Origin of the sequence: Sphingobium wenxiniae (assembly GCF_007830065.1) — a bacterium.
GTDB lineage: Bacteria > Pseudomonadota > Alphaproteobacteria > Sphingomonadales > Sphingomonadaceae > Sphingobium > Sphingobium wenxiniae.
The window spans coordinates 1-53,463 of sequence record NZ_VLKK01000017.1; the positions used below are offsets into that span (position 1 = coordinate 1).

Genomic DNA, 53,463 nt, shown 5'->3' on the forward strand with positions numbered 1-53,463 from the left:
TTGCGCGACTTGCCAGCCTCGATCCGCAGCCAGCCTGACAGCTTCTCCGCATACGGGTCCAGCTTGCTCGGCCGCTCGGGAACCTTGAACTGCGGCTCTACCGTGTCCGCCCGCAGGTACTTGCGGATCGTGTTGCGCGACAAACCAGTGCGCCGCTCGATCTCCCGGATCGGAACCTGCTGCCGGAAATGCCAGCGCCGGATTACACTCAATAACGCCATGTCGATCACTCCTGAATCCTCCGACCAATCAGCCAGAGGGAAGTCAAAACATGGGTCACTTCTCAGTGGAAACTTATGCCCCTCCCGGGTCAACTCTCAGTGGAAATCAACAGAAAGCCTTTGTTTCCAGCATCGTTGGGAAGGTCGACGCCACAATTGCCCGGCGCCCTGGCCTCACATGTCTCGGGGCGATCGCCGCAACCGGCTTTGCCCCATGGGGTTTCTGGCCCGCGACGGCCGCGTCGCTGGTACTATTTCTGCGGACGGTCGGCGAAATGGCCTCGATGCGTCGCGTTTTCGCGGCGAGCTGGTGGTTCGGATTCGGCATCGGGATCGCGAGTCTGTTCTGGCTCGCGCATGCTTTCAGTTTTCAAGCTGCGATGCCGCCTTGGCTCGGATGGGTCGCGGTCGCTCTCCTTTCTGCTTATACGGCGCTTTATTGGGCGCTCGCCATCGCCGTCGCCCATGCCGCGGCGCGTGGAGCATCGCAGATCAGCTTTGCCGTTTATGCGTCGGCAAGCTTCATGATTGCCGAATGGCTGCGCGGTATCATGTTGACCGGATTCCCCTGGAACCCGCTAGGGTCGATCTGGCTGGCCGCACCTGACGTATCTCAGGGCGCTGCCATGATCGGCGGCCTTGGTCTTTCGGGCCTGACGATCCTGTTGTGTGGCCTGGTCGCCGCCGCCACACACGGCGCCAGTGTGCGACCACTCATCGCCGCGATCGGCATCGTGGCGGCCTTGTTGGCCTTTCCCCGGAAATCCATGGTGGCGGATACGCCCATTCCAATTAGCGTCGTGCAGGCGAACATCAGCCAATCCGACAAATGGCGCGCTGGCGCGGCCGATGCCCAGCTCACGGAATATATCGCCTTGACCAAGGCTCGGCCTTCCGGCGCCCCTCGGCTGATCTTCTGGCCCGAAGCGGCCATCACGAAGCCGTTGGACACCGATCCGGGTTTGAGGCGGCGCGCGGCAGCGGCTTTGGATTCCCAAGATTTGCTTTTCACGGGGGCAATAGGAACGATCGATGATGAGGGGCTAGCGAACAGCGTGTTCGTGCTCGATGCGGGCGGGACTGTCCTTGTTCGCTATGACAAGGCCCATCTCGTCCCGTTCGGCGAATACCTGCCATTTGCAAGTATCCTCGAACGGGTCGGCATGTCGCGTCTGGTGCCGGGCGATACCGACTTCATTGCCGGGCCTGGCCCACAGACTTTCGACGTCCTGAACCTCAGGGCCGGTGTGTCGATCTGCTATGAAATCATATTCCCGACCGCGGTGATCGACCCGGCAAATCGGCCCGCGTTCCTCTTCAATCCATCTAATGACGCCTGGTTCGGATTCGGCGGACCACAGCAACATCTCGCGCAAGCACGACTACGTGCGATCGAGGAGGGTCTGCCAATCATCCGCGCGACGCCGACGGGCGAGACGGCTGTGATCCGATCGAATGGCAGTATCGCCGCGCGTCTGCCTGCACACGAGGCAGGCCGCCTCGATGCTTTCTTGCCATCGCCCGGAGATCCGACACCATATTCGCGCTGGGGCAATGCTATCCCGTTGGGCGCAGGAATATTCATGATCGCCATTGCCGGGCTGTGGCGTGCGCGCCGAAGGTTCCCGGCGAAAAGGTGATGATATGGACTTCGAGGAGTGGGTTCTAGCGCCCAACGACGCGCGCGAAGTGGGCCACGCCAGGCACAAGATCGGACCGCTCATCATGGGCCACACCGCTGGATAAGCCTGATAGGTCGCCCGCTCCGAACACCGCTTCGATCCCGCGCACGCAAAGTTCCGTCCCGCTATCGGCAATGCTGTAATAGACCTGCCGGGCCTGCCGCCTCGTGGTGACGAGGGACGCCTTGCGCAGTTCGGCAAGCTGCTGGCTGAGCGCGGGTTGGCCGATGCCGGTCGCCTCATCGATCATCGAAACCGACTGCTCGCCCTGTTCCAACAGCAGCGACAGGATCATCAGGCGCTGAGGCTGGGCGTAGATCCTCAGCTTTTCCGCCGCTTCCTCGGCCCGTTCGCGCGCGGCATGGAGGGGGATCATGGCGCGCTCCGGCAGAACCAGTCGTCTCCGTCCGTATTGTCCGAAGACGGGAGCAGCAGCGGTTCGCCCGCGCGCCATCCCTCGGGCGCGAGCCGGTCGCCACTATGCGCGGCCTGAAGCGCGGCGAGCATCCGCAGCATTTCATCAACCGATCGCCCGACATTCATGGGATAATGGGTGATCGCCCGGATCACGCCGTCCGGATCGATGAAATAGGTTGCGCGGACGCCGGCGCTGTCCCGCGCATCCTCACCGATCATGCCATAAGCCCTGCCGATCGCCATCGAGGGGTCTTCGACCACCGGGAAGCGGACCTCCACGTCGAACAGGTCGCGGATCGCCTTGAGCCAGGCAAGGTGCGAATAGAGACTGTCCACCGACAGGCCGAGCAGCACGCTGCCCAGTTCCTCGAAGCGATCCTGCGCCTTGGCGAGGCTGACGAATTCGCTGGTGCAGACGGGCGTGAAATCGGCCGGATGCGAAAAGAACACCACCCATTTCCCGCGCAGTGACGAGAGGCGCAGCGGCCCCTTCGTCGTGCGCGCCTCGAAATCGGGCGCGGTGTCGCCGAGGCGCAGGCTGGGGGCGGCTTCAGGCGTGGTCGTCATGGCTTTCACTCTCGCATCCCGGCCCACTTGACGCAAGTCGATTACATATTTACATAGTTTCGTAATTATTAAATTAAAGGATCGAGCCATGGATGACGCGATCGGCTACGCAACCCGGCAAATCGAGGAATCCCGCAAGGGCGTCCCGCAAATCCGCGCCTTCTTCGACGACGCCACCAATACCGTCAGCTATGTCGTCCATGATCCAGAGACGCGGCGGGCGGCGATCATCGACAGCGTGCTGGATTATGACGCTGCCGCGGGCCGCATCACTTACACGTCCGCCGATGCGATCATCGCTTATGTGGGCGAGCAGAATCTCAGCATCGAATGGCTGCTGGAAACCCATGCCCACGCCGATCACTTGTCGGCTGCCCCGTATCTGCAAGAGCGGCTGGGCGGAAAGCTCGCCATCGGCAAGGCGATCCTGACCGTGCAGGAGACGTTCGGAAAGCTGTTCAACGAGGGAACCGAATTTGCGCGCGACGGATCGCAGTTCGATCATCTGTTCGAGGATGGCGACCGGTTCGCGATCGGCCATCTCGACGCGACGGTGCTGCATGTGCCGGGCCATACGCCGGCCGATCTCGCCTATGTGATCGGCGATGCGGCGTTCATCGGCGACACTTTGTTTATGCCCGATTATGGCACGGCACGGGCGGATTTTCCGGGCGGCGACGCGCGGACGCTCTATCGCTCGATCCGGCGGCTGCTGACCCTGCCCGCCGAGACTCGGCTGTTCCTGTGCCACGATTACAAAGCGCCGGACCGGGACGAATATCGCTGGGAAACCACGGTGGCGGAGCAGCGCGCCGGCAATGTCCATGTCCATGATGGCATTGACGAGGACGGCTTCGTCGCGATGCGCGAAGCGCGGGACGCGACGTTGGATATGCCGAAGCTGATCCTGCCGTCGATCCAGGTGAACATGCGCGGCGGCCATCTGCCCGAGCCGGAAGGCAACGGCACGCGCTATCTCAAAATCCCGCTGGACGCGCTATGAACACGCTGTTCCCGGGGGCAATGCCGGGCATGGGCTTCCTCGGCGGGCTGCTGATCGGCCTGGCCGGCGCGATCATGCTGCTGGGGCTGGGCCGCATCGCCGGCGTCAGCGGTCTTGCCGCGCGCGCCGTGGGGATCGGCAGCGGCACGGATTCGCGCGCCGTCGCGCTGGCCTTCATCACCGGCCTGCCGCTCGGCGCGGCGCTGGTGGCGAGCCTGCGCCCGGTTGCGATCACTTTTCCCTCGTCGCTGGCCGTCCTCGTCATCGGCGGCTTGCTGGTGGGCTTCGGCACGCGGCTCGGCAGCGGTTGCACCAGCGGCCATGGCGTGTGCGGCCTGTCGCGCCTGTCGCCCCGATCCATGGCGGCGACGGCGCTGTTCATGGCGGCCGGGTTCGCGACCGTCGCCGCGATGCGCGCCTTGGGGTGGGGCTGACATGCGCGCGCTTATCGCCTTGCTGGCCGGAACGATCTTCGGCGCGGGGCTCGCCCTCTCCGGCATGGCCGACCCCGCGCGCATCCACGCCTTCCTCGATCTGTTCGGAACATGGGACCCGACGCTGGCCTTCGTGATAGCCGGAGCCATAACGCCGATGGTGTTCGCATGGCTCATCCAGCGCCGCCTGCCCCGTGCCCTGTCCGGCGATGCCTTCGCCTTGCCGGGCACAAGGCGCATCGATGCGCCGCTCGCCGTGGGCGCGCTGCTGTTCGGCATCGGCTGGGGCATCGCCGGCCTGTGCCCCGGCCCGGCCATCGCCAATCTCGCGCTCGCACCCTTTGCGGTCCTGCCGTTCCTCGCCGCGATGATCGCGGGGATGCTGCTCCATCGTCTCCGGGCGGCTGGGCGCTGACACAAGCGGAGACATTCCATGGAAAAGACCACCCCCGTCACCGCCGATTTCTCGGTATCGCCGCAGATCGGGCTGGCAAACATGCCCGATCTGGCGGCCGCCGGCTTCCGGTCCATCATCTCCAACCGTCCCGACGGCGAGGAACCGGGACAGCCGGACGCGGCCACCCTTGCGCGCGCGGCGCTTGAGCATGGCTTGGCCTTCGAGCATCTGCCGGTCGCTAATCACGACATCGCCCCGGCCGATGCCCGTGCCATGCGAGCCGCGCTGGACCGGCTACCCAAACCCGTGCTCGCCTTCTGCCGGACGGGCGCGCGCTCGACCGCGATGCACTCCGCCGCCATGGCGCTGGGCGACGATAAGGCAACCACCTATGATGTCGTGATCGTCGGCGGCGGCAGCGGGGGCATCGCCTGCGCCGCCAGCCTGCTCAAGCGCCGGGCCGATCTGTCGATCGCGATCATCGAGCCAGCGGATGTGCACTATTATCAGCCGGGCTGGACGATGGTGGGCGCAGGCGTGTTCGATCCGCAAATCACCCGCCGGACGATGGCGAAAGTGATGCCCCGCAAGGCACATTGGATCAGACAGGCCGCAAGCGCGTTCCAGCCCGACAGCAACAGCGTGACGCTCGACGATGGCACGGCGATCGCCTATCGCGCGCTCGTCGTCGCACCGGGCCTGAAGCTGGATTGGAAGGCCATTCCCGGCCTTGCCGAGACCCTTGGCCGCAACGGCGTCACCTCCAACTATCGTTACGATCTGGCGCCCTACACGCATGAACTGGTGCGCAAGCTGGCGCGGGGCCGCGCGCTGTTTACACAGCCGCCCATGCCGATCAAATGCGCGGGCGCGCCGCAAAAGGCCATGTATCTCTCCTGCCATGACTGGGAGAAGCGCAGGTTGCTTGGCGGCATCGGTGTCGAGTTCCACAGCGCCGGCCCGGCCTTGTTCGGGGTGGCCGATTATGTGCCGGCGCTGACGGCCTATATCGAACGCTACGGCATCGACTTCCAGCCCGGCTCGAAGCTGGTCGGCGTGGACGGCGACGCGCGGATCGCGCGGTTCGAGCAGGGCGATGGCGATGTGATCGAACGCCCGTTCGATATGCTCCACGCGGTCCCGCCGCAGGTGGCGCCGGATTTCGTGCGCTCCAGCCCCATCGCTGACGACAGCGGCTTCGTCGCGGTCGATCCCGCAACGCTGCGCCATCCGACATGGCCCAACCTGTTCGCGCTGGGCGACGTCATCGCCGCCAGCAACGCCAAGACGGCAGCGGCCGCGCGCAAACAGGCCCCGGTGGTCGCTGTGAACGTGCTCGCTGCTCTCGACGGCAAAGCCCCAGCCGCCGCCTATGATGGCTATGGTTCCTGCCCGCTCACCGTCGAGCGCGGCCGGATCGTGCTGGCCGAGTTTGGCTATGGCGGCAAGCTGCTGCCGAGCTTCCCCACCTGGCTGCTCGATGGCCGCAAACCGACGCGCCTCGCCTGGTTCCTCAAGGATCGGATGCTGCCGCCGATCTACTGGCATGGCATGCTCAAGGGCAGGGAATGGCTCGCTGGTCCCCGTCCGATCGGAATGGCCCCGAACGGAATGGCGAGGTGACGCTCGAACCGCTCCAATATCTGCTGGGCATCCTGTCCGGCTCGCTCGTCGGGTTCAGCCTGGGGCTGGTCGGCGGCGGCGGGTCGATCCTGGCGGTCCCGCTGATGGTCTATCTGGTCGGCGTGCCCAGCGCCCATGTCGCGATCGGCACCAGCGCGCTGGCGGTGGCGGCCAATGCGGTGACGGGCCTCGTCCAACATGCCCGCGCACATAACGTCAAATGGCGCTGCGGTGGCATGTTCGCGGCAGCAGGCGTCATCGGGGCGCTGGCTGGCTCTACCTTCGGCAAGATGGTGGATGGCGAAAAGCTGCTGTTCCTGTTCGCGCTGGTGATGCTGCTGGTCGGGGGGGTGATGCTCAAGGGGCGCGGCGACCCCGGCAATCCCGGCGCCGAATGCAACCGGGAGAAAGCGCCCAAGGTGCTCGGCTATGGCCTCGGCTCAGGTCTGTTCTCCGGCTTCTTCGGCATTGGCGGCGGGTTCCTGATCGTGCCGGGGCTTGTCGCATCGACCGGAATGCCGATCCTGTTCGCGGTCGGCACCTCGCTGGTCGCGGTGACCGCCTTTGGCCTCGCGACCGCCGCCAACTATGCCTTTTCCGGGCTGGTCGACTGGCCGCTGGCGATCCTGTTCATCGTGGGAGGCGCGGTGGGAAGTTTTGCGGGCACGCGCCTCGCCAGCCGGCTGGGCGCGCAATCCGGCCGTCTGACGGTGGTGTTCGCAATGCTGATCTTCGCCGTCGCTGCCTATATGCTCTGGCGCAGCGCCGGGGCGTTTGTGGGCCTGTGAGGCGGAATGTCCACTAGCAATGCGCCTCGCCGATCATAAAGCGGACGCGGAAAGGTAATGCAGATGTTCGGATCGTTCGACGCGCTATTCCTCGCCCGCGCGCAATTCGCCTTCACGGTGAGCTTCCATTTCATCTTCCCGGCCTTCTCGATTGGCCTCGCCAGCTATCTGATGGTGCTGGAGGGGCTGTGGTTGAAGACCGGCAAGGGCGTCTACGCCAACCTCTATCGCTACTGGCTGAAAATCTTCGCGATCACGTTCGGCATGGGTGTCGTCTCCGGCATCGTCCTGTCCTATCAGTTCGGCACCAACTGGTCGGTCTTTTCCGACAAGGCCGGGCCGATCATCGGCCCGTTGATGGCCTATGAGGTGCTGACCGCCTTCTTCCTGGAGGCGGGGTTCCTGGGCGTCATGCTGTTCGGTATCAACAAGGTGGGGCCGAAGCTGCATTTCACGGCGACCTGCGCGGTGGCGGTCGGCACGCTGATTTCCGCCTTCTGGATCTTGTCCGCCAACAGCTGGATGCAGACGCCCACGGGCCATGAGATCGCCGCGAACGGCCAGTTCGTGCCGGGGCCGAGCTGGTGGGCGATCGTCTTCAACCCCAGCTTCCCCTATCGGCTGGTCCATACGGTGATCGCCGCCTTCCTCACCACCGCGTTCGTCGTCGGCGCGGTGGGGGCTTGGCACCTGCTTCGCGATCGGGCCAATCCCGGCGCGCGCAAGATGTTCTCCATGGCGATGTGGATGGCCGCGCTGGTCGCCCCGGTGCAGATTTTCGCCGGCGACATGCACGGCCTTAACACGCTGGAGCATCAGCCGGCCAAGGTGATGGCGATGGAGGGCCATTATCAAAGCCACCCGGACGGCGCGCCGCTGATCCTGCTAGGCATTCCCAACAGCGCGCAGCAGCGCGTCGATTATGCGCTGGAGATTCCCAAGGCCTCCTCGCTGATCCTCAAGCACGACCTGAACGCGCCGCTGGCCGGCCTCGACACCGTGCCGGAGGATGAGCATCCCCCGGTCGGCGTCGTGTTCTGGGCCTTTCGCATCATGGTGGGCCTGGGCTTCGCCATGTTGGGCATCGGCCTGTGGAGCCTCCTCGCGCGGGCGCGGCGCCGGCTCTACGACTGGCGCTGGCTGCATCGCGCCGCCGTCGTCATGGGGCCTTCGGGCTTCGTCGCGGTGATCGCCGGCTGGGTGACGACCGAAGTGGGGCGCCAGCCCTGGACGGTCTATGGCCAGCTTCGGACCGCGCAATCGGTCGCCCCGCTCGACGCGCCGGCGGTCGCGACCTCGTTGATCGCCTTCATCATCGTCTATTTCGCGGTGTTCGGCGCGGGCACGCTCTACATCCTCAAGCTGATGGGCAAACCGCCAGAGCCGCATGAGGATGCCGTGCCGACGCGCGGCCCGGTGCGGACCGCCGGCATCACGCCGGCTCCGGCGATCGAGGGAGGAAAGCCATGATCGACCTCACCATCATCTGGGCGGGGATCATCGCCTTCGCGGTCGCCGCCTATGTCGTCATGGATGGGTTCGACCTCGGCATCGGCATCCTCTTCCCACGCTTTCGTGTCGGACCGGAACGCAACACCGCAATGAACAGCGTCGCGCCGGTCTGGGACGGTAACGAGACATGGCTGGTGCTGGGCGGCGGCGGGCTGATGGCTGCTTTCCCGCTGGCCTATGCCATCGTGTTACCGGCCCTTTATGCGCCGATCATCGCCATGTTGCTCGGCCTCATCTTCCGGGGCGTCGCCTTTGAATTCCGCTGGCGCGATCCGGGGCATCGCCGGCTGTGGGACATCGCCTTTTGCGGCGGTTCTGTGGTCGCGACGCTGGCGCAGGGAATTACGTTGGGCGCGCTGTTGCAGGGGATCACGGTAGAAGGGCGCGCTTATGGCGGCGGCTGGTGGGAATGGCTGACGCCCTTCTCGCTACTCACCGGCCTCAGCCTGCTCGTCGGCTATGCGTTGCTGGGCGCATGCTGGCTGATCTGGAAGACGCAAGGGCCGCTTCAGGCACAGGCGCAAGGCATGGGCAAAGTGCTGCTGCCCGGGCTGCTGGTGGCGATCGGCCTGGTGAGCCTCGCGACGCCCTTCCTGGAGGCGCAATATCATCAACGCTGGTTCGAATGGCCAGGCGTGCTGGCGAGCGCGCAGATGCCGCTGCTGGTGGCGATCATCGGCTTCCTCGCGTGGCGCGCGATCGGCAGGGTGCAGCGAGGGGGGCGGGATTGGGTGCCCTTCTTCCTCGCCCTGCTGCTGTTTGGCCTGTCGATGGTGGGGCTCGCCATCTCGATCTGGCCGGACGTCATCCCCGGCCGCGTCTCCATCTGGGAAGCCGCCGCGCCCGAACGCAGCCAGGTCTTCATGCTGGTCGGCGCCGGCCTGCTGGTGCCGGTGATCCTGGCCTACACCGGCTGGGCCTATTGGGTGTTCCGGGGGAAAGTGGATGAATCCGGATACCACTGAACCGGCAGGCCCCGGCCCGCGCTGGAAACGCCTTGCATGGTTCGTCGCGATCTGGGCGATGAGCATCGGGACGCTCGGCGTCGTGGCCTATGGCATTCGCCTGATTCTCAAACCTTGAATGGAAAAGGAGCGATCCGCCCCATGACTTTGCCACCATCTGCGCCCGATTGGGACGCCCGCTATGACCGTGCCGATTATCTTTTCGGCACCGAGCCCAATGCCTTCCTGAAAAGCGAAGCGGCGCAACTCGACGAGCTGGGCGAAGTGCTGTGCGTTGCCGACGGTGAAGGCCGCAACAGCGTCTGGCTCGCGAAACAGGGATTTCGCGTCCATGCGGTGGATGCGTCCGCTATCGCGCTCGACAAGGCGCGCGCGCTTGCGACGCGGGAAGGCGTCGCGGATGCGATCCGCTTTGAGCAGGTCGACCTCACGCGATGGCACTGGCCCAAGGCACGCTATCACGCGGTGGTTGCGATCTTCATTCAATTCGCAGGACCGACAGCGCGAGCCGATCTGTTCAGCGGCATGAAGGAAGCTCTCGTTCCGGGCGGTCTGCTTCTGCTGCAAGGCTATCGGCCAGAGCAGATCGGCTATGGAACAGGCGGGCCGGGCGCGGCCGAAAACCTGTATGATGAACCCATGCTGCGCAGTGCTTTCGATGATTTCGAGATACGCAAGCTTGTCAGCTACGACGCCGAGATCAGCGAGGGCGACGGGCATAACGGCATGTCGGCGCTGATCGACCTGATCGCGCGAAAGCCGGTCTCGTGACTCTGCCGGAGAAAAATATGCCATCGAACAAGGTCCGCGTGCCGGCGCATTCCTGGAGACGGACCGGACTGGCTCTGGTTCTTGGGCTGATGATGACGGGCAACGCCAACGCGCAGGATGCCAATCACCCGGTCATTGCCGGCTATGGCGCCATTCACCCGGCTCAGGATCTTGCGAACCTGCCCGATCCTTCGTTGCGCTATCGCGTCGCCTTTGAAATCACGCGCGCCGCAAATGACACTGGACAGGTCAATCCGGCTCTCGATCGAGTTGCCCGCTTCATCAACCTTCTGGGCGCGGCGGGCGTGCGGCCTGATCCCGGCGATATTGTCGTGGTCATGCACGGTCCGGCGACGCCTTCGATCCTGCGCGATGCCGCTTATGAGACCCGCTTTCATCAAGCCAACCCAAACAGCGGGCTCATCGCAAAACTGCAACAGGCGGGCGTTGCCATCCATGTGTGCAGCTTTGCCCTCGCCAATCAACGGATCGAGAGGGATGAAGTCGCGAAGGGTGTGACAATCGATCTCGCAGCCATGGTCACGCTCGCGAATTTGCAGCTCAAAGGCTGGGCGCTCATTCTCTAGCGCGATAGTCGGACTGTCCTTCGCCGCCTAAGCCAGCCTTAAGCTTGGCGCTCGAAATGCGCCCCTATGACACGGAATTCCCGACTCTCGCAGGCGGCACGGTCGTTCCCGCCTTTCGTTCAGATCGTGCTTCTCCGCACGATGGGCGCGATCCTGCTGCTTTGGCTTGCGCTTGCCGGTGTTCAGGTGACGGCGCAGCCCGCGCAACATATTCAGGCATCGCTATACGCGCAAAGCGAAGCACCGAAACCGGGCGAAAAGACCCGCCTTGCGATCCGCATGATCCCCGAGCAGGGATGGCATGGTTATTGGATCAATCCGGGTGACAGCGGCCTGTCGGTCGATGCCGAATGGCATCTGCCGGAAGGCGTACACGCTGGCCCGCTCGAACATCCCGCGCCCGCGCTGCTCGAATTGGCGGGCCTTGCCAGCTATGTTCACGAGGGCGCGTTCTCACTCTTGGCCGATCTTGAGATCGACGATTCCATCGTGCCGGGCACATCGCTGCCGATCAGCGTCGATCTGTCGTGGCTTGCCTGTTCTGATGCTTTGTGCGTGCCTGAACGCGCGACGCTCCAGCTTGCGTTGACCACAGGCGACGGAGCCGCAAGCCCGGAACATCGATCGCTGTTTTCGGCGGCGGAAGCGGCATTGCCGTCAGTGGCAGCGCAAGGAAGCCTGCGGGCTGCGGATAGCCGCTGGTCGTTCGTCATTTCAGGCGCGGAGGGGCTGGATGCCAATCGTGCGCTGCTCTTCCCTCAGGAAAGCGGCTGGTTCGAGGCGGGTGCCCGGCAGCATGTGACCCGCCAGCCGGACGGGACCATCAAGGTCGAGGTCGCAGCGGCAGGACCGGCGCCCGCCGCGCCATTCGCCGGGGTCATGGCCGATGGCCACCGAAGCGTCGCGATTACCAACGTCAAGCTGGACCTGGCCGAAAATCCGCTCGCCATAGCCGAGAGCGAGTCCGCGCCAGATGCGGCCGCTCCAGCGGAGAGCATTCCCGCCGCTATGGCGTCCCCTGATCCAGCCACGCCGACCACCGGCGATATGCCCGCCTTGTGGGTCGCGCTCGCCGGTGCCGTGCTCGGCGGCCTGCTGCTCAATCTGATGCCTTGCGTCTTCCCGATCTTGTCGCTGAAGGCGTTGAGCCTGACGAAGGCCGGCGTTGATCGCCGCGCGGCGAAAGTCGAGGGCATCGCCTATTTCGCTGGCAGTGTCGCTACCACCTTCGCGCTGGGCGCCATATTAGTGAGCGCGCGGTTGCTGGGGCATGATATCGGCTGGTCCTTCCAGCTCCAGAACCCGCATATCATTCTGCTGCTAATGCTGCTGTCGCTGGCCATCGCCCTCAATCTGGCCGGATTGTTCGAGATAAGGGGCATCTCCATCGCGCATCGCGCCATGGCGGCGCCGGGCTGGCCAGGAGCCTTCGGCACCGGCGCGCTCGCCGCGCTGATCGCGACGCCTTGCAGCGGCCCGTTCATGGGCGTCGCGCTGGGCGCGGCGCTGGTGCTGCCAGCCCCTGAAGCGCTGACAGTGTTCGCCGGCCTCGGCATCGGCATGGCGCTGCCGTTCCTCGCCATCGCCTTCATTCCCGCCCTCCAGCGGCTTTTGCCCAAGCCGGGGGCGTGGATGGAAACCTTCCGCCGCATGCTGGCGCTTCCTATGCTGCTGACCACCATTGGCCTCGCCTGGGTGCTGGGACGACAGAGCGGCGTGGATGGCCTGTCTCTTGGCCTGCTGCTCTCCGCATTGGCTGGGGTGGGCCTGTGGTGGGCGGGACTGCGCCAGAATCGCGGTCGTAGCGCCGGGGCCGCGTTACTGCCGGTCGCGGCAGCCCTGTTGCTTGCGGTCGGCCTCGATCTGCCGCGCCCGGCTCTGGCAGCTCCGTCCAACGCCGATGCAAATGTCGAACCGTTCAGCGAAGAGCGCCTCGCCGAGCTTCAGACCGAAGGGCAGCCGGTATTCGTGGATATGACCGCCGACTGGTGCCTCGTCTGTCAGGTCAACCAGCGTGTCGCTATCGATCGACCGGATACGCGCGCGGCGTTCGAAAAGGGTGGCGTGGTGACGTTGGTGGGCGACTGGACGCAGGGCGATCCGGCGATCACACGCTTCCTCGCTTCCCGCGGGCGCAATTCCATTCCCTATTATCTGTTCGTCACCCCTTCGGGCGAGGTGCGGGAATTGCCGCAGATTCTTACGAGCGACCTTCTAGTCCGGCAAACCATATCCTCTTCGGGACCGTCATACTAAAATGAAGCTTTGAAAAAGGAAGCCGACCCATGGGTCAACAGGTGTTTGAATTCGATGGTGCTTCGGAAAACCGCCTCTCCGGTCGTCTGGAATTTCCGCAGACGACGCCGCGCGGATGGGCGATCTTCGCTCACTGCTTCACGTGTGGAAAGGACAGCCTCGCCGCCGTGCGAGTTTCGCGAGCGCTGGCACTAGGCGGGATTGGTGTGCTGCGCTTTGATTTCGCCGGCCTGGGCAGTGGTGGCGAAGGGACTTTCGCTGCCGACGTCGATGATCTCGTTTCCGCGGTCCGCGCGATGACGGAAGCCGGCATGCCGCCCTCGCTCCTGATCGGTCATAGCCTGGGCGGCGCGGCTGCCCTCGCGGCCGCGGGCAGCCTCGCCTCAATTGAGGCTGTCGCCACCATAGGCGCGCCGGCTGATCTTGAACATATCCTGGGCCATTTCGATCCGACCATGCTGGCTCGGGCGGAGACTGAAGGCACCGCGGAAGTCGAACTAGGCGGCCGAACATTCGTGATCCGCCGGAGCTTCATCAACGATGTCCGCGAGCAAGATCTTTTGGGCTACGTGCGCAACCTGCGCCGCCCGTTGCTTATCTTGCACGCTCCGGGCGACAGGACTCGGCGCATTGATACGCGATCTGGGATTGTCGCTTTTCGCGCAATTCAGCGATGGCGACATGCTATTCGAACATGCGACCGGACAAACACCCCAGCGTTATCCCACGATGGCAGCCGCACCGCCGTCGATCCGGGTCGCCGGGGGAATGAGCACAATCGTCTCCGCGCTGGCCAAGCCGTTGCCTGCACAGTGCATTCTGCTCGATACGCCGATCACGCATATAGCCTCCACGAAGGAAGGCGTGGACCTTGTAACCGATGGCCGTGGCAGCATTAGCGCCAGGCAGGCGGTGCTCGCCGTCCCGCCAAGACTGGCGCAGGCCCTGATTCATTTTTCACCTGCTCTGGATGAGGCCACAGTCCGACGCTGGCGCCAGACCCCGACGTGGATGGCGCCGCATGCCAAATTCTTTGCCCTGTATGAGCGGCCATTTTGGCGCGATGCTGGGCTTTCCGGCCACGCCCGCAGCGCGATGGGGCCGATGACGGAAATCCACGATGCAACGACCGCATCGGGACAAGCCGCACTATTCGGTTTCCTTGGCCTGTCCGCATCCCAGCGCAGGCAGTTCAGCTCGGAGACGATTGCACAGGCCTGCCTTCTCCAGTTGGCAAGGCTGTTCGGGCCTGAAGCCGCCAGCCCGCGCGCCACGCTGTTTAAGGATTGGGCAGCCGATCCGCTGACCGCGACAGAGCTTGACCAGCGCGGCAGCGAACACCCTTATCCCGCCTCCGCGCCGTGGCTAGGCGAAGACTGGCAGGATCGCCTTGTCCTTGCCGCAAGCGAAACAAGCCTGACCGAGCCGGGCTACCTTGCGGGCGCGGTGGAAGCAGGACAGCGTAGCGCAGGTACGGTCATTCGCCGCCTGGAACGCGCTCCATAAGTCCGCCTTAAGCTAGGGCCTGTCTTTCCCCCGCAATCCGGGAGGAATCATCAATGCCCAAAGTTTTCGACCGCTGGCGGCGGAGTGCCGTCCTATGATCGCGCTGGTGCGGATCGCGCTCACGCGGCCGCTGACCTTCATCGTCATGGCTATCCTCATCTTTGGGCTGGGCATATTCTCGGTTTTGCGGATGCCGGTCGACATTTTCCCACGGATCGGTGTGCCCGTCATCGCTGTGGCATGGAGCTATAACGGCCTGTCGCCGGAAGAGATGGCTGGCCGGATCATCAATCCGTTCGAACGCGTGCTGACCACTACCGTCGACGATATCGACAGCATCGAAAGCCAGTCACTGAATGGCGTGGCAGTGGTACGGATCTATTTTCAGCCAAGCGCCGACATCCGCACCGCGACCGCACAGGTCACATCGATTTCACAAACAATTTTGCGACAATTGCCGCCGGGCATCTCGCCGCCGATGATTACCAATTACGATGCCTCGACCGTGCCGATCGTTCAGCTTGCTCTGGCTGGCGAAGGCCTGAGTGAGCAGCAGCTATACGATCTGGGCCTGAATCAGATTCGCCCGCAGCTCATCACCGTTCCGGGCGTCGCCATGCCGTTCCCTTTTGGCGGCAAGCAGAGGCAAATCCAGATCGACATCGATCCCGGCGCACTGCGTTCAAAGGGTCTGTCCGCCGGCGACGTCGCCGCCGCAATCGCCGCGCAGACCCAGATCACGCCGGCAGGGTTCGCCAAAATCGGCGGATTGCAATATAATGTTCGTCTCAACAATGCGCCGGGATCGGTCGAGCAGCTCAACAAACTGCCGATCAAGGTCGTCGATGGCGCCACCATCTTCATGCGCGATATTGCCCAGGTGCGCGATGGTTCGCCCCCGCAGACCAATATCGTGCAGGTGGACGGGCAGCGCTCGGCGTTGATGACCACGCTCAAGAGCGGCGCGGCCTCGACCCTCACGATCGTCGACACGATCCGCGATCGGCTCCCGGCGATCACCGAGGGACTGCCGGACACCCTCAAGGTGCAGCTCATCGGCGATCAATCGGTGCTGGTGAAGGCCGCCGTTTCCGCCGTCGCCTATGAAGGCGTGCTCGCCGCAGTGCTGACGTCGCTGATGATCCTGCTGTTTCTCGGCTCGTGGCGATCGACCGTCATCATCGTAACCACCATTCCGCTGGCGATCCTGGGCGCGCTGTACGCACTCGGCGCGACAGGAAACACCCTCAACATCATGACGCTGGGCGGGCTGGCGCTGGCGATCGGCATCCTCGTCGATGACGCCACGGTTACGATCGAGAACATCAACTGGCACCTTGAGAAAGGAAAGCCGGTGCTCAAATCGATTATGGACGGAGCGGTCCAGATCGTCACCCCCGCTTTTGTCGCCGTCACCTGCATTTGCATCGTTTTCGTGCCGATGTTCTTCCTGCCCGGCGTCGCCGGATATCTGTTCGTGCCGATGGCGCTGTCGGTGATCTTCGCGATGATCACTTCGTTCATCCTCTCGCGCACGCTCATCCCCACCATGGCCATGTATCTGCTGCGGCCCCATCGTCACGGCGATGAGGCGGCGCGGGCGCAATCGGCCAACCCGCTGGTGCGTCTCCAGCACGGTTTCTCGCTCTGGTTCGATCGGCAGAAGGATCGGTTCGGCGGTCTGCTGTCCCGCATCCTCGCCGTCCGAAGGGTTTTCATGCCGGCGTTCCTCGCGGCCATGGTTGCCTCGCTGCTGCTAATTCCCACGCTGGGCCGCGATTTCTTCCCCAGCGTCGATGCCGGGCAGATCACCCTGCATGTCCGCGCGCCCGTGGGCACCCGTCTGGAAGACAGCGCGGCGCTATTCTCGCAGGTGCAGAGCCGGGTGCGGGAGTTGATCCCGGCGAAGGAAGTGAAATCGATGGTCGCCAATATCGGCCTTTCCACCGCCCCGCTCAACGTGATCTACAATAATTCCGGCACGGTCGGCTCGCATGAGGGCGACATATTGATCGCCCTCCAGCGTAATCGCTCGCCGACGGAAGGTCATGTCGCAACGCTCCGCCGGGAACTGCCCCGAAGCTTCCCCGGCATCGACTTTGCGTTCCTGCCGGCCGATATCACCAGCCAGATCCTCAACTTCGGGTCACCGGCACCCATCGACATTCAGGTGAGCGGTCGCAACCTCGCGGCCAACGAAGCCTATGCGCGGAAGCTATTGCAGCGCGTTCGCTCTATTCCTGGCCTTGCCGACGCGCGAATCCAGCAATCCTCCCGCGCGCCGCAGATCAATGTCGATATCGACCGCGCACGCATCGCCCAATATGGGCTGACCCAGCGCGACGTCACCACCAATCTCGCCACCGCACTAGCCGGGACCACACAGACCGCGCCAGTTTTCTGGCTCAGTCCTGAAAACGGTGTTTCCTATCCTGTGGTCGCGCAGGTTCCCGAAATGCGGGTGGATTCGCTCGCCTCGCTTGAATCGCTGCCGATCTCGGCGGCGGGAGGTGAAGCGCAGACGCTGGGCGGCCTGGGTGCCATCACGCGCGATACGACTTTCTCGGTCGTCAGCCGCGCCAACATTCAGCCAATGGTCAATCTCTATGCGACCACGCAGGGACGCGATCTCGGCGCGGTTGTAAGCGATGTCCAGCGGGCTATCGAAGGTCTGGAAAAGGAGCGGCCCAAGGGCGTGACCGTCACGGTCGCCGGACAGTTTGAGACGATGAATCAGGCTTTTTCCGGCCTGACCTTCGGCTTGATCGGAGCGATCGCGCTCATCTATCTCATCATCGTCGTGAACTTCCAAAGCTGGGTCGATCCACTGGTGATCATCGGTGCGCTACCCGCCGCCTTTGCCGGCATCGTCTGGATGCTGTTCCTCACCGGAACGACGATCTCCGTGCCCGCACTGACCGGCGCAATCATGTCCATGGGGGTGGCGACTGCCAACTCGATCCTTGTCGTCAGCTTCGCGCGGGAGCGCCTCGCCGAAACAGGTGATGCCGTCCAGGCAGCGCTGGATGCCGCGACCGTGCGATTCCGGCCGGTCATTATGACGGCGCTGGCGATTATGATCGGCATGACTCCCATGGCCATCGGGATCGGCGAAGGCGCTGAACAGAACGCGCCGCTCGGACGCGCCGTGATCGGCGGCCTCATCTTCGCGACGGTCGCGACGCTCGTGTTCGTGCCCGCCCTTTTCAGCTTCGCGCACCGCAAGGGTGCGCCGGCCTCACCTGCAAGGGAACTGGAACTCAAACATGTCTGACCAACCTTCTGGAAAGCGGCTTTGGCGCTATGGCGGCGGCGGCGCCTTCCTCGTCCTTGCGCTCGTCGGCGGCGGCTTGATGGCGCGCGGCGCGGCCGAGCGCGAGCAGGCGACGATCGCGGCGGAGAACGCCCTTATCAACGTAAACGTGGTGCGTCCGCAGCCCGCGCAGGGCGGGAAAATCGTGTTGCCCGGCACCCTCGAAGCCTGGAACCGCGCGGAAATCAGTGCGCGGGTCAGCGGCTACGTCCGCGCCTGGCGCGCGGACATCGGCGATACTGTGCGCGCGGGGCAAACGCTCGCGCTACTTGACGCACCAGAACTCGATCAGCAGCTTGCACAGGCGCGGGCGGATTACCAGACAGCCTCCGCCGATCGCGAACTGGCCCGGATCAGTGCGGAGCGCTGGGAAAGCCTGTTGGCCAAGGATGCGGTATCGCGGCAGGAGCGCGACGAAAAGCACGGTCAATTTGTCTCCATCGACGCCCGGGCGCGCGCGGCGGAGGCCAATGTCGGCCGACTGCGTGCGATGCAGGGCTTCACGCAACTCAGCGCTCCCTTTGATGGCGTGGTTACAAGCCGTTCCGCCCAACTCGGCGCACTCGTGAGTGCAGGTAGCGCCGGAGGCGAACCACTGTTCACCATCGCGGATGTAAGTCGATTACGCCTCCATGTTCGCGTTCCCCAGACTGCCGCACACGGCCTGGCAGAGGGCATCCGGGCGCAATTCTCGCTGCCACAGCAACCGGGCGAGCATTTCGAGGCTGTGCTCGTCCGTACCGCCGAGGCCGTGGAACGGCGTTCGGGGACGATGCTCGTCGAATTTCTCATGGAAAATCGCGACCGACGCCTGCGTCCCGGCGCCTATGTCGATGTCCGCATTCCAATAGCCGGCGCCGCCGGGGCCTACCAGCTTCCCGCCAGCACATTGATCCTCGGATCGAAAGGGACGCGCGTCGCCGTTGTCGATGGGAACGGTCGGGTGTCGTTGCGCCCCGTCAAGGTTGGCCGGGATCAGGGCGCAACGATCGAAATCCTTGCCGGCGTTACCGCGCGGGATCGCATCGTCCTGACCCCGCCCGATTCGCTCGTTCAAGGTGAGCAGGTTCGCGTTGTTCGTTCCAATATGCCGAAAGCCGATAATGCGAAAAGTTAGTTTCCCAGCCTTCGCCGCCCTCGCGCTAACCGGATGTGCGACCCTCAATTCACCCGAATTACCGGAGATGGCGGTGCCGTCGTCGTTCAATCACGGCGCTGCCTGGACAGCGGCCGTGCCTGCCGACGCCTTCGATCGTGGCGACTGGTGGCGCGCCTTCGACGATCCTGTCCTCGACGGTCTGATGGCGAAGGTCGATGCCGCTACTCCAACCCTTGCCGCCGCACTTGCCCGTTATGATCAAGCATTGGCCAATGCGAGCGCCGCCGGAGCTGGACAATTCCCAACCCTTAATGCCCAAGGTGCAGCCTCGCGCGAGAGGCTATCGGCCGGCCGGCCCATAGGCCCGGGCAATCCGGTGACAGCCAATCAATTCATCCTCGGCGGCGCGATGTCCTACGAACTCGACCTCTGGGGGCGCGTGCGCAATTCCGTGCGGGCCGCGCAGGCGGATGCCGAAGCGCAAGCCGCCAATCTGCGATCGGCACGCCTCAGCCTTCAGGCTGCGGTCGCGGATCTCTATATTCGGCTACGTGGCATCGAAACGGAGCAAATGCTGCTCGATCAAACCGTATTGGCCTATGAACGTGCGCATCACCTCATCGTGACGCGCCATGATGGCGGTATTGCCTCCGGTGTCGATGTCAACCGATCACAGACGCAGCTTTCCAGCGTCGCCGCCCGCGCTCATGGACTTCAAGCCGATCATGCGGAGATAGAGCATCAGCTCGCCGCGCTGATCGGCGAGATGCCTTCGACCTTTTCCGTAGAGCCTCAAGTGCGCCCAACGGCACTCCCGGTCTATCCCAGCGGTTTTCCCTCTGAGTTGCTTCAGCGGCGTCCCGACATCGCTGCGGCACAGCGCCGGCTTGCCGCTGCCAATGCCCGGATCGGCGTCGCGAAAGCAGCATTCTTCCCCGACGTCTCACTGGGTCTGGCCGGCGGATTTCAAGCAACTGACACGCCAATTATCGGTGCACCGACCAGTTTTTGGGGCTTGGGCCCGCTGAGCGCGGTTCTCAACCTGTTCGACGGGGGACGACGCAAGGCCCAGCTCGCCATGAGCAAGGCCCAATATGAGGAGTTGGCGGCCAACTATCGGAGCATCGTGCTTGGGGCTTTTCAGGAAGCTGAGGATGCGCTTGCGCGGATCGATGCACTGGGCCGACAGAATGTCCGGCAAAGCGAAGCGGCCAATGCTGCGAGGCGGACGGAAGACCTGGCGTTCGACAGGTATCGAGACGGGGCAGCCGATTATCTCGAAGTCACGACCGCACAAACGGCATCGCTAGCGGCCCAGCAAGACAGCATCAGGGTCTCGGTCGATCAACGGCGGGCTGCGATCGCGCTGGTTCGGGCGATCGGCGGTGGAGCGAAGGCATCCTTACAAGCCGCGGCTCCCTGAGCCGGGGCGCGACTTGCCGGGATCATGCGGTCGCGCCTTATTGCGTTTGCGCCTGCTGGCCCTGGGAACGCGCCATCGCGACTGCCTCGCGCATATTGGACAAATCGACTGCTCCGGGGATCAGATAATTGCCGACCAGCATTGCCGGTGTGCCCGAAAGTCCCATCATCGCTGCATAGCGGCTGGACCGGCTGAGTGTCTGATCGATCTCCGTGCGGTGCGCTGCCAAATCCCCCTGCAATCTGGCCCAATCGACACCGGCGCGATCAGCGGCGGCCCTGATAGATTCCGAACTGAGCTTTCCCTGCGATCGCATGAGGGCGTCGTTGAAGGCAGCGTGCTTGCCCTGATATTTGGATGCGATTGCGGCCTTCGCCGCTTCCGTGGACGCCGCGCCGAAGATCGGCCAGTCCCGATGAACCAGCTTCACCTTCTTGTCCTCGCGCATCAAGTCTTCAAGAACGGGGTGCACTTTGCGGCAATAGGGGCATTGATAGTCGGAGAAGAACACGATCGTCACATCATATCCTTGCGGTGCGACGGTTGGCGCAACCGGATCATTCTGTATCTCATGACGGATACGCGCGCCCTCAGCCGACGCCTGAGAATCTGTATCTGTGGACCCAGCGGTCGATTGGGCATGGGCCCTGCCGTCATCGCCGCCAGCCCGGACAGCCACGACGCCGGCGCCGAGAGCGACAGCCCCCAGCATGCCGACAAGTGCGAGTTTCTTCATATCGGATTCCTTTCCAGATCGCGGATAGTCGCCATTAGTGCGGCACGAGAGATTTCACCCGCATGGGTGCGGCGGATCTGCCCGGCCGCATCAACAAACAGGGTGGTGGGAAATGCCTGCGCGCCAGTCGTCTCGCCCAGGACGCCGACGGGATCGAGGACAACGGCGGATGCAGCGAGATTTTCGCGCTTCAGATATGCTGCAATCGCGACACGCGTTTCGCGCTGGTTCACCAGCAGAATAGGAACCTTCGAGCCGCTCGCCACGTCGATCAGCATGGGCATTTCGCGGCGGCAAGGCGGGCACCAGGTCGCCCAAAGATTGAGCACGAACGGCTGTCCTCGCAAGCTGTCAAGCGACAGCGTCTTGCCGTCCATGTCGGCAAGGACAATGCCTTGGGGAAGCGGGCGGACGGACGGTGCAAGCCAGTGCGTCAGTCCCATATGCGCCAGCGCCAGCGCCGCGAGCGACACAAGCAGCCCTCCGGTTGCCCGCTGTCGTCCAAGCAGCAAAGCGGTCGCCGCGGCCGCGGCGCCAACGCCAGGCCAGATCGTGAACCCGCCTTGCCAGAGCGCGATGACAGTCCACGGCTCGGCCGCAAACGCCGTGAAGTTCTCCACCACATAGGCAAAGCGCGCGGCCAGGATTCCCACGAGAGCGGCGATCCATGCCGCACGTCCCGCGCGACTGCCAGTACGCGTGTCGATCCATGCGCCGACGCCGAGAAACAGCCATAAAGCCACGACCGCAAGCAGCCGGTCGCTCGCGAGCATCAAAGGGCCGATCTGGATAATGCCGTCCATAGCGCGGGGTGATTGGCAGCAAAACTTAAGGCAAGCTTAGCCTGCGCGTTAAGTGTGCGATAAGCTTGGTGCGTGATCGGAAGAGCTGATGCGGATATTGATAGTCGAAGATGATGATGTACTGCGCGACGGCCTCGTCGCCGGGCTCGGACTTGACGGGTTCGAAGTCGATGCCGTGGCAAGCTGCGCCGATGCCCGCGCCGGTCTCGATGCCGGCGATCATGCGGCCATCGTGCTCGATATCGGCCTGCCGGACGGTTCCGGTCTCGATCTACTCGGCGAGTGGCGCGCGCAGGGCGTCGCGACGCCTATTCTCCTGCTGACCGCTCGCAATCTGATTTCGGACCGGATTGACGGGCTCGATGGCGGCGCCGACGATTATCTCGGCAAGCCGTTCGATCTTTCCGAACTGTCGGCCCGGCTGCGCGCGCTGTTGCGCCGCTCGAACGGCCGCGCCCATAGCGAGATCCGGTTGGGCGCGCTCACCATCGACGAAGCGCGGCGACAGGTGCGTCTGGACGGACTGGAGATTACGCTATCACGCCGTGAATATGCGATCCTTCATGCGCTAGCGGCCCATCCAGGCCATATTCTTTCGCGCGCCCGACTCGAAGACCGGATTTACGGCTGGCAGGAGGAAATCGAGAGTAACGCCGTCGAAGTGCATATCCATAAGCTGCGCGCTAAACTCGGTCGCGACTGGATCGAGACGGTGCGCGGCGAAGGCTATCGGATCGCTCGCCTGTGAACGCCCCCCTGAACTCGCTGCACGGCCGCCTATTCGCGCTGGTCGCGGCCGTCACCATGCTGGTCTGGGCGGGCGCTGCGACCTGGACATCGCTGTCCACTCGCGCGCAGGTCGAGGAAGTGCTGGATCGCCGGTTAGTGGAAGCGGCGCGTATGGTCGCCGCGCTCGACGTGCCAGTCACGGACATCGCACGGCGCGGCCCGCGCACGCCCTATGACCGGGAATTGTCTTGCCAGATATGGTCGCTCCGGGGCGAGCTGGTCAGCCATTCCGCCGGTTCCCCCGCCACGCCGCTCGCGACCGGCGAAGCGGGCTTTTCCGAACGTTGGATCGGGGACGAACACTGGCGGGTCTATACCCACGTCGATGCGCAGCGCGGCATCCGCGTCATGGTTGGCGATAATCTGAGCGTGCGCGACCGGCTGGTGTCCGGCATGATGCTGGGCCTGTTGCTGCCCGCCCTCGCCGGATTGGCCGCGCTGGCGATCCTGTCGTGGCTGAGCGTCTCGCGCGGATTGCGACCGCTCGACCGGCTGGCGAAGAGCATCGAGGCGCGCTCGCCCGATCTGCTGACCCCGCTCGGGATCGACAAGGCGCCGACCGAACTGGCGCCGGTGGTCCGCGCCATGGATGGATTGCTCTCCCGTCTCGCGGCCGCACGCCAGGCCGAACGTGATTTCGTGGCCAATGCCGCCCATGAATTGCTCACACCGCTCGCGGGACTCAAGACGCAAGCCGAGGTTGCGCGACGGGCAAGCAACGAGAACATGCGCAGCCATGCGCTCGAACGCATCGTCTTTTCCGTCGATCGCACCAGTCGCCTGGTTCGCCAGCTCCTCGCTCTGGCACGCGAGGAAGGACGGGTGCGCGATGGCCCGCCGCCTCGGACATCGTTGCGCACCGTGCTGGACGAGATCACGCAGACCTGTGAGCCACTCGCCGATGCGAAAGGCGTGACGCTCGACGTGGATCGCTCCTGTCGCGATCGTACTGTGGCCATCGAAGCGGAGGTTCTGGCGTTGGCGCTCGGCAATCTGGTGGAGAATGCCATCCTCCACGGCGCAGCCGGAGGCACAGTGCGGATCATGTGCGGCGAGCAAAGGGAAATCCGGATCATGGACGATGGCCCCGGCATTCCACCCGATCAGCGGGAGCGGCTGCGCCGCCGCTTTGAGCGAGGGATTGGCACGGACGTTCCTGGAAGCGGGCTCGGCCTGGCGATCGCTGAAGCCGCCATCGCCGCAGCCGGGGGCAGTCTGGATCTCCGCTCAGCGGAGCCGCACGGTCTTGTTGCCGCGATCCGCATTTGAGAACGCGCCGTCACAGAACATCGCGCTAATCTCTCTTCGGTGCCGGGCTTCATCGCTTTGTCTGACGCGCCGATAAGCTTCGCTTAAGGATCGCGCAGAATTACAGTCGTGATGCAAGAAAGGCTAGTCTTGCCGAATTACCGGATTGGCCTGACGCCATGTCTCGATTTGCGTTGTGATTGAGTTAAGGCAACTTCGTTATTTGATCGCGGCAGCCGACGCCGGTAGCTTCAGTCGTGCGGCGCGTAATATAAATATCAAGCAAGCAACGCTAAGTCGTCACATCCTCGAAATCGAAAAGCGGCTGGGCATGGCGTTGTTCGACCGCAAGACGCGGGGCGCTACTCTGACTCCGAATGGTAGAACCTACCTGCGAACGGCACAACGCATCGTGAAAGAATTCGAGGAACTGAATGCTTGGGTATGGGCCACGAACAATGGGGTGGCCGGCAAGCTCACGGTAGGTTTTTATACGTCCTTCTCGGCCGGAAATCTGCGAGCGACCTTGAGCGAGTTCAGCCACCAGTTTCCCGAGGTCAAATTGAGCGGCTTCGAGCGCGACCGTGATATGTTGCTAGCAGGTATTGAGAACGGCCTGCTCGACATCGTGATCATGATCGGTGACGCGACCTATTCGGGGCTGGCAAGTCGTTCTTTCTGGAGCGAACGCATCCTGGTTGCGTTGCCGGAAAGCCACCCGCTTGCCGGCCGCCAACGCGTCCACTGGACCGATCTGACCGGCGAGCGGTTCTTGCTCACCGAGCAAGATCCCGGCCCGGAGACGCGCAACATGCTCCTGGGCAAGCTCGGGATGCCGGGCTACTCGCCGGAGATCGACATGGACGACATCAGGCGGGATACCGTGCTGAGCGTCATCGCACTCGGCGGGCACATCTCGATCGTCGCCGAATCGGCGCTCGGCATTCACGTCCCCGGCGTGGTCTTCCGCGAGGTCCACGAGACCAACGGGCACACGCGGATCGGCTTCTCGGGCTATTGGCGCGAGGACAATGAAAATCCGGCGCTGCGCCGTTTTCTTGAGTTCGTCACCGCCCGCTATTCGATGCCGTCCGTGCCTGGGCCGCAACCACCGTTTCAGCAACCGGGAAAGGAGCCGTCATGACGCAAGGAAAGACACTCATCATCGTGCTGGTCACGCTCATCATCGGGTTCGGGGCGGGCTTCGTCCTGCGCCCGGTGATCGTGCCCGTCGAAAGGGCGGCGATCGTCGCCGGCCCGCCTGCCGCCGCGCCGATGCCGGCCGAGCCGCGCGGGACGCAGTATTTCGCGGCGCATCTCGATGAAGCGCGGCAGATCGTGGCGCAATGCGCGGAAGGAACGGCGCGCGGCGACGAGTGCGCCAACGCCGAGCAGGCCGTGATCGAGGCGGAAGGCCGCGAGCGGTTCAAGAAGTTCATGAGCAACTGACGGCGAGCGCCGCGCGCTCACTTCCGCTGCGCGAGCCACCGGCGAAAGCCCCGGTCCGTCGCCATGAGCTGAATGGCCATCGGCACAAGCAGTTTCTCGGGCGGCACAGGCGAACCGCCCGTCTCGGCGGCGTGCGCCTCCGCATAGGCGGTCAGTTCGCGATATACCGCAGCGGGAATGTCCACCGTGGCCTTTATTGGCTTCTCGTCGGGAAGCGGCCCCAGCTTCAATTTGCTCATCGTGCGCCTCCGACCGGCTCCAATACGAGGTCGCGGGTCAGAACCACGCGCAACGGATGACCGGGCCGGATGGTGAGCGTCGGCTGCACGTTGAGCTGCCGCCGCACGATCTGCTGGCCGACCTGATTGATGGTGTCCTGCGAGCCGCGGCGCAGCGCGCGGGTCAGGTCGTCCTCGCTGTCCGCGCCCAGCTCGGCCCCTACTCCGAGCAGCGTCGAGACGGCGGCGGCCTTGAGCAGGTTGCCCCAATGCTGGTTCACGCGATCCTGCAAGCCGGCATAGCCGGCCGCATCGGCGCCGGGCTGGCGCTCGAGAACGATCGAGCGGCCGTCCGGCATGATGAGGCGGTCCCATGCGAGCAGCACGCGGGTCTGCCCGGCGGCGATCTCGCTATCATACTCGCCGATCAGTCGCGCCCCTTGCGGGATGAGCAGGATGCGGCCGGTAGGACTGTCATAGACATTGGCCGTCACCTGGGCGGTGATCTGGCCCGGAAGGTCGGAGCGGATGCCGGTGATGAGGGCGGCCGCGATGATGCTGCCGGCCTGCACGATGCTGGGCGAGGCCGGCGCGGTCAGGCGCTCGACGCTCACCGTGCGCTGGCTGGACGCCTGCGCCATGAAGGCGCGCTTGGCGGCCTGGTCGCGCAGTGCGCCCTCGCCGGGCTGCGGAGCGGCAGCATCGGGCGTTGCGATTGCGAGGTTCGGCGGCGAAGGCATCGCAGCGGTCCCGGCGCTGCTGCCGCCGAGGAACACGCCGCTCATGCGCGCCGCATCGCGCTCTTGGCTGATGCGCTGGCGCGCGGCTTCCTCGGCCTGCGCGCGCGGATCGGGCGGGGCGCCGACCGGTGGGACCGGGACATTCTCGCCGCGCTGCTGCGCCGAGACGATCGGGCGGCCGAGATCGCCGGGAAGCGGCGGGCCGAGTTTCGGCGCCTGGCTGTAGTCGCGCGGTCCCGATGTGATGGTCTCGGAGGTGGCGCGGCTGTCTGTGCTGTAAAGCTCCTTGGCCTCCTTCTCGCCGGCCGGCTTGAGCGCATAGATCAGCGAGCCGCCGATCCCGAGGCTGGCGACGACGCCGATGGCGGCCAGCGCCTTGCGCGACAGGCGCATGACGCGCGGCGTCGGCCCACGAAGCTGGAAGGCTTGAGGATCGGAGCGCGGCGCTTGCGGTGCGGCCGCCTCGGGCGGGGAATTGTCGGCCGGATCGGTCACCGCCGCCCCCTGCGCCCATCGTCACGCACGATGCGGACGCGCTGCTCGCTGCGCTTGTCGCCCAGCCGCAGCTCGGCGGCGGCGAACAGCCGGTCCACCACCATGTAGCGGCCCTGGACGCGGTAGTTGACCAACTCGGCATCGCCGGCCGCGCCGGTCACGAACAGCGGCGGCATCTCGCCCTGCGAGATCCCGGCCGGAAACTCGATGAATACCTGGGCGGAATCGTCGAAGGCGCGAACCGGCTTCCACGGCACGCGGTCGCCCTCGATCCGGTAACGGAAATTGAGCGCCGCGAGGTCGAGGCCGGCGGCGACGGGGGCCGAGGCGGCGGCTGCGGCATTGGTGCCGCGCAGGGCGATGAGCTGGTCCTGCGGATAGGTCCACGAGACGGACGCCATGTAGGTCGATGCCGTCGCGCGCAGCTCCAGATGATAGGTGCGCCGGTCGGTGTTGATGACGAGGTTCGTGGAAACGTCGGGGCGCGTGGGCTTCACGAGGATATGCACGCGCGCCGTCGCGCCGCTGCCGCTCACCGTGTCGCCGATGATCCACCTGACCGTATCGCCGGCCGCGACCGGCCCCGGTCCCACGAGTTGCTCGCCTTCCTGAAGCGCGATGTCCGTCACCTGGCCGGGCGCGGCATAGACCTGATAAAGCGCGCCGTCGGTCCAAGGATATTGCTGGATGGCGTTGAGGAAACCATCACGCATCGGCTGCACGCGGGCGGCGGCGTTGGCCGCGCCGACGCGCCTGCGTGGATCGGCGGGCTCGGAAGTCGTCGCCCCGGCCGCAACCGGCTTCAATTGGCCGGGGAGCGGCAGGGGTTCGGGGATCGTCACCACCTCGACGGCGCGCGGCGGTTCCGGTGCGGGCGTCGCCGCGATCTCGCGCGGCGGATCGTCGTAGCGAATCGCGGGCGGCTTCGCCGATGTGGTGGCGCAGCCGGCGAGCGCGGTGGCGGAGACAAGCAAGACCGCCGAGGCGGAACGGCGAAATGGCGTGTGCGTCATTGCGACAGCTCCTTTGACCAGTTGAGGGCATTGACGAAGACGCCGAGCGGATTCTTGCGCAACGCATCGGGCGTGCGCGGCGGTTGCACGACGATCGTGAGGATGGCCGACCAGCGTTCGGTGGCTGCGAGGCTACCGTCCTGATAGCGACGCTCGGTCCAGGCCACGCGGAAGCTGTCGGGCGATGCCCGGATCACGCTCGACACGTCCACCGCGACCTGTACCCGGCCGACATTGGCGAACGGATCGTTGGCGCGGGCGTAGTCGTTGAGCGCCACCGCTCCGCGATCGGTGGTGAAGTCGTAGGCACGCAGCCAGTTTTGGCGGACGATGACGGGATCGGCCGGGATCGCCCTGACCTGCTCGATGAAGCGGGCGAGGTGGAACGCGATCTGCGGATCGGTGGGGCGATAGCCGGCCTTGGCGGGCGCGACCGCCTGCGCCTCGCCGAGCCGATCGACCTGCACCACCCAGGGGACGATATGGCCGCGCGCCGATTGCCAGACCAGACCGGCGGAAAGGCCGCCCGAGAGCGCCAGTGCGCCGAAGAAGGCGAGGCGCCAGTTCTTCGCCTGGACGCGGGCGGAGCCGATGCGATCGTCCCATTGCTGGGCTGCGCGCTGATAGGGTGTCGTGGGTTCGGGGGTCTGGCCGTAGCGGATGGTGGGGCGTCGGAACATGAGAGGTCAGTCCTTCTCTTTGATGTCGGGACCAGCGCCGCCGCCGTGGCTGTCGCCAGCCTTCACGGTGTGGGCGAGGACGGTCGCGCCGTGGGTAACGGACTGGCGGCGTTTCATCGCGGCGGCCCATTCAGGCTGGGCCGACGAGCCCGCCGATGCGGAACCGCCTGCGGGTGCGGTCGCGGGGGCGGCGGTCGCGGGCCCGCCGGTGATCGTGCCGCCGGTGGCGGTGAACCCGGCGCGGGCGCCGGAGCGAAAATTGGACTTCATCGCCGCGCCGCCCTTGGCGGCCGCTTGGCGCAGCGGCGACAGGACGGCGTTCGCCGCGCTGCCCGCCGCCGCCTGGCCGACCGCGGCCATGCCGCCCGCGACGGCGCCCACGCCGCTCTTGCCAAGCGAGCCGAGGCTGTAGGCGCTGGTGGCGCCGCCCGCCATCTGAGCGCCGCCTCGCGCCGCGGCGCCGGTCATCCGGCCAGCCGCGCCGAGGGCGGAACCGGTGGCCCCGACGCCAAGCCGTGCGGCGGCCGCGCCACCGACCAGCACGCCGCCTGCGGCCAGCGCGGTCCCGGCCGCCGCGCCCGCGCCAAGCTGCGGGCCGCCCGAGACGATGCCGTTGGCAATGCCGGGGCCGAAGATCGACAGGCCTAGCAGCGACAACGCGGCGAGAGCGATGGCCATGACCTGATTGATGTCGGGCGCGGGGCCGAGGGCCGCGCCGGTGAACTGGCTGAACAGCGTGGTGCCGATGCCGGTGATGACCGCGAGCACCAGCACCTTGATGCCGGTCGAGACGACATGGCCCAGCACCCTCTCGGCCATGAAGGCGGTCTTGTTGAAGAAGGCGAACGGCAGCAGGACGAACCCGGCGAGCGTCACCAATTTGAACTCGATCAGCGTGATGAAGACCTGCACGGCGATAATGAAGAAGGCGAGCACCACGATCACCCATGCGAGCAGCAGCACGAGGATCAGCGCGAGGTTCGAGAACACGGCCCAAAGGCTGGAGAACTGCCCCGCCGCGTCGAGCAGCGGCTTGGCCGCTTCGAGCCCCTTGGCCGCGATCGTGCCGGGCTTCATGAACTCGTCGATCGTCATGGCGCCGCCGCTGGCCTGGAGGCCGAGCCCGGCGAAGCTCTCGAACACGATGGTCGCGAGCAGCGCGAAATTGCCGATGATGAAAGCGAAGGTGCCGATGTAAAGCGTCTTCTTGACAAGGCGCTGAAGCACGTCCTCGTCTGCGCCCCAGGCCCAGAACAGGCCGGCGAGCGTCACGTCGATGGCGATCAGCGTGGTCGAGAGAAACGCAACCTCGCCGCCGAGCAGCCCGAATCCGCTGTCGATGTAGCCGGTGAAGACGCTGAGGAAATTGTCGATAACGCCGGTGTCGTTCATGGCCGCGCGCCTTCATCCGGCGCCATGTCGTCGCCGCGCTCAGTCGCGGGTGTGGTCTCGTCCTGGCGGAAGAAGCGGCGGCGGTTGGCGGCCCAGGCCGCTTCGCAGCCGCTGTCCGGCATGGTCAGCGAGGCGCAGCGGTCCAGCTCGCGGGCGAGCCCGGCCTGGTCTTCGTCCGCCGGCAAGATGAGCGGCGGCGCAGACGCAGGCTCATCGGGCTGGACGGCGGCCACGATCGCCACCGTCATCATCAGCCCGGCCAGCGCCGCTACCCCTGCGATTTTCGCCGTACGCGACATGGGTAGTCTCAGTTGCCCATGAAGCGGCGAAACCGCTCACGCCCTTCGGCCTCCTCGGCCGCCTGACGAGCGGATTGCAGCGCCTGCGCCCGGCCCTGCGCCGCGACCGCGGCGGTGAGGTCGGCGAGCTGCTGCGATTGCAGCGCGAGGAGCTGGTTGCCCGCCTGCGTCGCCTGGAGCGCGCCGGTCGCCGACTGGCTGGCCGAGACCAGGCTGTCCATCGTCGTGCGGGCTCCTTCGATATTGCCGACGACGCCGGCCTGCACCTGCAAGGCATCCTGAAAGGCGCCGACGCTATCCTCCCAGCGAGCGTTCGCATTGGCGACCATCTGCGCGTGATCGCCGGTCAGCGCCGCACCCTTGTAGCGGCCGTTGAACGCCTGCTGGATGTCCTGCACATCGTAGGCGATGCGCTGTGCCTCGGAGAGAAGCTGCTGGGTGCGCTGCACCTGTTGCTGGAGCTGCTGGAGCGAGGAGAACGGCAGCGAGGTGAGGTTGCGCGCCTCGTTGATGAGGCTCGTCGCCTGCTGCTGGATTTGCTGGATCTGATTGTTGATCTGCTGGAGCGACCGGGCGGCCGTCAGCATATTTTGCGCGTAATTGGTTGGGTCATAGACGATCCCGCCGAACTGCGCGTAGGCCGGCATGGGCGCGATCATCGGCACCATGGCCGCGCTGGCGAGGACGCCGGCCAGGATGGCGCGGCGCAGGGGGATTCCGGTCATAGAGGTAGCTCCTGCTGAGGTTGACGTTGCGGATCGGAGGGAAGAAGCTCGACGGCCCAGGCGAGCCCGCGATGGCGCAGCCATTCGGCCGCGAACCCGGATTGCCCGTGGGTTTCCATGATGTCGGCGATGGCGATCTGGTCGGTTTTCGACGACGCGGCGGTGAAGGCGAGCGCGACCTCTCCCAGCCCCAGCTCGAACAGGCGGTTGCCTCGCCGCGACTGGCAGTAATAATCGCGCTTCGGCGTCGCCCGGCTGAGGATTTCGATCTGCCTGGAGTTGAGACCGAACCGCTCGTAGATGGACGCGATCTGCGGCTCGGCCGCGCGCTCGTTGGGCAGGAAGATGCGCGTCGGGCAACTCTCGATGATGGCCGGTGCGATGCTCGACGTATCGACGTCCGCGAGGCTCTGCGTCGCGAACACGACGATGGCATTGCGCTTGCGCAGGGTTTTCAGCCACTCGCGAAGCTGTGCCGCGAAAGCCGGGCTATCGAGCACCAGCCAGCCCTCGTCGATGATGATGAGCGTGGGCGAGCCGTCCAGCCGTGCCTCGATCCGGTGGAACAGATAGGAGAGGACCGCCGCGGCGGCTCCCGAGCCGACAAGCCCTTCCGTCTCGAACGCCTGGATATCGGCTTCGCCGAGCCGTTCGGCCTCGGCGTCGAGCAGCCGACCCCACGGCCCGCCGATGCAATATGGCGCGAGCGCCTGCTTGAGCGCCTGCGATTGCAGCAGGACGGCGAGGCCGGTGAGCGTGCGCTCCGCGACCGGCGCGCTGGCGAGCGATCCCAGCGCCGACCAGATATGCTCTTTCGCCTGCGGATCGACGGTGACACCTTCGGACGTGAAGATCGCGGCCAGCCATTCGGCCGCCCATGCCCGCTCGGCGGGGTCGTCGATCCGCGCGAGTGGCTGCAACTGGACGCCGCCGTCGCTGTCGTCGGACAGACCGCCGCCGAGATCCTGCCAGTCCCCACCCATGGCGAGCGTGGCGGCACGGATGCTGCCGCCGAAGTCGAACGCGAAGACTTGCCCCTTCTCGTAGCGGCGGAACTGCATCGCCATCAGCGCGAGCAGCACCGACTTGCCCGCGCCCGTGGGGCCGACGACCAGCGTGTGGCCGACGTCGCTGCCATCGGGGTGAAGGGAAAACCGGAACGGGGTCGAGCCTTCGGTCTTGCCGTAAAGCAAGGGGGGAGCGCCGAAATGCTCGTCCCGTTCCGGCCCCGCCCATACCGCTGAGAGGGGGATCAGGTGGGCGAGATTGAGAGTGGAAATCGGGGGCTGCCGGACGTTGGCGTAAGTGTGGCCGGGCAGGCTTCCCAGCCATGCCTCGATCGCGTTCATGCCCTCGGGAATGACGGTGAAATCGCGGCCCTGGATGATCTTCTCGGCGAGCCGCAGCTTCTCGGCGGCAATGGCCGGATCGCGGTCCCATACCGTGACGGTCGCCGTCACATAGGCCATGCCGGCATAGTCCGCGCCAAGCTCTTGCAGCGCGGCATCGGCATCCAGAGCCTTGTTCGAGGCGTCGCTGTCGAGCAGCGTGGACGCCTCGTTGGTCATCACTTCCTTGAGGATGGCCGCGACCGACTTGCGCTTGGCGAACCACTGGCGGCGGATGCGAGCCAGCACCTTGGTCGCGTCGGTCTTGTCGAGCATGATCGCGCGCGTCGACCAGCGATAGCCGAACGCCAGCCGGTTCAGCTCGTCGAGCACACCGGGGAAGGTGACGCTGGGGAATCCCACGACCGTCAATGTGCGGACGTGATGCTCGCCAAGCTTCGGCTCCAGCCCGCCAGTCAGCGGCTCGTCGGCCAGCAGCGCGTCGAGGTGCATCGGCGTTTCCGGGGCGCGCACGCGCTGGCGGCGGGTCGAGACGGTGCTGTGCAGATAGGTCAGCGTCTCGGCATCATCGAGCCAGCGGACCTCCGGCACGAAGCCTTCGATCAGATTGAGCACCCGGTCGCTGCGATCCTTGAAGCCCGCCAGCGATTCCCACGGATCGACGCCCGCGCCGGAACGGCCTTCATAGAGCCAGGTTTCGGCGCGGGCGGCGTCCTCCGCCGGAGGCATCCAGAGCAGCGTCAGATAATAGCCGCTCTCGAAATGCGCGCCTTCCTCGCGGAACTGTTCGCGCCGCTCCATATCGACCAGCGCCGAGACGGGATCGGGGAAGTCGGAGTCGGGATAGTCGAGCGCGGGGGTGCGCTGCGCCTCGACGAAGATCGCCCAGCCCGAGCCCAAACGGCGCAGCGCATTGTTGAGCCGCGCGGTCGTCGCGACCAGCTCGGCGGGCGTCGCGCTGTCGAGATCGGGACCGCGAAAGCGCGCCGTGCGCTGGAACGAGCCGTCCTTGTTGAGCACCACCCCTTCGCCGACCAGCGCCGCCCAGGGCAGGAAGTCGGCGAGATGCGCGGCCTTGTTCCGGTATTCGCGCAGGCTCATCATGGCCGCATCCAGACCGGAAAGCGCAGGTGCCTGCGCGCCACGTCCACGAACTGCGGATCGCGGCGCGCGGCCCATACCGAGAGAGCGTGGCCGATGGCCCAGATCGCCAGCCCGGCGATCCAGAGGCGCAAGCCCAGGCCAATCGCGCCCGCCAGCGTCCCGTTGACGATGGCGAGCGAGCGCGGGGCGCCGCCGAGCAAGATCGGCTCGGTCAGCGCGCGATGAACGGGCGCATAGAAGCCCGCGATGGGCTCATCGGTGTCGGCCGCGCCCGTCATGCGACGATCAGCCCCCCGCCGAAGCTGAAAAACGACAGGAAGAAGCTCGACGCCGCGAACGCGATGCTGAGCCCGAACACGATCTGGATCATGCGCCTCGCCCCGCCCGACGTATCGCCGAAGGCCAGGGTCAGGCCCGTCACGATGATGATCATCACCGCGATAATCTTGGCGACCGGCCCTTCGATGCTTTCGAGGATCGACTGGAGCGGCGCCTCCCACGGCATCGACGATCCGCTCGCATGGGCTGGCGCGGCGAGCGTCACGGCGATCACGCTGGCGGTGGCGGTGAGCATGGCGCGGCGTGCGCCATGCCGGAAAGCATGGATCATGTGGGTTCTCCCGGCTGGGTGTTGGAAAGAGGCGTGAGGCGGTAGTCGCCGGTCGCGGGGTCGAGCCCCTCGACGCGGGCCAGTTCGGCGAGGCGGCGGCCGTGTCCGTCGCGGACCAGCACGGCGATCAGGTCGATCGTCTCGGCCAGCAGCGCGCGCGGGACCGTGACCACCGCTTCCTGGATGAGCTGTTCCATGCGCCTGAGCGCGCCGAGCGCGGTGCCGGCGTGGATGGTGCCGATCCCGCCGGGATGTCCGGTTCCCCAGGCTTTGAGAAGGTCGAGCGCCTCGCTCCCGCGCACCTCGCCGATGGGGATGCGGTCGGGGCGCAGGCGCAGCGAGGAGCGGACAAGATCGGACAGCGAGACGACGCCGTCCTTGGTCCGCATGGCGACCAGGTTCGGCGCGGCGCATTGAAGCTCGCGGGTATCCTCGATCAGCACGATGCGATCGGTGGTTTTCGCCACCTCGGCGAGCAGCGCATTGACCAGCGTCGTCTTGCCGCTGCCGGTGCCGCCCGCCACGAGGATGTTCGCGCGGGCCGGAACAGCCTGCCGGAGCGTGTCCGCTTCAGCGGCCAACATGATCCCGGCGGACACATAATCGTCGAGCGTGAACACCGCGACGGCGGGCTTGCGGATCGCGAAAGCAGGGGCCGCGACGATCGGCGGCAGCAATCCCTCGAACCGTTCGCCGCCCTCGGGCAGCTCGGCCGAGACGCGCGGGCTGCGCGCATGAACCTCGACGCCGACATGGTGGGCGACCAGGCGCACGATGCGCTCGCCGTCCGCTGCGGCCAGCATCATGCCGGTGTCGCTGATGCCTTCGCCGAGCCGGTCGATCCAGAGCCGACCGTCCGGGTTGAGCATCACCTCGATCACTTGCGGGTCGTCGAGCCAGGCCGCGATCGACGGTCCGAGCGCCGTGCGCAGCATCCGTGCGCCGCGCGTCCTCGCCTCGGATCGGATCGGGTGGACGGTCAAGAAGAAGCCCCTGAAATAGGCCGGGCGAACCGCCGCCCGACGTCAGGGACACATCAAGAGAGACAGAAAAGGAGGGGATTCAACAAGGAAATGCAGCCGTCGCAGGCTGGCGAAGAAAGACAGGGAATGGCGTAGGGGCGCTTTCGCGCAACCCCGAATCTGCGCTTGTGGGCAGTGCGCGGCGGCGACGGTCACGAGGGCGTGGTCGTTACCCCGAAAGCTGCCGTTATGCTCGCTACCAATTGGCTGTCATCCCCAGCCAGATACGATACAAATCCTTGCAGTCTGCCACTGGTGCTGTGAGTTTTTGTATCAGCGCCGCGGACTAATTATTCGCTTGCGGTGCTTTGCCTATCAGTTCGAGAAACTGGCGCACCGTGATGATCCGTGCGCCCGCGTGCCGTTCCAGACTCAACAGGTCGGCCTTGTCGCCAGTGATGAGCATATTGGCGGCTCCCGCTTCAACGGTGGCGAGCAAATAATTGTCCCAGGGATCGCGGCAAATAGTGACAACAGGCAAATCATCGAGAACGGTGGCGATTCTCCGCAATTCATTGACCAAGCGCCCGGCCAGCATCGGCGACAGACGGGCGCGTATCTTTGCGTAGCGCGTGACGCGGCGCAATTCTTCGATCTGCTCGATGGATGTCAGCAGGCTGAAATGCCCCTGCTGCCATAGCGCGACCAACTGTGCGGGCAGTGATCGGCTCGACAGCAGGGCGCTGATAAAGACATTGGTGTCGATGACAACGCGCATGGCTTACTGCTTGCGCGCGTCGGCGACCGCTTCCTCGATCAGGCTGTCCAGTTCATCGACGGAAAGATCGTCGAACCCGGCCCTGACTTCCGTGAGGGTCAGGTCAAGCAGACGCCATTTGACTGATTCTTCGATGAATTTCGACAGGTCGCCCTTCTTCATCCCGCGTTGTGCGAGATAGGTCCGAACCTCGATATCCGTTTCCGGCGCTACATTGACGGTCCAGCGGGTTACATCGCCCATGATCACTCACTCCGATAAGCTGTTTTACGCTTAAACGCTTATCATGTTTCACGCCGACTGGCAATCAGTGGCTATTCCTTCGCGGCGGTCGAGACATCCTCGCCGATCTCCTGCCGGACTCTCGGTCCATTGGCGAGCCTACGCCCCAGCGCCTCGATGAAGGCGTCATAGCGGTCGTTCCCCAGGCGGCGCAGCGCCGCGCGTTCCGTTTCGGGCGGTGGCGGGGTCGATGTCAGCCAGAAGCGCACGAACTGCGCGATCATCTCGACGCCGATGCCGAGATCGCGTTCGAGTCGCGCCGCCTTGCGATCTAGCCGGTCCATGCGCTTCGCCATCGCCGCCTCGCGCCGCTCGTCCCCATCGGGCGAGAGGAAGGAGGCAATGGCCGCTTCCGCCACCAGCGAGCGGGATTGCCCGCGCCGGTCGGCATAAGAAGCCAGCGCCTGCATGATGTCGCGGTCGAGATAGACCGAAAGCCTGTCCTTGCTCATAGCTCGATCCCGTCATCCCGGTCCATTGAGGCCCGGCGCGCGTTCATCGCCTGCTCGCGCTGGATTTCCCGGTTGCGGATGGCGTCCGCATCGGATTCCGGCTCGTCCGGGTCGAACTCGTTGGACGGCGCGGGCCGGGGTTTGGGCGCGATGTCGAGATGCCGCTCCTGCTCGGGTTCCTGACGGATGTCCGCCGCCGCCTCGCTCTCCCCTGTGCTGTCGGACTTCTCGCCGTCCGCCTCGTCAGCCTTCGCCTTCCCGCCCTTCGGTTGCCCGATGCCTTTCGCTTCTTCCCGCCGCCTGGCGAATGCGCGCATCATCCTATCGTCGGGCGCGATGGGCGGCAGGCTTCGCCAGTCGTCGGGACGGATTTCCCGGTCGGTCCACGTGGCCGGATCGGGCGGCGCCATGATGCGCGTGGTCAGACGCGGATCGGTATAATAGGCCGCCTTCTTGGCGCGGATCGGATGGATGCCCGACACCATGACGATTTCCTCGTCGGGCGGAAGGGTCATGACCTCGCCCTGGGTCAGAAGCTGGCGGGCGGTTTCGGAGCGCGAGACCATCAGGTGCCCGAGCCAGGGGCTCAATCTATGTCCGGCGTAATTTTTCATCGCCTTCATCTCGGTGGCGGTGCCGAGCGCCTTCGAGACGCGCTCTCCCGTCCGCTCGTCATTGGTCGCGAAGCTGACCCTGATGTGACAATTGTCGAGGATGGCGTTGTTGGGTCCATAGGCCTGCTCAACCTGGTTGAGGCTCTGTGCGATCAAAAAACCTTTGATTCCATAGCCAGCGACGAAGGCCAGAGCCTTCTCAAAGAAGTCGAGCCGCCCCAGCGCCGCGAACTCGTCAAGCATCATGAGCAGGCGATGGCGCTTCGTCCCGCTGTCCAGTTCCTCCGTCAGCCGCCGGCCGATCTGGTTGAGCATGAGCCGAATGAGCGGACGGGTGCGCGAGATGTCGGATGGCGGGACGACCAGATAAAGCGTGACCGGCTCGGGGCCTTCAACGAGATCGGCGATGCGCCATTGGCAGCAGCGCGTCACCTCGGCGACCACCGGATCGCGGTAGAGGCCGAGGAAGGACATGGCGGTCGAGAGCACGCCCGACCGCTCATTGTCGCTCTTGTTCAGCAACTCGCGCGCCGCCGAGGCGATCACGGGATGCACGCCCGCCTCACCCAGGTGCCGGGTCGCCATCATCCGGTCGAGCGTCGTCTCGATCGGCCGCGCGGGGTCCGACAGGAACGCGGCCACCCCCGCCAGCGTCTTGTCCGGCTCGGCATAGAGCACATGCAGGATCGCTCCGACCAGCAACGAGTGGCTGGTCTTTTCCCAATGATTGCGGCGTTCGAGCGAGCCCTCGGGATCGACCAACACATCGGCCACGTTCTGCACGTCGCGGACCTCCCATTGGCCGCGCCGGACCTCCAGTAGCGGGTTGTAGGCTGCCGATAGCGCGTTGGTCGGATCGAACAGCAGCACGCGGCCGTGCCGCGAACGGAAGCCGGCGGTCAGCGTCCAGTTCTCGCCCTTGATGTCATGGACGATGGCCGATCCCGGCCAAGTCAGCAGCGACGGCACGACCAGGCCGACGCCCTTGCCGCTACGGGTCGGCGCATAACAGAGAACATGCTCCGGCCCGTCATGGCGCAGATAGGCCCGCCCGAACTGGCCCAGCACCACGCCATTGTCGCCGAGCAGACCGGCCTTGCGGATTTCCTTCTCGCTGGCCCAGCGCGCCGAGCCATAGGTTTCAGCGTTCTTCAGTTCGCGCGCGCGCCACACCGACATGGCGATGGCGACCGCAATCGACACGAACCCGCCGGAGACAGCGATATATGCCCCGGTCTGGAAAATGTCGGGTGCGTAGGCGTCGAACGAGAACCACCACCAGAAGAAGGCCGGCGGCGGATAGATCGGCCAGTCGCCGACCATGAACCAGGGTGGGCCAAGCTCTGGCTGATACGCCAGTGCCGATGCCGTCCATTGGGTCGCGCTCCAGATGCTGGAAAGCACGATTAGGAAGACGGCGGTGATCTGGCCCCAGAGGATTTTGGTCGCGGACATATGACCTCCTTGCGGCAAGGAGAGAGGCTAGGAATCCGCTGTTTCAAGCACTATTCGCGCAGATCGCAGGCTGGCGAAGAAAGACAGGGAATGGCGTAGCCGCGTGTGTCCGTCAGATGTGTGGCGGCAGTTTCCGCCGACATAGCCGCCTTTCGCTCGGCAAGCCTCGTTCGTTGATACCTGCCGTTTATTCATATTTGGCTTTCCGATGACGAACGGCATTTCTCATCGTTTAGCAAAGCAAGGCTCAATAGTTAAATTCGGTGATGTGAAACAGTGTCATGAGAATGTGGCGGCGGGTGGCTCTCTCCAACATAACATTCGACATTCTCGAAAAATGTCAATATGAGATCAATGTGACATCATAGTGGATTCATGGAATGGCAGAGCGGAACGGGGATAAGAGCAGGGTTCCTGTGACCATAAGGATACCCGAAGCAATCCTGAAAGAGATCGACAACAAGGTCGAGCAGGAAGAGCTGCCAATTTCGCGCAATCACTGGATCGTGGAGGCGCTCGTGGAAAAGCTGAAGAAAAATCACAACGGAAATTGATGCGATGGCGCGAAGCGACCTCTTAATCTCTCTGGTGAAAGCCAGTGTCGGCGGCGATAAAACTGCCGTTCGCTCCGCCGTGGAAAACATCATCGCAGAAGAGAAAGGGAAGCAGCATAACGTGCTCGCGGAACGGCTTACTCGTGCCCTCCAAACGAACGGTAACGGAAGTCGAACATTCCCCCCCTCCGGATATGAAAACAAAAACCGAGTTCGCGAAGCGCTTGCAGAAGTCACACCCAAGCACCGCCTCGATGACATCGTTTTGAACGAACAGACGCGGCAGAATATCGATCAACTTATAGAAGAACAGCAGCGCGCGAGCCTTTTACGCGCGCACGGACTAGACCCGCGCCACCGGGTGATGCTTGTCGGACCACCGGGTAACGGAAAGACCTCATTAGCCGAGGCAATCGCAGAATCGCTCGCAGTGCCGTTCTTTATTATCCGCTATGAAGCCCTCATTGGGAGTTATCTTGGCGAAACAGCACAGCGTCTAAAGAGAGTGTTCGATTTCATCCGTACGACACCCTGTGTGGTGTTCTTTGATGAGTTCGATGCAGTTGGCAAAGAACGCGGAGACCTCCATGAAACTGGTGAGATTAAACGCGTCGTATCCTCTCTTTTGATGCACGTCGATGAACTGCCGAGCTATGCCGTGATTATCGCGGCTTCCAACCATGCAGAGCTTCTCGACCGAGCCGTATGGCGCAGATTCCAGCTCCGACTGAACCTCCCTGCTCCCACCGCCAAAGAGCTCCAAATCTATTTGGAAAAGCAGTTCAAAAAGTTTGACGGTTCTCCGGGAATTTCATCGGCAAATGTCGTCAAACGACTGGGTTCAGTGAGCTACGCAGAGGCCGAAGAATTCATCTTGGATATCCGGCGCAGAGAGGTTCTTTCGATGCATGAAAAGCCGCTCAAGTCGATCCTTAGTGAACAGCTTCAAGCGTGGGAGGACCGCGCGCAACCAAAAAACCAAAGTTCAAAAGCGGCGGAATAATGAATGGCAGATCGTCCTCTTCTCAGCTTACCGAACCCCACTAGGGAATCTCCGAAAGGGAAACCTGCCGTCATAGTCGAAAAGGTCCGTCCGGCTGGAGCGGAACGCCAAGGCCAGAGACTTGGGCCAAAATTCGAAAGGCTATCTGAGGTACTCCCTGACCCTCAGCAGTTAGCGGAGCTCAGAAACGATCCAGCGGCAATTGCGCCGGAAAGAGCACTGGTTTTTGAGATTGCGAGTGAAGTGGTCGATTTCGACCGTGCGCGGCGCAATGTGCCTGGCTTGGAATTTTTGGGCGAAGATCAAGACGAAGTTGCTCCAGATGAGGATTTCGTTGTCGAGGACAAACCTGACAAGGTAATTCGTCGCCGCATTTACTTCACCATGCCTGACGCAACGGCCTTGCGCGAGATTGTCAGTTTGTGGAAGCGATACCAAGCGGGTGAGGAACTCGGCTACGGACGGACAGAGTGGAAGAAGGTATTTGACCACTTGGCAGATATCCGGCCATGGGGTCCTCAAGATAGAATAACCGAAGAAGCCAAAGCCGACTGGATCAGGCATCTGGAGGAAGCCCCCGATGAGCCTATCCCGCTGGAAGTAGAATTTTGGTATCGAACAAGTGCGCCGCTTCGTGAAACCGCGCACCAGAAATTCCAAGAAATGGTTGGTGAGGCCGGAGGTGCGATTCTCGATCAGGCGACGATCCCAGAAATTCGATATGATGCGGCACTTCTGCAAGTTCGGCCTGAGTACGTCCGACAAATCCTCGATAATCCAGATCTCGGACTAGCGGCATTTGACGAAGTGATGGTGTTGCGGCCGCAATCGCTTGTGACCGACCCGCAAGAACTGGATTTCGCTGAAGCTGAGGATGCCAATGCCGAGGATGCGCCAGACCCGGCCCAAGCGCCCAGAGCAGCTTTGCTCGACGGGCTTCCGATGGCGCAGCATACAAAATTGGCAGATCGGCTTTCGGTTGATGACCCCGATGATTTTGCTGCCGAATACGGACAGGCGAGTGAGCAAATTCACGGCACAAGCATGGCCTCTCTTATCGTGCATGGAGACCTGAATGCACCGATGCCGAGTGCGCCAGTTCGCAGCCAATTATACGTCCGCCCCGTCATGTTTCCACAGCAGGTGGGATTCGATGGCCAACGGCGCGAACTTATGCCGCCAAACAAGCTGGCAATCGATCTCGTTTGGCGGAGCTTCCTCAGGATGTTTGTCGGGGAAGGCGATGGTGAGCCAACCGCGCCCAACGTCAAAGTAGTCAACCTATCGCTCGGTGATTTGAACCGTCGCTTTTCCGGTGCTTTGAGTCCTTGGGCGCGCCTGATTGACTACCTCTCATGGGAGTACGGCGTTTTGGTTCTCGTCAGCGCCGGCAATATCCCAGATCCCATACCATTGGATGAAGTTGCGGCGTGGGCCGACTTTGAAGCTGTCACCGCCGAAGAGCGCGAAACTATTCTACTGCGAGCAATCCTTCGCCAACGCGCAACCCGCCGCCTTTTATCACCATCGGAAGGCATGAACGCACTAACTGTTGGTGCGTGTCACGCAGACACTATCCAGCCTAACGGGTCAGGGCCAATGGCTCTCGACCCATATGAGACAGAGTGCCTGCCTAACCCAAGTTCTGCTCTCGGACTCGGCTATTTGCGAGGCGTAAAGCCGGAAATTCTACTCCCCGGCGGACGCGAGCATGTTCGAACAACAAGTAATCAGGCGCCGATGTCGGTGTATCCGGTCGCGCAACCTGGCCGCTTTTTTGGTATCGGTGCTGCCGCGCCCGGTCCGAGTGGCGAATTGACAAGAAAGCTCAATTTTAGTGGTACGAGTGTAGCGACCGCATTGGCCACCCACAGCGCACTAAAGATTATTGAAGCACTGGATGAAATTCCAGCAGAACCGCCCCACCCAAGCGTGAATGAAGCTTTCCATGCTGTACTCGCAAAAACATTGTTGGTTCATGCGGCAAAATGGGATGATGGCTTAGCGACGAAAGTCGCGGAAATTTCGAAGGAAATCGGGAACACTTACTGGGAACACCAGAGGGAGGACGCCACTCGATTTTTGGGATTCGGGATGGTCGATATCGGGAAGGTCATCGACTGCACTGAACGGCGCGCGACCATGATTGGATGGAATACCATTCATGCGAAAGAAACCGACGAATTCCGAATTCCGCTGCCCCGCCAACTCGAAAACATGGCGGGGTTCAGAGCCGTTACCGCGACGGTCGGGTGGTTTACGCCTCTAAATACCGACCATCGAATGTACCGTATGGCGAAGTTCGAGGTAGAGCCGGGAAGTGACAAAGGGCTTTCGTTGGGCGTCAGCAATTCGAAGCAACAGCCCTCCCACAACGCCTTCGGAAGAGGCACCGTTTATCACCGTAGGTGGGAAGGTAACGAGGCAAAGGCATTTGTCGATGACGGCAATCTGGTATTGAAAGTCGCTTGCAAGGCCGCAGCAGGTGAGCTTGACGATGCCATTCCCTATGGGCTGGCGGTTACTGTGGAGGTCGGAGAAGATGTCGCCGTGCCGGTTTACGAGGAAATCCGTGAGCGTTTGCGTCAACTGATTGGAGTGCCAGTTAGAGCATGAAGTCTCTGCTCAAAGTGGTACTTCCGCTTTAGCTGATTGCTGTTTCAAAGCCGCCATTCCGGATCGTCCAACAGGGCGGACAGGAAGGCTCACCGCCGCGGCCGGCCGTCGTGTCGAGAATTTCTTGAAGCCGCGCGGCCCATGCTATGATGGGCGAACTATTCGCGCGGCCATTGAAGGAGGAGGCGCCGTGATCGTCATCCAGATCATCGTGTCGATCCTGGCGCTCTGGCTGCTCTATCATCTGATGATGTGGGCGCTGCCGCTCGCCGCGGGTATTGGCCTTGGCTACCTTGCCTTTCAGCATGGCTCCGGCTGGCTGCTGGCGATCGGCATGGGATTTATTGGCACGGTGATCGGTCTCGCCATCCTGCATCTCGGGATGGCCGCCCGTTCGCTCTGGATACGGCTGCCGGTCATTCTCGCCTTCGTCGGCCCGGCTGCATATGCGGGCGCCGCCGCGACATATGGGATGGCGATCCAGACCGGCGCGCAAGGTCCGGTATGGCCGGTCGTCGCAAGCATCGGCGGCGGGCTGGTGTTCGCCATTCTGGCATTCGTCCGCCTGCTTACCATGACAGGCCAGCCTGCTCCTGGCGCGCAGCCCGCCATGCCTGCTCCGGCGCAGGGCGAACCGTTCTCGCAGCCCGAACCTACGATCGTCTATTATCATCCGATCGAGCCGGTGCGTCCGCGCCTTTCTCATGAGCGCGGGAGCGCGGGCCGCACGATCGACCTCTGACGCCCTGATCACAGCCCTAGCCCCCGGCCGCGCCCGAACGACCAGTCCACGCCGCCATTACCGCGCATGACGCCGGAGATGTGCTTGCCGATCTGGCGGTCGAGTGAGGGCGACCAGGGCACAAGCTGGAACCCCAGCGCATTGTCGATCATCGCATAGCGGCCCGATGCCAGCGTCAGGCGCTGGCGCACGGTTCCCATGACATAGTCGCCAGTCCGCGAGGGCGTGTGCGGCAACCCGATCTCGGTCGACAGCTTCGCTGTGGCGGCATCCAGTTCGCGCCGCCTGAGCGTGTCGAGCAGATTGCGCGCGAAGACGATGCGCTGGCCTTGCCTCCGCGCCAGTCCCTCGTCCGCGAGATGCTCCGCGCGAGCCTCCATGGCGCCCCGCACCTCTGCCCCGAACCCGCCGCCGAGATCGCGCCCATCACCCGACAGGTTGCGGCGGTCGAGCCATGTTGCTCCCGGCGCGGTGATCTGTTCGGTAAGGTCCAGGTCCGAGCGCACGGCAAGCGCCACGCGCTGCCGCCCCTTGCGGTCCTCGAAGCGGCGCAGTTCGACAATCGCCCCCGGCCTGCAATCGCCGGTCGCCTTGATGTCGGGAAGCTGGACATGGTGGGTGCGCCCGTCGATCCCGTCGACGATAGCGTAGGCGCTGCCGGACAGTTCGTCATGGAGACCACGATCGACCAGCCTGCCGATCACCGGCTGGCCGGGATCGGGTTCGAGCACATAGCTGGCTGCGCCCCGGTCGATGCCGCGCTCCGCCATTGCCTGGTGCATCCGCTTGATGATGTCACCGCGGGTCTGCAACTCGCGCAGCGTGGTTTCCGCGTCGCCGCGCATCGTCCACTGGCCGGGTGCGATCTCGCTGGCGAGGCCCAGCCCCTCCAGCTTGCGCAAGCGGCCGATCCGCAGTCCATGGTCAGGGCCGGGAGGAACGCCCCGTTCCGGCGCGGTGTCGATGATGCCGTTGCGGTCGCGCTCCCGCGCGAGGGCGCGATCGATGTCGGTCCAGCGTTCGGCATCGACCTGTCGTTCCAGCGATTGCCGGATTTCGAGATCGGTGCGCAGCCCGAGTTCCTGGGTGACGATCTCGCGGGCCGACGCGCGCATCCCCTGGCGGATATAGTCGCGGGCTATGACCAGGTCGCGGCCATCGTCGCCGACGCCGCGCACGATGATGTGGACATGGGGATTGTCGGTGTTCCAGTGCTCGACGGCCCGCCAGTCGAGGCGGGTGCCGAGATCGCTTTCCATCTGTGCCATCAGCTCGCGGGTGAAGCCCTTGAGGTCGCGCATCTGGGCGGCATCCTCGGGCGAGACGATGAAGCGGAAATGATGCCGGTCGTCCTCGCAGCGTGCGGCGAACGCATTTCGGTCGAGGCCCTCCGCCTCAGCGCCGAACAGCACACCGCGCTCGCCGTCGCGGGTGACGCCGTCGCGTTGCAGGTAATTGAGATGGGCGGCGAGCGAGGAGCGGCCACCGTGCCGGACGACACGGGCCTTAATGACGACATTGCGCGCCCTTCTGCCGAGACGATGGGTGGCCCGGATGCTTGCTATCCGGCCGCGACCGAAGGTCGAGAAGCCGGCGCCCGATGATCGCGCACGGCCAGCGCCAATACCTCCGGCGCGCTGCGCGGCGGCGAGCGCCTGGGCAATCGCGGGTCGCCCTCGCTGGCTTCCCCGCGAGCGAATGCGGCCGGGCCGGATGCGGAAATCATCCTCTCCTTTCATGGCCGCCAGCCCCGCGATGTGCGGCAAGGCCGCGCGAACAGCGGAAAACGGTGCAAGGTCCACATCGCGGGGCTTGCTCCGCACATCGCGGCGGGACGCCGCAAAGCCTTGAGAAACAAGGCTACGACCGGGTGCAGATGGTCCCACACATCGTGCTTTTTATCTTGCCCTCCACTTTCTCCTTCGATCTCAATGCCCTGACACCTTCTCTGTGCCACTCCTGCGGGGCCGGGAGCACGCCAGCGGGCGCTCATGGCTGCCTCTGGCCCGACAGTACGACGAACAGGCTGTTCGCGGCCGGTTTGACTGCGGCATTCATGTCGGCCGGAGGTTCGTCGGGCCGCGATGCCGGTGCGGTCGCAACGTCGGCCGCCCGCGGTGCGAACAATGCGGCCCGACGCCAGGTGAAGCGATCGGACAGCGGCGCCTGCGCAAGCTGGCTGTCGCCCGCGCTGCCGGCAATCGCCGCCAGCTTCGCGAGATAGGCGCGCGTCTCGGCGGGCAGCGGGCGGCCGCGCGACAGATATTCGTCGTAGCGGCCCGGCCCCGCATTATAGGCCGCGAGCATGGCCGTGGCGTTGCCATAGCGGTCGTGCATCGCGCGCAGATAGGCCGCGCCCGCCATGATGTTGTCGCGGACATTATAGGGATCGTTCCCGAGCCCATGCCGTGCGCGCAGGTTTGCCCATGTGCCGGGCATGATCTGCATAAGGCCCATCGCGCCAGCGGAGGAAACGGCGCGGGAGTCGCCGTTGCTCTCGACCCGCATGACGGCCCAAATCCATGCCTCCGGGATGCCGAAGCGCCGGGCCGCGTCGGCGACATGGACAGCATAGGGATGGCGTACGGTCGATTGTTCTGTCGCCACGTCCTGCGCCAGTGCGGCGTCGGGCATGGCGCCCGGCGCGAGCAGCAGGACCGCGAGCACGGCGGCCGACCCGCCCCCGCTCCGCCGCCAGCCTGCCAGCGTGCTCGCTGCGGTAAAGGGTGCGCGCGAAGCGCCGGCCGGGGGTCGCCCTTGACCTTCGCTGCGCGCGCCGGCCGGCCTGCGACCGAGCGGGACGGAGGGATGCGGTCTTTCCACGAACAGAGGGATGACCGGCACCGATCAGCTCCGATCGTCGCGGGGCCGGGGACGCTTCCACGACAGCCGGAACGTCCGCCCATCATCATCGGCACGGAACAGCACCGGCCGGAACGGTGCCGGGAAAAGCGGGCTATCGATCTCCAGCGCGATGTAGTCGCCGGCGCGTTCGCCAACCCGTTTCCACGCGCCGCCGATGTCGGGACCGTCCTCGTCGTCGAGGTGAACACGAAAGTCGGGCGCGTTCTCGATGTCGCCCGGATCGAGCGCGACCAGCACGATCTGCTCATTGATGCCGAAATACCGGGTGCGGCCCGCGTAACCGTTGGTGGTGGGTTCAAAGATATTCGTCGGCATGGCCGATCTCCTTGGCTTCGAGGGTTGAAGGAGTTTGCGACGGCGCGCGCAGATGCAGCGGCGTGGCGCGGCCGATGACGGCGGAGGTTGGCAGCGGGTCGAAGTAGCGACCGTCCAGGCTGTCGGGGACGGACGGATTGAGCAGGAATATCTCGCCGGGCTTGAGCGTGCGGCAGCCCCGCCAGATCGGCAGCGGGCGGCCCTTGCCGTCACGCGCGCGGGCGGTGGCGACGGGCCGGGCATCGACGCTCACCACGGCGCCGATCCGACACACGCGCTGTCCGGCCTTCGCCGCGACATGCTTCAGCAACGGCACGCCTTCGGGCAGATAGCCGCGCGCCGAGAGCCAGCGCGCAAGGTGTCCGGGCGGCGTGACGGCGACCAGCGCGCCGATGGCTGGATCGTGGTCGGTGTGGATACGGTAGAGCCCGATCGGCGCGCTGGCGCTGGCGTTCCAGACAACGCGCGGGCGCGGATCGGCGATGGCGACGGCGACGAACGAAGCCGCCGAGACGGATGCGGCGATGGCCGTCGCGATGGCGTAGCGGCGGCGCGTCACCCCTCGATCTCCCGGCGTTTCAGCCAGGCGCGATGACGCTCCATCGTGTAAGGGCGCGGTTGGTGGCCGGCAGCGATCCGGTTGTGGACGTGCCGCCAGTGATCGGCCGCGACATCGCAAGGATCGACGCCCGCCGCCTCCGCCGCGTCGATCGCGGCGAGCACCTGGCTCACCTTCGGCCAGCTCTCGACGTGCAGGAGGATGTCGCCGCCCGGCCGCACGAAGGGCAGCGTCGTGTAAGGTTCGCCCGGCGCGACCGCGCGCACGATGTCGATACGCGAGATGACCGTGCCATAGTCGTTCGCGGTCCAGCGGACGAAGGCGAAGATCGTGCCGGGCCGGAAGCTGACAACGCGGGTTCGGCGCGTGAGGATGCGGTCCTGGGCGATGCGGCCGAAGCGTATCCAGTGCTCCAGCTTCTTCTCGATCCAGGTCAGCTCAACTTCGGTCAGCCGCGTTTGCGATGTCTGCGCCGAGGGAATACGCGGGGCGCGCTGGACTTGCGCCTCTCGCGCTGCCTGACGTCGCAACGCTTCGGAAAAGGCGCTGAAGTCTATGCGCTCCGGGCGCGCGGGATCGCTCATCGTTCGTCTCCGGTCATGTCGATAGGGGTTCGCCCGAGCGCGAGGTCGAGCGCGGCTTCGGTGCGCAGGATGGCGCGGCCGATGGCTTCGGGGATTTGCGGGAGAACGGCGTCGCCGAACGCCTCGACGATCAGGCTGGCCGCAGCCGTCCCCTTGCGACTGCCGAGCGCAATGCGCGTGCCAGCCACCCAGGCGGATAACCCATCATCCACCCGTAAGTGATCGGCAAGGCCGCCGTTCCAGTCAGCCCATGGCTCCGCAGCATCGCCGCCAAGGCCCGCGCTCCCGCCCATTTGTCCGGCGCCCGATCGGTCATCGCGCCATCCATCACCGCATCCATCGTCGGCGACTTCCTGCGATCGTAGGCCGGGCTCCAGCCGTCCATTCGGCCGTCCCGTTTCGTTGGGGTCGGCAGGAGTTCCGCCGCATGGCGCAGCAGGTTCGGCGTGTCGATCTGCGCCTTCGCCCCGTTCACTCGGCGTCCGGTCTCGATCTCCCGCGCGCTTAACCGGCGCCCGCCATTCGGCTTGACCGGCGTCGGCATCATGCCCGCGTGACGGCTCGCATGACCCTGCAACTGACTGAGCACGTCGCCACGGCCACCCCGATCCGCATCGGATTTCCTCGGCGTCGCCAGGATCATGCGCAGCGGATATGTCGATCCCGCCCCGCCGCCCGCGCCGTCTTTCATCCCGTCCCCCGCCATCGGGGTTGGCAAGCTGCTCGGGATCGTAGCCGATAAGCCATGACCGCTTACGGACGTGGTTGGCGCCGACGTCGCCAGCACCCACCACGCACGATTCGCAGGCGTAGCCGAGCGCCTCCAACTCGCCGAGCACCCGGTCAGCGCCGCGAGTTCGGAGGACAGCGCTGTTCTCAAAAGCGAACCAGCGAGGGCGGCATTCTCCGACAAGGCGGACGGCTTCGAGGTAGAGGCCCGACCGTTCCCCGTCGATCCCGCGCCCTTTCGTGTTGGCGCTGGAGATGTCTTGGCACGGCGGAGATCCGACGATGATGTCGGGGAGCACCCCAAGGTCGGAAAGAAGTCGAGCTGCCGTGAGGGCGCGGACGTCCTCGTAGAGTCGGACATAGGGATTATTCTCCGCATAGAGGATGCGGCGCCATTCGATGATCTCGCAGGCGGCCACGGTGACGAAGCCGGCGCGGTGCAGGCCGAGCGACCAGCCGCCCGCCGCGGCGCTGAACAGGTCGAGCGCGCGCATCACTCGCACAGCCCATATTCGCTGTCGCAACGCAGGCCGTGCTCGTCTGCCTCGCGTTGCTCCTGCGCGATGAACAGATCGTAGTTGCGGCCGCCCCGGCTGGTGCGCGACCACGCGATCGCCCTGTCGATGGTCGCCCGGCCGTGATCGGCGGGGTCGCCGGGAACGGTCGGCGCGGGCAGAAGCGATGCCGGCGCTCCCGACACGGCGGAACGGCGCGACACGAGGCTGACCAGCCGCTCCCATTCCCGCACCCGGTCAACCTCGGCGGGGAAGCGCATGGCCCAGGCGCGCAGCTCGCGCTTCCTGACCATGATGCAGGTCGAGCAGCCGACCCGGCTCATCCCCATCGTGTAGAGGGGGTTATGCTTGAGGCCGTGGCGCTCGGAGATGGCGAAGGCCTCGGCCGCCGACCAGCGGAAGATGGGCTTGTAAAGCACCTGTCGGGCGCCGGAGGGATACCGCACCGACTGGATGGGCGGTTTCTTCGCCCGCGCCGGGCTTTCGTCGGCGCGTTCGCCGATCCAGTCGATGACCGGCAACCCCGCGTCGAGCAGCGGGCGCTTGCGGTGCATCATCGGGATCAGTTTGGTTTCGTCGGTGCAGAAGCGCGTTTTGGTTCCAGGAAACCGGCCGTGCAGCATCGCCATGTCGAGGAACGGAATGCCGGTGGGATGGAGCAGCGCGATCGCGCGCTCGATCAGAGGCTCGGGGACCGGGGGCGAGACCAGGACGGGGCAATCGCACCCGGCCATCCATTCGGCCCTGGTGATCGCGCCCGCGCGCCAGGCGGCGCGGCGCTGGTTGCACGCGCCCTTATGGCGGGTCCGGCGCTTCTCCTTCGACCATTCCTCGCGCAGCATCGCCCGTTTGCGGGCGAAGGCTGCCGCGTCGGTGAGGCCCGGCACGTCGTTTGCCGATACGATCTCGATGCGCAGTCCGGTGCGCTGCCGCAGCCAGTCGTCAAGATAGGCGATATGGTCGAGGGTGATCGGATTTTCGTGGCCGTTGTCGGCAGCGAGGAAGCGGGGCGCGAGATTCCCGAACGCGGCGAGCCCCTTGCGCTCGATCCGCTCGACCATCCGGCAAAGCACAGCCTGGCTGTCCTTGCCACCCGAGATGCTGCCGAAGTGCTGGATGGCGATCATGGCCGCCGCCCCGCGATCCAGCCTTCGATGTCCGGCTGGCGCCGGGCGAGATCGAGCCGTGGCAGGGCCGATGCGAAGCGCGAGACCCCCGATCCGTCGAAGCTGTCGGCTCCGGCGGCGGCACAAAGGCGGATGCGCCGTGCGGTATTGACGCGGCCGACATGGCAGAGGCCACCACGTTCATGCGCGAGCCGCGCCCATGCCGCCATCGTCGCCAGTTTCCACGGCGTATCACCACCGACGAAAATGCCGACTTCCGGCCCGGCAAGGGAGACAATATGCCCCGGCTCCATGCCGTTCTGGACGGTGAGCATATAGCGCGCGCCGCGAAGACTGGACCGATTGCGCAGCGTGTCCAGCCAGTCGAGCGAGAAGCGCAGCGATGCGAGGCCCCCCGCCACGATGTCGGGCAGGACGATCCAGTCGGCACCCGGCCCGAGCCGCGCGACCGCCTTGTCGAACGCGGGGACGTCGAAAGGCTCGCTCCGCTGGAAAGCCGTCCACGCACCATTGTCGAGGGCGTAGCGGAAACGCTCGGGGCGCAGCGACCCCCTGGCCGACACCATTAGTCGCCAACCGGCGCGGCGCAGGGCATCCAGATTGCGGCGCGTGCCAGTGCGGGAAGCGTAGCCGATCACCGGCCGCTATCCACAACGCGAATCCGCGTTAGCAAGAATACGAAGTATTCTTTTCTATTAGCATAGTTAGGGGGCGCGGGTTTTCGTGAGGATTTCTGCGGGTTTTCGAGCCTCCAGCGTTCCCGATAGTCCGACTCTGGCGTTCCTGATCGTCCGAATCTGACCGTTCCCGATAGTCCGTGTCTCATGGCCAGTTCTCCACAGGCTTGAGACCGACACGGCGCATGGCAGCGTCGAGAGGGTCGACAGGAAGCGGGGCGAAGTTCAGCCGGTCGCGACCGAGCGCATGTTCGAGCGTGAGGACGTAGCCGGGCAGCGATTGGCGGGCGACGATGGCGCGCAGCTCGAACGCGAAACGGCGGAGCGGCGAAAGCGCACCCGATTTCATGTAGAGGTGCGGGATGTCGAAGCTCCAGCCGCCTTCCTGCCGCCCGCCATGCTTGCGGACGATGCGGTAGAGCCAGCGTTCGAGCCCGCCGGTCAGGTCGAAATAGGCGCGGTCCATCGTCAGCACGAGCGCACGGTCGAGCACGCCGGCATAGAACCAGTCGGGCAGGATCAACTCGATGCCAAACGCACGCCCGTTGCCATCCGCAAGCTCGCGCCATTCGTTGATCCATGAGAAGCGGTGGCGGCGGCGCTGGTGTTGTTGGCGGATCGAGGTCGCGACGGTGGTGGATTGCAGGCGGTCGAGCGCGGCCTTCAGCCGCTCGTAGCTCGCCTTGCCGGTCCCGCGTCCGGTGAACGCCAATATTTCGTGCGGCGTGGTCACCATGAGGCGCGAGGTCGGCCGGCCGGCATCGCGCGCCTCGATGAGCTGGCTCGCCGCCCAGATGAGAACATCGGCGTCCCAAATAGTCGCCATGCCATGCTCGGGCACCGCTTCCACAGAAATCCATGTCGCGCCCATGCGGAAGTCGATGGGCGTCACGCGCCTGGTTTTGGCGAGGCTAAAGAACGGCCAGGCCATCAAGTCCTGCGCGTCGCGGGGCGCGAGGTCGCCGGGTATGGAGCGGAACAGCTCAAGTTGCGCGCGTTCCAGGCCCGGCCGGTCATGACGAGGAAGAGTTGCTGGCATGAGCAGTCAGCGCCGAACGCAATCGGCCGGCAGACGCTTGGCGGGGTGGACGATGCCGTTCCCGGGATCGGAGGTCGAGCGGCGGGTGCCTATTGCTGCCCAGGCATCAAGATCGTCGATCGCATAGACGATACGCCCGCCGAGTTTGCGGAATACCGGCCCGGTGCCATAGCAGCGATGCTTCTCCAGCGTGCGGGCCGATAGTCCGAGATGAATCGCCGCGTCGGGCGTCTTGAGATAGCGTGGCGTTGCGGCGGCAACAGGCTCGGTCATGATGATCCTCCTGGTGACGTCCGGCCCCGAAAAGCGAGGTCGGCGGACAGGAGGCGATGGTGGCGAAACAGCCCCTGCGCGGAGAAGGGACGCCGTCGGGGGTGACGGAAATGTCCCCCTCAGCCGCCGCGCAACAGGCGAATATAGCCGCCGTCACGCAGTTCGACGGCTTCCTTGATCCAACGGCTGATGCGTTTGCGCTCGCGGCTCTCAACCCAATCGGCGGCATTGAAGTCGCGCACGTCGTCGTCGATTAGCGTTGCGGCCATTTCCCTGCGGCTGGCGCCCGCATGATGTCCGTCGAGCACTTGCAGCAAGGTCAGAAGACGCTCACGCCGAAAGGGTGGTGGGCGCAGCGCCGGCGGCCCGGATGCCATGCCATTGAGGCGTCGGCACAAGCGCTCGGCCGACACGAGGCGGGCGAACGGATCGGAACCGATGGGCAGCATCATGGCCATTGGTTGATCGGGCGAGCCCCAAATCCAGAGATAGTCATCGCCACTATTGTCGGCGAGGATCAGATGAAGAAAGCCGCCGATCTTCATGCGCGCCCGAACCGCGCCGAGGGTTCGCATATCAAAAGCCGATACGGCTTCCATACCGGGCAAGGCTGGCACCAGGACGACGCTCGCTGGCGAAAGGTCAGGCCGCGCCACGATAAGTTTCCGGTCATAGGCGGCAGAAGGCGCGGCATGAAAGCTGATCCCCCAGCGCCGCACGAGCGTCGCGGTCGCGTCATCGGCGCTGATCGCACCTTGCTCTACCTGGCGGAGCGTTAGCCCGCCTTATTCACCAAAAGTGTCCTGAAGGGTTGGCGGGAGTGGCGTAAGCCTCTGATCTGAATTAGGAACTGGGTGTCTAAGCCGAACCTGCCGCAGGGCAGAAAATGCCACGGGCCACACCCGCCATGAACGATGATATCGCAAGCTCATTTGGATTCCCAGCAGTCGGCCGCAAGAAAATCACAGCTGCGTTCGACGGTGGCCGGCTTACCTCGGATGGCGGTGTTCTACTGCTTGCACAGGCCGAGCGCGCGATGGGGATTTGCCAGCGCCTGGCGGCTTGTATTGCCGATCCGCGCGATCCAGCGCGGGTGATCCATCGCCTG

General features: G+C 64.7%; 55 protein-coding genes and 2 pseudogenes. 26 read left to right on the forward strand and 31 right to left on the reverse strand.

The genetic code is table 11. The features are described 5' to 3' along the window. A pseudogene (locus IQ35_RS16455) lies at positions 1 to 221 on the reverse strand (IS21 family transposase); the annotation flags it as partial. A 50-nt stretch (positions 222 to 271) separates the two neighbouring features. Here IQ35_RS16455 and lnt point away from each other — a divergent pair. Beyond that, a complete protein-coding gene (gene lnt, locus IQ35_RS16460; RefSeq protein WP_145074972.1) occupies positions 272 to 1,861 on the forward strand; it encodes an apolipoprotein N-acyltransferase in 1,590 nt (529 codons plus the stop codon). A 25-nt stretch (positions 1,862 to 1,886) separates the two neighbouring features. Here lnt and IQ35_RS16465 read toward each other — a convergent pair whose 3' ends face one another. Further along, complete coding sequence (locus tag IQ35_RS16465; protein ID WP_145074975.1) at positions 1,887 to 2,279, reverse strand: ArsR/SmtB family transcription factor; 393 nt, start codon at positions 2,277 to 2,279, stop codon at positions 1,887 to 1,889. Further along, the gene (locus tag IQ35_RS16470; protein ID WP_145074978.1) at positions 2,276 to 2,887 is read right to left on the reverse strand and encodes a peroxiredoxin; all 612 of its coding nucleotides are present in this window, start codon (positions 2,885 to 2,887) and stop codon (positions 2,276 to 2,278) included. Before IQ35_RS16470 ends, IQ35_RS16465 begins: the two co-directional genes overlap by 4 nt. Before the next feature lie 88 nt (positions 2,888 to 2,975). Here IQ35_RS16470 and IQ35_RS16475 point away from each other — a divergent pair, with 88 nt between their 5' ends. From IQ35_RS16475 to IQ35_RS16550, 16 genes and pseudogenes are all read left to right on the forward strand, one after another. Then, entirely contained in the window at positions 2,976 to 3,890 is a 915-nt protein-coding gene (locus IQ35_RS16475) for an MBL fold metallo-hydrolase (protein ID WP_145074981.1), read from the forward strand. Then, positions 3,887 to 4,324 carry a YeeE/YedE family protein gene (locus tag IQ35_RS16480; protein WP_145074984.1) on the forward strand — a complete coding sequence of 146 codons (438 nt, stop codon included), beginning with the start codon at positions 3,887 to 3,889 and terminating at the stop codon, positions 4,322 to 4,324. Before IQ35_RS16475 ends, IQ35_RS16480 begins: the two co-directional genes overlap by 4 nt. Position 4,325: 1 nt before the next feature. Next, a complete protein-coding gene (locus tag IQ35_RS16485; RefSeq protein WP_145074987.1) occupies positions 4,326 to 4,739 on the forward strand; it encodes a DUF6691 family protein in 414 nt (137 codons plus the stop codon). 18 nt (positions 4,740 to 4,757) lie between these two features. Beyond that, on the forward strand, positions 4,758 to 6,344 hold the full coding sequence (locus IQ35_RS16490) for a bifunctional protein tyrosine phosphatase family protein/NAD(P)/FAD-dependent oxidoreductase (protein WP_145074992.1): 1,587 nt from the start codon (positions 4,758 to 4,760) through the stop codon (positions 6,342 to 6,344). Next, positions 6,341 to 7,132 (forward strand): sulfite exporter TauE/SafE family protein, encoded by a 792-nt coding sequence (locus IQ35_RS16495; RefSeq protein ID WP_199739978.1) that lies wholly within the window; start codon positions 6,341 to 6,343, stop codon positions 7,130 to 7,132. Before IQ35_RS16490 ends, IQ35_RS16495 begins: the two co-directional genes overlap by 4 nt. A 63-nt stretch (positions 7,133 to 7,195) precedes the next feature. After that, positions 7,196 to 8,602 (forward strand): cytochrome ubiquinol oxidase subunit I, encoded by a 1,407-nt coding sequence (locus tag IQ35_RS16500; protein ID WP_145075126.1) that lies wholly within the window; start codon positions 7,196 to 7,198, stop codon positions 8,600 to 8,602. Then, positions 8,599 to 9,609 (forward strand): cytochrome d ubiquinol oxidase subunit II, encoded by a 1,011-nt coding sequence (gene cydB / locus IQ35_RS16505; protein ID WP_145074998.1) that lies wholly within the window; start codon positions 8,599 to 8,601, stop codon positions 9,607 to 9,609. Before IQ35_RS16500 ends, cydB begins: the two co-directional genes overlap by 4 nt. Further along, positions 9,590 to 9,727, forward strand: a complete 138-nt coding sequence (locus IQ35_RS16510) for a DUF2474 domain-containing protein (RefSeq protein ID WP_145075001.1) — start codon at positions 9,590 to 9,592, stop codon at positions 9,725 to 9,727. Before cydB ends, IQ35_RS16510 begins: the two co-directional genes overlap by 20 nt. A gap of 23 nt (positions 9,728 to 9,750) precedes the next feature. Continuing rightward, complete coding sequence (locus tag IQ35_RS16515; protein WP_145075004.1) at positions 9,751 to 10,380, forward strand: SAM-dependent methyltransferase; 630 nt, start codon at positions 9,751 to 9,753, stop codon at positions 10,378 to 10,380. 134 nt (positions 10,381 to 10,514) lie between these two features. Next, positions 10,515 to 10,967 (forward strand): DsrE family protein, encoded by a 453-nt coding sequence (locus IQ35_RS16520; RefSeq protein WP_446539673.1) that lies wholly within the window; start codon positions 10,515 to 10,517, stop codon positions 10,965 to 10,967. Between the two features lie 66 nt (positions 10,968 to 11,033). Beyond that, on the forward strand, positions 11,034 to 13,223 hold the full coding sequence (locus tag IQ35_RS16525) for a protein-disulfide reductase DsbD family protein (protein ID WP_145075007.1): 2,190 nt from the start codon (positions 11,034 to 11,036) through the stop codon (positions 13,221 to 13,223). A 29-nt stretch (positions 13,224 to 13,252) separates the two neighbouring features. After that, positions 13,253 to 13,915, forward strand: a pseudogene (locus tag IQ35_RS16530) (alpha/beta hydrolase family protein); the annotation flags it as partial. Beyond that, the gene (locus IQ35_RS16535) at positions 13,905 to 14,729 is read left to right on the forward strand and encodes a flavin monoamine oxidase family protein (RefSeq protein WP_242003383.1); all 825 of its coding nucleotides are present in this window, start codon (positions 13,905 to 13,907) and stop codon (positions 14,727 to 14,729) included. The pseudogene IQ35_RS16530 and the gene IQ35_RS16535, both read left to right, overlap by 11 nt. A gap of 94 nt (positions 14,730 to 14,823) precedes the next feature. Beyond that, entirely contained in the window at positions 14,824 to 18,003 is a 3,180-nt protein-coding gene (locus IQ35_RS16540; protein WP_145075018.1) for an efflux RND transporter permease subunit, read from the forward strand. Between the two features lie 79 nt (positions 18,004 to 18,082). Further along, entirely contained in the window at positions 18,083 to 19,159 is a 1,077-nt protein-coding gene (locus IQ35_RS16545) for an efflux RND transporter periplasmic adaptor subunit (protein ID WP_242003380.1), read from the forward strand. Then, complete coding sequence (locus IQ35_RS16550; protein ID WP_145075132.1) at positions 19,146 to 20,564, forward strand: efflux transporter outer membrane subunit; 1,419 nt, start codon at positions 19,146 to 19,148, stop codon at positions 20,562 to 20,564. The genes IQ35_RS16545 and IQ35_RS16550 overlap by 14 nt, the downstream gene beginning before the upstream one ends. A 37-nt stretch (positions 20,565 to 20,601) precedes the next feature. Here IQ35_RS16550 and IQ35_RS16555 read toward each other — a convergent pair whose 3' ends face one another. Together IQ35_RS16555 and IQ35_RS16560 are read right to left on the reverse strand one after the other, a co-directional pair. Next, on the reverse strand, positions 20,602 to 21,300 hold the full coding sequence (locus IQ35_RS16555; RefSeq protein WP_145075026.1) for a DsbA family protein: 699 nt from the start codon (positions 21,298 to 21,300) through the stop codon (positions 20,602 to 20,604). Then, entirely contained in the window at positions 21,297 to 22,103 is an 807-nt protein-coding gene (locus tag IQ35_RS16560; RefSeq protein ID WP_145075029.1) for a TlpA disulfide reductase family protein, read from the reverse strand. The genes IQ35_RS16555 and IQ35_RS16560 overlap by 4 nt, the downstream gene beginning before the upstream one ends. Positions 22,104 to 22,191: 88 nt before the next feature. On the opposite strand from IQ35_RS16560, the gene IQ35_RS16565 reads away from it, so the two are divergent. The 4 genes from IQ35_RS16565 to IQ35_RS16580 all read left to right on the forward strand — a co-directional run bounded on the left by IQ35_RS16565 (position 22,192) and on the right by IQ35_RS16580 (position 25,589). Next, positions 22,192 to 22,851 (forward strand): winged helix-turn-helix domain-containing protein, encoded by a 660-nt coding sequence (locus IQ35_RS16565; RefSeq protein ID WP_145075032.1) that lies wholly within the window; start codon positions 22,192 to 22,194, stop codon positions 22,849 to 22,851. Beyond that, entirely contained in the window at positions 22,848 to 24,161 is a 1,314-nt protein-coding gene (locus tag IQ35_RS16570; protein ID WP_145075035.1) for an ATP-binding protein, read from the forward strand. The genes IQ35_RS16565 and IQ35_RS16570 overlap by 4 nt, the downstream gene beginning before the upstream one ends. 175 nt (positions 24,162 to 24,336) lie before the next feature. Beyond that, positions 24,337 to 25,284 carry a LysR family transcriptional regulator gene (locus IQ35_RS16575; RefSeq protein ID WP_145075038.1) on the forward strand — a complete coding sequence of 316 codons (948 nt, stop codon included), beginning with the start codon at positions 24,337 to 24,339 and terminating at the stop codon, positions 25,282 to 25,284. Further along, positions 25,281 to 25,589, forward strand: coding sequence for a hypothetical protein (locus IQ35_RS16580; protein ID WP_145075041.1), 309 nt, complete (start codon positions 25,281 to 25,283; stop codon positions 25,587 to 25,589). Before IQ35_RS16575 ends, IQ35_RS16580 begins: the two co-directional genes overlap by 4 nt. A gap of 17 nt (positions 25,590 to 25,606) precedes the next feature. Here IQ35_RS16580 and IQ35_RS16585 read toward each other — a convergent pair whose 3' ends face one another. The 15 genes from IQ35_RS16585 to IQ35_RS16655 form a co-directional block, all read right to left on the reverse strand. Then, positions 25,607 to 25,828, reverse strand: a complete 222-nt coding sequence (locus tag IQ35_RS16585) for a DUF2274 domain-containing protein (protein ID WP_145075044.1) — start codon at positions 25,826 to 25,828, stop codon at positions 25,607 to 25,609. Further along, positions 25,825 to 27,042 carry a TraB/TrbI/VirB10 family type IV secretion system protein gene (locus tag IQ35_RS16590; protein ID WP_145075047.1) on the reverse strand — a complete coding sequence of 406 codons (1,218 nt, stop codon included), beginning with the start codon at positions 27,040 to 27,042 and terminating at the stop codon, positions 25,825 to 25,827. Before IQ35_RS16590 ends, IQ35_RS16585 begins: the two co-directional genes overlap by 4 nt. Further along, positions 27,039 to 28,055 (reverse strand): P-type conjugative transfer protein TrbG, encoded by a 1,017-nt coding sequence (trbG, locus tag IQ35_RS16595; protein WP_145075050.1) that lies wholly within the window; start codon positions 28,053 to 28,055, stop codon positions 27,039 to 27,041. Before trbG ends, IQ35_RS16590 begins: the two co-directional genes overlap by 4 nt. Next, a complete protein-coding gene (gene trbF / locus IQ35_RS16600) occupies positions 28,052 to 28,735 on the reverse strand; it encodes a conjugal transfer protein TrbF (RefSeq protein WP_145075053.1) in 684 nt (227 codons plus the stop codon). The genes trbG and trbF overlap by 4 nt, the downstream gene beginning before the upstream one ends. A 6-nt stretch (positions 28,736 to 28,741) precedes the next feature. After that, on the reverse strand, positions 28,742 to 30,127 hold the full coding sequence (gene trbL / locus IQ35_RS16605; protein ID WP_145075056.1) for a P-type conjugative transfer protein TrbL: 1,386 nt from the start codon (positions 30,125 to 30,127) through the stop codon (positions 28,742 to 28,744). After that, on the reverse strand, positions 30,124 to 30,426 hold the full coding sequence (trbK-alt, locus tag IQ35_RS16610) for a putative entry exclusion protein TrbK-alt (RefSeq protein WP_145075060.1): 303 nt from the start codon (positions 30,424 to 30,426) through the stop codon (positions 30,124 to 30,126). The genes trbL and trbK-alt overlap by 4 nt, the downstream gene beginning before the upstream one ends. 8 nt (positions 30,427 to 30,434) lie before the next feature. Then, the gene (gene trbJ, locus IQ35_RS16615) at positions 30,435 to 31,151 is read right to left on the reverse strand and encodes a P-type conjugative transfer protein TrbJ (RefSeq protein ID WP_145075063.1); all 717 of its coding nucleotides are present in this window, start codon (positions 31,149 to 31,151) and stop codon (positions 30,435 to 30,437) included. Beyond that, the gene (gene trbE / locus IQ35_RS16620; protein ID WP_145075066.1) at positions 31,148 to 33,604 is read right to left on the reverse strand and encodes a conjugal transfer protein TrbE; all 2,457 of its coding nucleotides are present in this window, start codon (positions 33,602 to 33,604) and stop codon (positions 31,148 to 31,150) included. Before trbE ends, trbJ begins: the two co-directional genes overlap by 4 nt. After that, positions 33,601 to 33,882, reverse strand: a complete 282-nt coding sequence (locus IQ35_RS16625; RefSeq protein WP_145075069.1) for a VirB3 family type IV secretion system protein — start codon at positions 33,880 to 33,882, stop codon at positions 33,601 to 33,603. The genes trbE and IQ35_RS16625 overlap by 4 nt, the downstream gene beginning before the upstream one ends. Further along, positions 33,879 to 34,214, reverse strand: coding sequence for a TrbC/VirB2 family type IV secretion system protein (locus IQ35_RS16630; protein ID WP_145075072.1), 336 nt, complete (start codon positions 34,212 to 34,214; stop codon positions 33,879 to 33,881). The genes IQ35_RS16625 and IQ35_RS16630 overlap by 4 nt, the downstream gene beginning before the upstream one ends. Continuing rightward, the gene (gene trbB / locus IQ35_RS16635) at positions 34,211 to 35,197 is read right to left on the reverse strand and encodes a P-type conjugative transfer ATPase TrbB (RefSeq protein ID WP_145075075.1); all 987 of its coding nucleotides are present in this window, start codon (positions 35,195 to 35,197) and stop codon (positions 34,211 to 34,213) included. The genes IQ35_RS16630 and trbB overlap by 4 nt, the downstream gene beginning before the upstream one ends. Positions 35,198 to 35,522: 325 nt before the next feature. Continuing rightward, complete coding sequence (locus IQ35_RS16640) at positions 35,523 to 35,954, reverse strand: putative toxin-antitoxin system toxin component, PIN family (protein WP_145075078.1); 432 nt, start codon at positions 35,952 to 35,954, stop codon at positions 35,523 to 35,525. 3 nt (positions 35,955 to 35,957) lie between these two features. Beyond that, the gene (locus IQ35_RS16645) at positions 35,958 to 36,197 is read right to left on the reverse strand and encodes a ribbon-helix-helix domain-containing protein (RefSeq protein WP_184204984.1); all 240 of its coding nucleotides are present in this window, start codon (positions 36,195 to 36,197) and stop codon (positions 35,958 to 35,960) included. A gap of 71 nt (positions 36,198 to 36,268) precedes the next feature. Continuing rightward, positions 36,269 to 36,688 carry a ribbon-helix-helix protein, CopG family gene (locus IQ35_RS16650; RefSeq protein ID WP_145075082.1) on the reverse strand — a complete coding sequence of 140 codons (420 nt, stop codon included), beginning with the start codon at positions 36,686 to 36,688 and terminating at the stop codon, positions 36,269 to 36,271. Continuing rightward, positions 36,685 to 38,757: a conjugal transfer protein TraG gene (locus IQ35_RS16655; protein ID WP_145075085.1), complete on the reverse strand. Its 2,073-nt coding sequence runs from the start codon at positions 38,755 to 38,757 to the stop codon at positions 36,685 to 36,687. The genes IQ35_RS16650 and IQ35_RS16655 overlap by 4 nt, the downstream gene beginning before the upstream one ends. A 380-nt stretch (positions 38,758 to 39,137) precedes the next feature. On the opposite strand from IQ35_RS16655, the gene IQ35_RS21100 reads away from it, so the two are divergent. The 4 genes from IQ35_RS21100 to IQ35_RS16670 all read left to right on the forward strand — a co-directional run bounded on the left by IQ35_RS21100 (position 39,138) and on the right by IQ35_RS16670 (position 43,672). After that, a complete protein-coding gene (locus IQ35_RS21100) occupies positions 39,138 to 39,311 on the forward strand; it encodes a YlcI/YnfO family protein (protein WP_158636691.1) in 174 nt (57 codons plus the stop codon). Positions 39,312 to 39,315: 4 nt separating this feature from the next. Further along, positions 39,316 to 40,314 carry an AAA family ATPase gene (locus tag IQ35_RS16660; protein WP_145075088.1) on the forward strand — a complete coding sequence of 333 codons (999 nt, stop codon included), beginning with the start codon at positions 39,316 to 39,318 and terminating at the stop codon, positions 40,312 to 40,314. 3 nt (positions 40,315 to 40,317) lie between these two features. Beyond that, a complete protein-coding gene (locus IQ35_RS16665) occupies positions 40,318 to 42,930 on the forward strand; it encodes a S8 family peptidase (RefSeq protein ID WP_145075091.1) in 2,613 nt (870 codons plus the stop codon). Positions 42,931 to 43,120: 190 nt separating this feature from the next. After that, positions 43,121 to 43,672, forward strand: a complete 552-nt coding sequence (locus IQ35_RS16670) for a hypothetical protein (protein WP_145075094.1) — start codon at positions 43,121 to 43,123, stop codon at positions 43,670 to 43,672. Between the two features lie 8 nt (positions 43,673 to 43,680). Here IQ35_RS16670 and IQ35_RS16675 read toward each other — a convergent pair whose 3' ends face one another. From IQ35_RS16675 to IQ35_RS16725, 11 genes are all read right to left on the reverse strand, one after another. Next, positions 43,681 to 45,411: a relaxase/mobilization nuclease domain-containing protein gene (locus IQ35_RS16675; protein ID WP_145075138.1), complete on the reverse strand. Its 1,731-nt coding sequence runs from the start codon at positions 45,409 to 45,411 to the stop codon at positions 43,681 to 43,683. Positions 45,412 to 45,661: 250 nt separating this feature from the next. Beyond that, positions 45,662 to 46,516 (reverse strand): lytic transglycosylase domain-containing protein, encoded by an 855-nt coding sequence (locus IQ35_RS16680; RefSeq protein ID WP_145075097.1) that lies wholly within the window; start codon positions 46,514 to 46,516, stop codon positions 45,662 to 45,664. Positions 46,517 to 46,519: 3 nt separating this feature from the next. Further along, a complete protein-coding gene (locus IQ35_RS16685) occupies positions 46,520 to 46,852 on the reverse strand; it encodes a DUF736 domain-containing protein (protein ID WP_145075100.1) in 333 nt (110 codons plus the stop codon). Next, a complete protein-coding gene (locus IQ35_RS16690; RefSeq protein ID WP_145075105.1) occupies positions 46,833 to 47,411 on the reverse strand; it encodes a S26 family signal peptidase in 579 nt (192 codons plus the stop codon). The genes IQ35_RS16685 and IQ35_RS16690 overlap by 20 nt, the downstream gene beginning before the upstream one ends. Continuing rightward, the gene (locus tag IQ35_RS16695) at positions 47,408 to 47,995 is read right to left on the reverse strand and encodes a DUF2840 domain-containing protein (protein ID WP_145075108.1); all 588 of its coding nucleotides are present in this window, start codon (positions 47,993 to 47,995) and stop codon (positions 47,408 to 47,410) included. The genes IQ35_RS16690 and IQ35_RS16695 overlap by 4 nt, the downstream gene beginning before the upstream one ends. After that, positions 47,992 to 49,218 carry a DNA cytosine methyltransferase gene (locus IQ35_RS16700; RefSeq protein WP_145075142.1) on the reverse strand — a complete coding sequence of 409 codons (1,227 nt, stop codon included), beginning with the start codon at positions 49,216 to 49,218 and terminating at the stop codon, positions 47,992 to 47,994. The genes IQ35_RS16695 and IQ35_RS16700 overlap by 4 nt, the downstream gene beginning before the upstream one ends. Continuing rightward, a complete protein-coding gene (locus IQ35_RS16705) occupies positions 49,218 to 50,366 on the reverse strand; it encodes a phosphoadenosine phosphosulfate reductase domain-containing protein (protein WP_145075112.1) in 1,149 nt (382 codons plus the stop codon). The genes IQ35_RS16700 and IQ35_RS16705 overlap by 1 nt, the downstream gene beginning before the upstream one ends. After that, positions 50,363 to 51,004, reverse strand: coding sequence for a hypothetical protein (locus tag IQ35_RS16710; protein ID WP_145075115.1), 642 nt, complete (start codon positions 51,002 to 51,004; stop codon positions 50,363 to 50,365). Before IQ35_RS16710 ends, IQ35_RS16705 begins: the two co-directional genes overlap by 4 nt. 184 nt (positions 51,005 to 51,188) lie before the next feature. After that, complete coding sequence (locus tag IQ35_RS16715) at positions 51,189 to 52,082, reverse strand: replication initiator protein A (protein WP_145075118.1); 894 nt, start codon at positions 52,080 to 52,082, stop codon at positions 51,189 to 51,191. A 6-nt stretch (positions 52,083 to 52,088) separates the two neighbouring features. Next, complete coding sequence (locus IQ35_RS16720; protein ID WP_145075121.1) at positions 52,089 to 52,355, reverse strand: helix-turn-helix transcriptional regulator; 267 nt, start codon at positions 52,353 to 52,355, stop codon at positions 52,089 to 52,091. Positions 52,356 to 52,474: 119 nt separating this feature from the next. After that, positions 52,475 to 53,011 (reverse strand): DUF2285 domain-containing protein, encoded by a 537-nt coding sequence (locus tag IQ35_RS16725; protein ID WP_242003382.1) that lies wholly within the window; start codon positions 53,009 to 53,011, stop codon positions 52,475 to 52,477. Positions 53,012 to 53,241: 230 nt separating this feature from the next. On the opposite strand from IQ35_RS16725, the gene IQ35_RS16730 reads away from it, so the two are divergent. Continuing rightward, the coding region (locus tag IQ35_RS16730) for a transposase (RefSeq protein ID WP_199739980.1) at positions 53,242 to 53,463 on the forward strand (222 nt) is incomplete at its 3' end.

What these genes read in the sequence shown, in the direction of transcription:
- cydB (WP_145074998.1), top strand. Translation starts at nt 8,599, where the DNA reads ATGATCGACCTCACCATCATCTGGGCGGGGATCATCGCCTTCGCGGTC.
- trbL (WP_145075056.1), bottom strand. Translation starts at nt 30,127, where the DNA reads ATGAACGACACCGGCGTTATCGACAATTTCCTCAGCGTCTTCACCGGC.
- IQ35_RS16655 (WP_145075085.1), bottom strand. Translation starts at nt 38,757, where the DNA reads ATGTCCGCGACCAAAATCCTCTGGGGCCAGATCACCGCCGTCTTCCTA.
- IQ35_RS16540 (WP_145075018.1), top strand. Translation starts at nt 14,824, where the DNA reads ATGATCGCGCTGGTGCGGATCGCGCTCACGCGGCCGCTGACCTTCATC.
- IQ35_RS16515 (WP_145075004.1), top strand. Translation starts at nt 9,751, where the DNA reads ATGACTTTGCCACCATCTGCGCCCGATTGGGACGCCCGCTATGACCGT.
- IQ35_RS16580 (WP_145075041.1), top strand. Translation starts at nt 25,281, where the DNA reads ATGACGCAAGGAAAGACACTCATCATCGTGCTGGTCACGCTCATCATC.
- trbK-alt (WP_145075060.1), bottom strand. Translation starts at nt 30,426, where the DNA reads ATGTCGCGTACGGCGAAAATCGCAGGGGTAGCGGCGCTGGCCGGGCTG.
- IQ35_RS16630 (WP_145075072.1), bottom strand. Translation starts at nt 34,214, where the DNA reads ATGATCCATGCTTTCCGGCATGGCGCACGCCGCGCCATGCTCACCGCC.
- trbJ (WP_145075063.1), bottom strand. Translation starts at nt 31,151, where the DNA reads ATGACCGGAATCCCCCTGCGCCGCGCCATCCTGGCCGGCGTCCTCGCC.
- IQ35_RS16700 (WP_145075142.1), bottom strand. Translation starts at nt 49,218, where the DNA reads ATGCGCGCGCTCGACCTGTTCAGCGCCGCGGCGGGCGGCTGGTCGCTC.
- IQ35_RS16715 (WP_145075118.1), bottom strand. Translation starts at nt 52,082, where the DNA reads ATGCCAGCAACTCTTCCTCGTCATGACCGGCCGGGCCTGGAACGCGCG.
- IQ35_RS16720 (WP_145075121.1), bottom strand. Translation starts at nt 52,355, where the DNA reads ATGACCGAGCCTGTTGCCGCCGCAACGCCACGCTATCTCAAGACGCCC.
- IQ35_RS16640 (WP_145075078.1), bottom strand. Translation starts at nt 35,954, where the DNA reads ATGCGCGTTGTCATCGACACCAATGTCTTTATCAGCGCCCTGCTGTCG.
- IQ35_RS16665 (WP_145075091.1), top strand. Translation starts at nt 40,318, where the DNA reads ATGGCAGATCGTCCTCTTCTCAGCTTACCGAACCCCACTAGGGAATCT.
- IQ35_RS16565 (WP_145075032.1), top strand. Translation starts at nt 22,192, where the DNA reads ATGCGGATATTGATAGTCGAAGATGATGATGTACTGCGCGACGGCCTC.
- IQ35_RS16645 (WP_184204984.1), bottom strand. Translation starts at nt 36,197, where the DNA reads ATGGGCGATGTAACCCGCTGGACCGTCAATGTAGCGCCGGAAACGGAT.
- IQ35_RS21100 (WP_158636691.1), top strand. Translation starts at nt 39,138, where the DNA reads ATGGCAGAGCGGAACGGGGATAAGAGCAGGGTTCCTGTGACCATAAGG.
- IQ35_RS16685 (WP_145075100.1), bottom strand. Translation starts at nt 46,852, where the DNA reads ATGCCGACGAATATCTTTGAACCCACCACCAACGGTTACGCGGGCCGC.
- IQ35_RS16510 (WP_145075001.1), top strand. Translation starts at nt 9,590, where the DNA reads ATGAATCCGGATACCACTGAACCGGCAGGCCCCGGCCCGCGCTGGAAA.
- trbG (WP_145075050.1), bottom strand. Translation starts at nt 28,055, where the DNA reads ATGACGCACACGCCATTTCGCCGTTCCGCCTCGGCGGTCTTGCTTGTC.
- IQ35_RS16560 (WP_145075029.1), bottom strand. Translation starts at nt 22,103, where the DNA reads ATGGACGGCATTATCCAGATCGGCCCTTTGATGCTCGCGAGCGACCGG.
- IQ35_RS16490 (WP_145074992.1), top strand. Translation starts at nt 4,758, where the DNA reads ATGGAAAAGACCACCCCCGTCACCGCCGATTTCTCGGTATCGCCGCAG.
- IQ35_RS16485 (WP_145074987.1), top strand. Translation starts at nt 4,326, where the DNA reads ATGCGCGCGCTTATCGCCTTGCTGGCCGGAACGATCTTCGGCGCGGGG.
- IQ35_RS16555 (WP_145075026.1), bottom strand. Translation starts at nt 21,300, where the DNA reads ATGAAGAAACTCGCACTTGTCGGCATGCTGGGGGCTGTCGCTCTCGGC.
- IQ35_RS16585 (WP_145075044.1), bottom strand. Translation starts at nt 25,828, where the DNA reads ATGAGCAAATTGAAGCTGGGGCCGCTTCCCGACGAGAAGCCAATAAAG.
- IQ35_RS16525 (WP_145075007.1), top strand. Translation starts at nt 11,034, where the DNA reads ATGACACGGAATTCCCGACTCTCGCAGGCGGCACGGTCGTTCCCGCCT.
- IQ35_RS16660 (WP_145075088.1), top strand. Translation starts at nt 39,316, where the DNA reads ATGGCGCGAAGCGACCTCTTAATCTCTCTGGTGAAAGCCAGTGTCGGC.
- IQ35_RS16480 (WP_145074984.1), top strand. Translation starts at nt 3,887, where the DNA reads ATGAACACGCTGTTCCCGGGGGCAATGCCGGGCATGGGCTTCCTCGGC.
- IQ35_RS16465 (WP_145074975.1), bottom strand. Translation starts at nt 2,279, where the DNA reads ATGATCCCCCTCCATGCCGCGCGCGAACGGGCCGAGGAAGCGGCGGAA.
- IQ35_RS16470 (WP_145074978.1), bottom strand. Translation starts at nt 2,887, where the DNA reads ATGACGACCACGCCTGAAGCCGCCCCCAGCCTGCGCCTCGGCGACACC.
- IQ35_RS16535 (WP_242003383.1), top strand. Translation starts at nt 13,905, where the DNA reads ATGCTATTCGAACATGCGACCGGACAAACACCCCAGCGTTATCCCACG.
- IQ35_RS16695 (WP_145075108.1), bottom strand. Translation starts at nt 47,995, where the DNA reads ATGAGCGATCCCGCGCGCCCGGAGCGCATAGACTTCAGCGCCTTTTCC.
- IQ35_RS16625 (WP_145075069.1), bottom strand. Translation starts at nt 33,882, where the DNA reads ATGACGGGCGCGGCCGACACCGATGAGCCCATCGCGGGCTTCTATGCG.
- trbF (WP_145075053.1), bottom strand. Translation starts at nt 28,735, where the DNA reads ATGTTCCGACGCCCCACCATCCGCTACGGCCAGACCCCCGAACCCACG.
- lnt (WP_145074972.1), top strand. Translation starts at nt 272, where the DNA reads ATGGGTCACTTCTCAGTGGAAACTTATGCCCCTCCCGGGTCAACTCTC.
- trbE (WP_145075066.1), bottom strand. Translation starts at nt 33,604, where the DNA reads ATGATGAGCCTGCGCGAATACCGGAACAAGGCCGCGCATCTCGCCGAC.
- IQ35_RS16550 (WP_145075132.1), top strand. Translation starts at nt 19,146, where the DNA reads ATGCGAAAAGTTAGTTTCCCAGCCTTCGCCGCCCTCGCGCTAACCGGA.
- IQ35_RS16705 (WP_145075112.1), bottom strand. Translation starts at nt 50,366, where the DNA reads ATGATCGCCATCCAGCACTTCGGCAGCATCTCGGGTGGCAAGGACAGC.
- IQ35_RS16500 (WP_145075126.1), top strand. Translation starts at nt 7,196, where the DNA reads ATGTTCGGATCGTTCGACGCGCTATTCCTCGCCCGCGCGCAATTCGCC.
- IQ35_RS16545 (WP_242003380.1), top strand. Translation starts at nt 18,083, where the DNA reads ATGGCGCGCGGCGCGGCCGAGCGCGAGCAGGCGACGATCGCGGCGGAG.
- IQ35_RS16675 (WP_145075138.1), bottom strand. Translation starts at nt 45,411, where the DNA reads ATGAAAGGAGAGGATGATTTCCGCATCCGGCCCGGCCGCATTCGCTCG.
- IQ35_RS16475 (WP_145074981.1), top strand. Translation starts at nt 2,976, where the DNA reads ATGGATGACGCGATCGGCTACGCAACCCGGCAAATCGAGGAATCCCGC.
- IQ35_RS16650 (WP_145075082.1), bottom strand. Translation starts at nt 36,688, where the DNA reads ATGAGCAAGGACAGGCTTTCGGTCTATCTCGACCGCGACATCATGCAG.